This window comes from Mycetocola sp. Y444 (genome assembly GCF_059445295.1).
The window spans coordinates 514,888-572,119 of sequence record NZ_JCAIUB010000002.1; the positions used below are offsets into that span (position 1 = coordinate 514,888).

General features: G+C 66.5%; 50 protein-coding genes and 2 tRNA genes (1 of these 52 cut by a window edge). 31 read left to right on the forward strand and 21 right to left on the reverse strand.

From position 1 onward, the window contains the following. A protein-coding gene (locus AC1C2M_RS09140) for a heavy metal translocating P-type ATPase (protein WP_495436050.1) crosses the window boundary here: on the forward strand, window positions 1–879 show its end. 1,149 nt of this gene lie to the left of the window's left edge; 879 of the gene's 2,028 nt are visible here — the last part of the coding sequence; its start codon lies off the left edge, out of view; the stop codon is at window positions 877–879. A gap of 624 nt (window positions 880–1,503) precedes the next feature. On the opposite strand, the gene AC1C2M_RS09145 is transcribed toward AC1C2M_RS09140, so the two are convergent. Next, entirely contained in the window at window positions 1,504–1,776 is a 273-nt protein-coding gene (locus AC1C2M_RS09145; RefSeq protein ID WP_483405440.1) for a CDGSH iron-sulfur domain-containing protein, read from the reverse strand. After that, window positions 1,713–2,921, reverse strand: coding sequence for an iron-containing redox enzyme family protein (locus AC1C2M_RS09150; protein WP_495436051.1), 1,209 nt, complete (start codon window positions 2,919–2,921; stop codon window positions 1,713–1,715). Before AC1C2M_RS09150 ends, AC1C2M_RS09145 begins: the two co-directional genes overlap by 64 nt. Before the next feature lie 683 nt (window positions 2,922–3,604). Here AC1C2M_RS09150 and AC1C2M_RS09155 point away from each other — a divergent pair. Next, window positions 3,605–4,669: an aldo/keto reductase gene (locus tag AC1C2M_RS09155; RefSeq protein ID WP_495436052.1), complete on the forward strand. Its 1,065-nt coding sequence runs from the start codon at window positions 3,605–3,607 to the stop codon at window positions 4,667–4,669. Beyond that, a complete protein-coding gene (locus tag AC1C2M_RS09160; protein ID WP_495436053.1) occupies window positions 4,666–6,066 on the forward strand; it encodes an LLM class flavin-dependent oxidoreductase in 1,401 nt (466 codons plus the stop codon). Before AC1C2M_RS09155 ends, AC1C2M_RS09160 begins: the two co-directional genes overlap by 4 nt. A 680-nt stretch (window positions 6,067–6,746) precedes the next feature. Here the strand turns inward: AC1C2M_RS09160 and AC1C2M_RS09165 are convergent. From AC1C2M_RS09165 to AC1C2M_RS09185, 5 genes are read right to left on the reverse strand one after another with little or no spacing between them, the layout of a single operon-like run. Then, a complete protein-coding gene (locus AC1C2M_RS09165; RefSeq protein WP_495436054.1) occupies window positions 6,747–7,988 on the reverse strand; it encodes an acyl-CoA dehydrogenase family protein in 1,242 nt (413 codons plus the stop codon). 44 nt (window positions 7,989–8,032) lie between these two features. Further along, window positions 8,033–9,865, reverse strand: coding sequence for a dipeptide ABC transporter ATP-binding protein (locus AC1C2M_RS09170; RefSeq protein WP_495436055.1), 1,833 nt, complete (start codon window positions 9,863–9,865; stop codon window positions 8,033–8,035). Next, window positions 9,862–10,782: an ABC transporter permease gene (locus AC1C2M_RS09175; protein ID WP_495436056.1), complete on the reverse strand. Its 921-nt coding sequence runs from the start codon at window positions 10,780–10,782 to the stop codon at window positions 9,862–9,864. Before AC1C2M_RS09175 ends, AC1C2M_RS09170 begins: the two co-directional genes overlap by 4 nt. Beyond that, window positions 10,779–11,711, reverse strand: coding sequence for an ABC transporter permease (locus AC1C2M_RS09180; RefSeq protein ID WP_483405447.1), 933 nt, complete (start codon window positions 11,709–11,711; stop codon window positions 10,779–10,781). The genes AC1C2M_RS09175 and AC1C2M_RS09180 overlap by 4 nt, the downstream gene beginning before the upstream one ends. Next, complete coding sequence (locus AC1C2M_RS09185; RefSeq protein WP_495436057.1) at window positions 11,708–13,357, reverse strand: ABC transporter substrate-binding protein; 1,650 nt, start codon at window positions 13,355–13,357, stop codon at window positions 11,708–11,710. The genes AC1C2M_RS09180 and AC1C2M_RS09185 overlap by 4 nt, the downstream gene beginning before the upstream one ends. Window positions 13,358–13,928: 571 nt before the next feature. Between AC1C2M_RS09185 and AC1C2M_RS09190 the strand changes: the two genes are divergently transcribed. Then, a complete protein-coding gene (locus tag AC1C2M_RS09190) occupies window positions 13,929–14,459 on the forward strand; it encodes a transporter substrate-binding domain-containing protein (protein ID WP_495436058.1) in 531 nt (176 codons plus the stop codon). Further along, window positions 14,456–15,457: a cation diffusion facilitator family transporter gene (locus AC1C2M_RS09195; RefSeq protein WP_495436059.1), complete on the forward strand. Its 1,002-nt coding sequence runs from the start codon at window positions 14,456–14,458 to the stop codon at window positions 15,455–15,457. The genes AC1C2M_RS09190 and AC1C2M_RS09195 overlap by 4 nt, the downstream gene beginning before the upstream one ends. Before the next feature lie 27 nt (window positions 15,458–15,484). Here the strand turns inward: AC1C2M_RS09195 and AC1C2M_RS09200 are convergent, their stop codons facing one another. The 3 genes from AC1C2M_RS09200 to AC1C2M_RS09210 form a co-directional block, all read right to left on the reverse strand. Next, window positions 15,485–15,805 (reverse strand): DUF7882 family protein, encoded by a 321-nt coding sequence (locus AC1C2M_RS09200; protein ID WP_483405451.1) that lies wholly within the window; start codon window positions 15,803–15,805, stop codon window positions 15,485–15,487. A 131-nt stretch (window positions 15,806–15,936) separates the two neighbouring features. Further along, window positions 15,937–17,367 carry a diguanylate cyclase gene (locus AC1C2M_RS09205; protein ID WP_495436060.1) on the reverse strand — a complete coding sequence of 477 codons (1,431 nt, stop codon included), beginning with the start codon at window positions 17,365–17,367 and terminating at the stop codon, window positions 15,937–15,939. Beyond that, a complete protein-coding gene (locus AC1C2M_RS09210; protein ID WP_483405453.1) occupies window positions 17,364–18,176 on the reverse strand; it encodes an alpha/beta fold hydrolase in 813 nt (270 codons plus the stop codon). Before AC1C2M_RS09210 ends, AC1C2M_RS09205 begins: the two co-directional genes overlap by 4 nt. A 292-nt stretch (window positions 18,177–18,468) precedes the next feature. Here AC1C2M_RS09210 and AC1C2M_RS09215 point away from each other — a divergent pair, with 292 nt between their 5' ends. After that, a complete protein-coding gene (locus tag AC1C2M_RS09215) occupies window positions 18,469–19,221 on the forward strand; it encodes a putative bifunctional diguanylate cyclase/phosphodiesterase (protein WP_495436061.1) in 753 nt (250 codons plus the stop codon). 29 nt (window positions 19,222–19,250) lie between these two features. Here the strand turns inward: AC1C2M_RS09215 and AC1C2M_RS09220 are convergent, their stop codons facing one another. The 3 genes from AC1C2M_RS09220 to AC1C2M_RS09230 all read right to left on the reverse strand — a co-directional run bounded on the left by AC1C2M_RS09220 (window position 19,251) and on the right by AC1C2M_RS09230 (window position 21,000). Beyond that, window positions 19,251–19,520 (reverse strand): hypothetical protein, encoded by a 270-nt coding sequence (locus AC1C2M_RS09220; protein ID WP_483405455.1) that lies wholly within the window; start codon window positions 19,518–19,520, stop codon window positions 19,251–19,253. A gap of 129 nt (window positions 19,521–19,649) precedes the next feature. Then, on the reverse strand, window positions 19,650–20,012 hold the full coding sequence (locus tag AC1C2M_RS09225; RefSeq protein WP_483405456.1) for a hypothetical protein: 363 nt from the start codon (window positions 20,010–20,012) through the stop codon (window positions 19,650–19,652). An 85-nt stretch (window positions 20,013–20,097) separates the two neighbouring features. Further along, window positions 20,098–21,000, reverse strand: a complete 903-nt coding sequence (locus AC1C2M_RS09230; RefSeq protein WP_495436062.1) for an EamA family transporter — start codon at window positions 20,998–21,000, stop codon at window positions 20,098–20,100. A 193-nt stretch (window positions 21,001–21,193) separates the two neighbouring features. Between AC1C2M_RS09230 and AC1C2M_RS09235 the strand changes: the two genes are divergently transcribed. Together AC1C2M_RS09235 and AC1C2M_RS09240 are read left to right on the forward strand one after the other, a co-directional pair. Then, on the forward strand, window positions 21,194–22,042 hold the full coding sequence (locus AC1C2M_RS09235; RefSeq protein ID WP_495436064.1) for an alpha/beta hydrolase: 849 nt from the start codon (window positions 21,194–21,196) through the stop codon (window positions 22,040–22,042). Between the two features lie 85 nt (window positions 22,043–22,127). Further along, entirely contained in the window at window positions 22,128–22,943 is an 816-nt protein-coding gene (locus tag AC1C2M_RS09240) for an HNH endonuclease family protein (RefSeq protein ID WP_495436065.1), read from the forward strand. Here AC1C2M_RS09240 and AC1C2M_RS09245 read toward each other — a convergent pair. Further along, window positions 22,916–23,416: a VanZ family protein gene (locus AC1C2M_RS09245; RefSeq protein ID WP_495436066.1), complete on the reverse strand. Its 501-nt coding sequence runs from the start codon at window positions 23,414–23,416 to the stop codon at window positions 22,916–22,918. The genes AC1C2M_RS09240 and AC1C2M_RS09245 overlap by 28 nt on opposite strands. A gap of 158 nt (window positions 23,417–23,574) precedes the next feature. On the opposite strand from AC1C2M_RS09245, the gene AC1C2M_RS09250 reads away from it, so the two are divergent. From AC1C2M_RS09250 to AC1C2M_RS09260, 3 genes are all read left to right on the forward strand, one after another. Further along, window positions 23,575–25,335: a DUF4012 domain-containing protein gene (locus AC1C2M_RS09250; RefSeq protein ID WP_495436067.1), complete on the forward strand. Its 1,761-nt coding sequence runs from the start codon at window positions 23,575–23,577 to the stop codon at window positions 25,333–25,335. Between the two features lie 82 nt (window positions 25,336–25,417). Then, entirely contained in the window at window positions 25,418–25,942 is a 525-nt protein-coding gene (locus tag AC1C2M_RS09255) for a hypothetical protein (protein WP_495436068.1), read from the forward strand. A gap of 81 nt (window positions 25,943–26,023) precedes the next feature. Continuing rightward, a tRNA-Pro gene (locus tag AC1C2M_RS09260) sits at window positions 26,024–26,097 on the forward strand. Window positions 26,098–26,270: 173 nt separating this feature from the next. Here the strand turns inward: AC1C2M_RS09260 and AC1C2M_RS09265 are convergent. After that, window positions 26,271–27,251: a metallophosphoesterase gene (locus AC1C2M_RS09265; protein ID WP_495436069.1), complete on the reverse strand. Its 981-nt coding sequence runs from the start codon at window positions 27,249–27,251 to the stop codon at window positions 26,271–26,273. After that, window positions 27,248–29,806, reverse strand: a complete 2,559-nt coding sequence (locus AC1C2M_RS09270) for a transglycosylase domain-containing protein (protein ID WP_495436070.1) — start codon at window positions 29,804–29,806, stop codon at window positions 27,248–27,250. Before AC1C2M_RS09270 ends, AC1C2M_RS09265 begins: the two co-directional genes overlap by 4 nt. A gap of 129 nt (window positions 29,807–29,935) precedes the next feature. Here AC1C2M_RS09270 and sp36 point away from each other — a divergent pair, with 129 nt between their 5' ends. The 3 genes from sp36 (at window position 29,936) to AC1C2M_RS09285 (ending at window position 31,626) form a co-directional block, all read left to right on the forward strand. After that, window positions 29,936–30,097 carry a Sp36 family protein gene (gene sp36, locus AC1C2M_RS09275; protein WP_483405465.1) on the forward strand — a complete coding sequence of 54 codons (162 nt, stop codon included), beginning with the start codon at window positions 29,936–29,938 and terminating at the stop codon, window positions 30,095–30,097. Then, the gene (locus AC1C2M_RS09280; protein WP_495436071.1) at window positions 30,097–30,558 is read left to right on the forward strand and encodes a RidA family protein; all 462 of its coding nucleotides are present in this window, start codon (window positions 30,097–30,099) and stop codon (window positions 30,556–30,558) included. The genes sp36 and AC1C2M_RS09280 overlap by 1 nt, the downstream gene beginning before the upstream one ends. A gap of 540 nt (window positions 30,559–31,098) precedes the next feature. After that, window positions 31,099–31,626: an endonuclease domain-containing protein gene (locus tag AC1C2M_RS09285; protein WP_495436072.1), complete on the forward strand. Its 528-nt coding sequence runs from the start codon at window positions 31,099–31,101 to the stop codon at window positions 31,624–31,626. 148 nt (window positions 31,627–31,774) lie between these two features. On the opposite strand, the gene acs is transcribed toward AC1C2M_RS09285, so the two are convergent. After that, complete coding sequence (gene acs, locus AC1C2M_RS09290; protein WP_495436073.1) at window positions 31,775–33,751, reverse strand: acetate--CoA ligase; 1,977 nt, start codon at window positions 33,749–33,751, stop codon at window positions 31,775–31,777. A gap of 415 nt (window positions 33,752–34,166) precedes the next feature. On the opposite strand from acs, the gene AC1C2M_RS09295 reads away from it, so the two are divergent. From AC1C2M_RS09295 to AC1C2M_RS09320, 6 genes are all read left to right on the forward strand, one after another. Continuing rightward, complete coding sequence (locus tag AC1C2M_RS09295; protein ID WP_495436074.1) at window positions 34,167–35,486, forward strand: TadA family conjugal transfer-associated ATPase; 1,320 nt, start codon at window positions 34,167–34,169, stop codon at window positions 35,484–35,486. Beyond that, complete coding sequence (locus AC1C2M_RS09300) at window positions 35,483–36,601, forward strand: type II secretion system F family protein (RefSeq protein ID WP_495436075.1); 1,119 nt, start codon at window positions 35,483–35,485, stop codon at window positions 36,599–36,601. Before AC1C2M_RS09295 ends, AC1C2M_RS09300 begins: the two co-directional genes overlap by 4 nt. Window positions 36,602–36,701: 100 nt before the next feature. Then, window positions 36,702–36,956 (forward strand): DUF4244 domain-containing protein, encoded by a 255-nt coding sequence (locus AC1C2M_RS09305; RefSeq protein WP_483405471.1) that lies wholly within the window; start codon window positions 36,702–36,704, stop codon window positions 36,954–36,956. A gap of 17 nt (window positions 36,957–36,973) precedes the next feature. Then, the gene (locus AC1C2M_RS09310; protein WP_495436076.1) at window positions 36,974–37,330 is read left to right on the forward strand and encodes a TadE family type IV pilus minor pilin; all 357 of its coding nucleotides are present in this window, start codon (window positions 36,974–36,976) and stop codon (window positions 37,328–37,330) included. A gap of 13 nt (window positions 37,331–37,343) precedes the next feature. Continuing rightward, on the forward strand, window positions 37,344–37,760 hold the full coding sequence (locus AC1C2M_RS09315) for an Rv3654c family TadE-like protein (protein ID WP_495436077.1): 417 nt from the start codon (window positions 37,344–37,346) through the stop codon (window positions 37,758–37,760). A gap of 279 nt (window positions 37,761–38,039) precedes the next feature. Further along, entirely contained in the window at window positions 38,040–38,429 is a 390-nt protein-coding gene (locus AC1C2M_RS09320) for a RidA family protein (RefSeq protein WP_495436078.1), read from the forward strand. Between the two features lie 100 nt (window positions 38,430–38,529). Here AC1C2M_RS09320 and AC1C2M_RS09325 read toward each other — a convergent pair whose 3' ends face one another. Beyond that, on the reverse strand, window positions 38,530–38,781 hold the full coding sequence (locus AC1C2M_RS09325; RefSeq protein ID WP_495436079.1) for a hypothetical protein: 252 nt from the start codon (window positions 38,779–38,781) through the stop codon (window positions 38,530–38,532). Window positions 38,782–38,923: 142 nt separating this feature from the next. Between AC1C2M_RS09325 and topA the strand changes: the two genes are divergently transcribed. The 9 genes from topA (at window position 38,924) to AC1C2M_RS09370 (ending at window position 51,214) form a co-directional block, all read left to right on the forward strand. After that, window positions 38,924–41,827: a type I DNA topoisomerase gene (gene topA, locus AC1C2M_RS09330; protein WP_495436080.1), complete on the forward strand. Its 2,904-nt coding sequence runs from the start codon at window positions 38,924–38,926 to the stop codon at window positions 41,825–41,827. After that, window positions 41,827–42,462 carry a dTMP kinase gene (gene tmk, locus AC1C2M_RS09335; protein ID WP_495436081.1) on the forward strand — a complete coding sequence of 212 codons (636 nt, stop codon included), beginning with the start codon at window positions 41,827–41,829 and terminating at the stop codon, window positions 42,460–42,462. The genes topA and tmk overlap by 1 nt, the downstream gene beginning before the upstream one ends. Window positions 42,463–42,527: 65 nt before the next feature. Next, window positions 42,528–43,670 (forward strand): DNA polymerase III subunit delta', encoded by a 1,143-nt coding sequence (locus AC1C2M_RS09340; protein WP_483405478.1) that lies wholly within the window; start codon window positions 42,528–42,530, stop codon window positions 43,668–43,670. Between the two features lie 28 nt (window positions 43,671–43,698). Continuing rightward, on the forward strand, window positions 43,699–45,291 hold the full coding sequence (locus AC1C2M_RS09345; protein ID WP_495436082.1) for an alpha/beta hydrolase: 1,593 nt from the start codon (window positions 43,699–43,701) through the stop codon (window positions 45,289–45,291). A 76-nt stretch (window positions 45,292–45,367) separates the two neighbouring features. Further along, window positions 45,368–45,443 (forward strand) — tRNA-Thr (locus AC1C2M_RS09350). A 138-nt stretch (window positions 45,444–45,581) separates the two neighbouring features. Then, window positions 45,582–46,880: a cation:proton antiporter gene (locus AC1C2M_RS09355; protein ID WP_495436084.1), complete on the forward strand. Its 1,299-nt coding sequence runs from the start codon at window positions 45,582–45,584 to the stop codon at window positions 46,878–46,880. 461 nt (window positions 46,881–47,341) lie between these two features. Beyond that, window positions 47,342–48,328 (forward strand): Gfo/Idh/MocA family protein, encoded by a 987-nt coding sequence (locus AC1C2M_RS09360; RefSeq protein WP_495436085.1) that lies wholly within the window; start codon window positions 47,342–47,344, stop codon window positions 48,326–48,328. 65 nt (window positions 48,329–48,393) lie between these two features. Further along, window positions 48,394–50,247 (forward strand): D-alanyl-D-alanine carboxypeptidase/D-alanyl-D-alanine-endopeptidase, encoded by a 1,854-nt coding sequence (locus AC1C2M_RS09365; RefSeq protein WP_495436086.1) that lies wholly within the window; start codon window positions 48,394–48,396, stop codon window positions 50,245–50,247. A gap of 364 nt (window positions 50,248–50,611) precedes the next feature. Beyond that, window positions 50,612–51,214 (forward strand): isochorismatase family protein, encoded by a 603-nt coding sequence (locus AC1C2M_RS09370; RefSeq protein WP_495436087.1) that lies wholly within the window; start codon window positions 50,612–50,614, stop codon window positions 51,212–51,214. Here AC1C2M_RS09370 and AC1C2M_RS09375 read toward each other — a convergent pair. From AC1C2M_RS09375 to AC1C2M_RS09385, 3 genes are read right to left on the reverse strand one after another with little or no spacing between them, the layout of a single operon-like run. Then, entirely contained in the window at window positions 51,211–52,530 is a 1,320-nt protein-coding gene (locus tag AC1C2M_RS09375) for a class I SAM-dependent methyltransferase (RefSeq protein WP_495436088.1), read from the reverse strand. The two genes, AC1C2M_RS09370 and AC1C2M_RS09375, sit on opposite strands and share 4 nt — an antisense overlap. Beyond that, a complete protein-coding gene (locus AC1C2M_RS09380) occupies window positions 52,527–53,906 on the reverse strand; it encodes an FAD-binding oxidoreductase (RefSeq protein WP_495436090.1) in 1,380 nt (459 codons plus the stop codon). Before AC1C2M_RS09380 ends, AC1C2M_RS09375 begins: the two co-directional genes overlap by 4 nt. 37 nt (window positions 53,907–53,943) lie before the next feature. Next, the gene (locus tag AC1C2M_RS09385) at window positions 53,944–55,599 is read right to left on the reverse strand and encodes a thiamine pyrophosphate-binding protein (protein ID WP_495436092.1); all 1,656 of its coding nucleotides are present in this window, start codon (window positions 55,597–55,599) and stop codon (window positions 53,944–53,946) included. 155 nt (window positions 55,600–55,754) lie between these two features. Here AC1C2M_RS09385 and AC1C2M_RS09390 point away from each other — a divergent pair, with 155 nt between their 5' ends. Further along, window positions 55,755–56,558, forward strand: a complete 804-nt coding sequence (locus AC1C2M_RS09390; protein WP_495436094.1) for a TrmH family RNA methyltransferase — start codon at window positions 55,755–55,757, stop codon at window positions 56,556–56,558. A gap of 331 nt (window positions 56,559–56,889) precedes the next feature. After that, window positions 56,890–57,222: a DUF7882 family protein gene (locus AC1C2M_RS09395; protein ID WP_495436095.1), complete on the forward strand. Its 333-nt coding sequence runs from the start codon at window positions 56,890–56,892 to the stop codon at window positions 57,220–57,222. Window positions 57,223–57,232 lie beyond the last annotated feature (10 nt).

A 57,232-nucleotide genomic window follows, 5' to 3' on the forward strand; every position in this document is an offset into this window, starting at 1 on the left:
GCCGAAGCTGACAGCGAGCATCCGCTGGCGCGCGCCCTCGTCGCGGCGGCGGCGGGTCGCGGGGTGGCGCTCGCGGCGGCATCCGATTTTCGGTCATCGCCCGCGGTGGGCGTTGAGGCGATGGTGGACGGGCGCCGGGTGGAAGTCGGCGGCCCCGGCCTGCTCGGCCGGACGGGCGTTCCGCCGTTGCCCGCCACCGCGGAGTGGAGCGGCCAGGGCGCGACGGTGCTGCACGCTCTTGTCGACGGGCGGGTCGCTGGCGCGTTTGCGTTGCGCGATGAGATCCGGCCTGAATCTCGGGATGCCGTCAGCGCGCTTCACGCCCGCCAGGTCCAGGTGGTGATGATTACCGGCGATGCCGAGGCTGTCGCGCGGTCGGTGGCGGGTGAGCTGGGCATCGATCGTGTCTTCGCCGGCGTTCGCCCGGGGGACAAGGCGGCGAAGGTCGCCGAGTTGCAGGCCGAGGGGCGCAGGGTCGCGATGGTCGGCGACGGTGTGAACGACGCCCCGGCGCTCGCGCAGGCGGATGTAGGGCTCGCCATCGGGGCCGGGACCGACGTCGCCATCGCCTCCGCCGGCGTCATTCTGGCGAGCGATGACCCGCGCGCCGTGCTCTCCGTGATCGAGCTGTCGCGCGCGAGCTACCGCAAGATGCAGCAGAACCTCTGGTGGGCGGCCGGCTACAACCTCGTCTCGGTGCCGCTCGCCGCCGGGGTGCTCGCGCCGGTCGGTTTCGTGATGCCGATGGCGGTCGGCGCCGTGCTCATGAGCCTGTCGACGGTCATCGTCGCGCTCAACGCCCAGTTGCTGCGGCGGCTCGATCTGCGGCCCGCTGCCGTGGTGTCGTCGGTGCGGGCGGATGCCGTCCCCGCGAGATAAGGCCGGGTTGCGGATGCGGCGGCTTGCCGGGCGACGTGGGCCCGAGATAAGGACATCGGCGCGAGACAAGGATGCCCGGGCCGGTTTTGTCCTTGTCTCGGCGTTATTTCCTTGTGCCACGGCGGCCCGGCATCCTGGGGATCCGCGCCGCGGCATCCGCTGGCCCGATGTGCAGGAGATCGCCCGCTTAGCAGGATCTAATCGCCGGGATCGTCCTGATGAGCGTGCGATTACCTGTTAATCCGCCGCTGCTGTGCTGCCGAGGCGGTGCAGGCCCGCGATAGCGCCCGGTGGCGGATGCCGTCGCCGCGAGATAAGGACATCGGCGCGAGATAAGGATGCCCGGGCCGGTTTTGTCCTTGTCTCGGCGTTTTGTCCTTGTGCCACGGTGGCCCGGCATCGGGGGTACCCGCACCGCGGCATCCGCTCGCCCGATGTGCAGGAGATCGCCCGCTTATCAGGATCAAATCGCTGGGATCGTCCTGATAAGCGTGCGATCACCTGCTAATCCGTCGCTGCTGTGCCGCCGCGCAGACCCGCCCCGCGACGACCACCGCGAGTGGCTGACTTTGCACGGGTTACGGTACCGCAGACCCGTGCAAACCCAGCAACTCGCGATTCGCGCTACGGCGCCTTAAACCCGATCGCCTTGTGTGTCCCATCGCAGAACGGCTTAATCGCCGACACCCCGCACCGGCACAGCGCGACGGTCTTGCGGGTGCGCTCGATCGGCTGCCCGTCGGGCGTGGTGAGGTCCATCTCGCCGCGCACGAGCAGCGGCCCGTTCGGGCAGGCGATGATCTGGGTGGGCTCGGGCTTACCAGCCATGCTCGTCACGCTGCGGTCCCGGATGTCGTTGCTCGCGGCATCCGCAATGCTGATGCGTCCGCGGTCCATGCGTCGAGCATGACCTGGCCAGCCCAGCCGTCGACGACGAGGCACGCGGCCGCACCGAAGAGGATGTCGGGGAGCAGGGCTGGATCGTCTTCGGCGAGTGCGCCCGCGAGGTCGCGGCCCGCGATTTGCTCGTGGACGGCATCCGCTTCAACGTGCTCGTCGAAGTACCAGCACACGTCGTCGTCGAAACCGTTGCGGCGGAATCCGCGCGCGTACAGCCCGTTCGGGATCGACGAGGTCATCTCAAACGCGGCAAGGTGCCCGGCGATCGCACCGCGAAGGCGTCGGTTGAGCCCGAACATCGACATCATGTTCTGCGACGCCAGCGTCACGGCCGGCACGAAGTTGAGGTACGCGCCGTAGGTGTCGTCGAGCCCGAGCCCGCGCATGGTGCCGGCGAAAATGGCGGCGTGCATGCGGTCGGGGCGACCTCCGCCGTACTCGTCGGCCTGGATCTCGACGAGCGCAGCCTTGGGCCGGCCGGAGAGGCGGGGGATCGCCCAGGAGTGCGGGTCCGCTTCCTTGAGCGTGTAAATGGAGCGGTGGATGAGGAACTCCTCGAGCTGCTCCCGGTTGGCCTTCGACGCGATGAAGCGCGACAGGCTGGGCCCACTGCTCTCGGCACCGGTGAGGGTGAAGAGGGTGTCAGCAACGGCAGCCATCGTGGGTTCGGGAAGCTCCGGCACCGGAACATCGCGCCGCAGCTGAGCCTCGAACGCGGCCTCGATCACACGGCGGGCGGCGATGAGGTGCGGATGCCATTCCCATCCGTCATGCGCATCGGCGAGCGATCCGTAGTGCAGGCCGTAGAGCAGGAAGAGCGCGAGCTGGACGTCCTCGTCGTTCACGAGGTCGACGGACGCGGCCACCGCGGCTGCGGCATCCGCGGCGAGATCGGCGGTGCCGTCGAGGGAGTCGTCACCCGTCGGCGCGGTCAGGATTAGCGCCAGGATGCGACCACTGAGCGGGCCCCTCGCGATGAGGGTCGGCTGTGCGGGGCTCGCGGTGGTGCTCGTCGCGTTGCTCACGTTGGTCGGGTCGTTGAGGGTGCTCGAGTCGCTCGGGTAAGAGTTGCTCGATGCCGAGTCCGCGGTGCCGTCGTCGGTGCCGGTCTGGGGGTAATCATGGGGGTGCGTCAATGACATAACTCAACTCTGATCAAGCGCGGCCGCAGCCGCAACCCACACTGCCCGATGCGCAATCTTCGCGATTTGCTGCTATGTGCGAGTTCGGTGCTTTGCAGGCCGGTGGGGTGCGGTGTGGAGCGGCCCTGCGGGGTGGTGCGCTGTGCGGCCCGGCCCGGCCCGGCGCGGTGACGTGCTGTGCGGCCCGGCCCGGCGCGGTGACTCGACCGATTAACAGGACATCGCACGTTTATCAGGCACGGGTGCGCGATCTCGTCCTGTAAATCGTGCGATCTCCTACGCATCGTGGCGAGCGGATGCGATGGCGCGAGGGGTGCGTGGCGCGCGCGGATGCCGCGTCGCGAGGGGGTGCCGTGAGGCGAGCGATTGCGCAGCGCGAACGGGTGCTGTGGGGTGGCGACGCCACAGCGGTCGGGTCGGGATGACGGACGGTGTTGGGTGATGCTGCGCGCCAGCCGCGGCATCCGCTCGACCGATTAACAGGACATCGCACGTTTATCAGGCCCGGGTTGGCGATCTCGTCCTGTAAATCGTGCGATCTCCTGCGTATAGCGGCGAGCGGATGCCCGCGACCGGCAGCATCCGTCCCGCGGAATATGACGGCGTGAGACACGCAACCGGACACGCGGGAGGAGGTCGTTCTAGGGTGAAAGCAGATCCCGATGACGACAAGGACGTGCACCATGACAGGCATCCCCACTGTGGAGCTCGGCGACGGTCTCACCACCTCGGCGCAGGGCCTCGGGGGCATGGCCCTCACCGACGTGTATGGCGCCGCCGACCCGGACCAGTCGCTCGCCACGATCAACCACGCGATCGACATCGGCGCGACCTTTCTCGATACCGCGAACGTGTACGGGCAGGGCGCCAACGAGGAGCTCTTCGCCCGCGTGCTCAGGCACCGCCGCGCGGAGGTCGTGCTCGCGACCAAGTTCGGCATCCTGCCGACGCCCGACGACGGCGGGTTCCGGGCGAGGGGCGACGCCGCCTACGTGCACGAGTCGATCGACGCGAGCCTGAAACGGCTCGGCACCGACACCGTCGACCTCTACTACTACCACCGCGTCGATTCGCGGGTGCCCATCGAGGAGACGGTTGGCGCGCTCGCCGAGCTGGTCACCGCGGGCAAGGTGCGGCATATCGGCCTCTCGGAGGTCACCGCCCTCGAGCTCGAGCGCGCCCACGCAGTGCACCCGATCGCCGCTGTGCAGAGTGAGTGGTCGCTGTGGAGCCGCGATGTCGAGGACTACGTCATCCCCACGGCGGTGCGACTCGGCATCGGGTTCGTCGCCTATTCACCGCTCGGTCGCGGATTCCTCACGGGCGGGGTGACGGATGCCACGGCGCTGGGTGAGAAGGACGCCAGACGCAACTTCCCCCGCTTTAATGACGAGAACTTCGCTGCCAACGTCGCGGCGGTCGAGGTTGTGCGGCAGGTGGCGGCGGCCGAGGAGTTGACTCCAGCGCAGGTCGCGCTCGCCTGGGTCTACGCCTCGGGCCGGCGGCTCGGCGTCCCCGTGGTGCCGATCCCTGGCACCCGCAAAGCGCACCGGGTCGACGAGAACGCGGCGGCTGTCGGCGCGACGCTCAGCGACGAAAGCCTCGCCCGCCTCGACGGCATCTACGCCGGCATCGAGGGCGAGCGGGCCAGCGATCCGCTCTACATCTCGCGCGGCAGAGAGCAGCGGGAGCACGAGCACGCGGACGAGCGCGACCACCGCGCACCGGAAACGGAAGGACCCCGATGACCGAGCCCAAGAAACTCATCGTCAACCTCTTCGAGATGAACTGTGTCAGCCACATCTCGCACGGATTGTGGGTGCTGCCGGGCAACAACCGGCACCGGTTCAATGACATCGACTACTGGACCGAGCTCGCCCAGCTCCTCGAGGCCGGTGGCTTCGACGGGATCTTCCTCGCCGATGTGGTCGGCGCGTACGACGTGTTCCGCGACGGTCCGGAGACGGCGTTGCGCGAGGGCGTGCAGATCCCGAACAACGATCCGCTGCTGGTGATCCCGGCGATGGCTGCCGTCACCAAACACCTCGGCTTCGGCGTCACCTTCTCGACCACCTACGAGCCACCGTTCGCCTTCGCGCGCCGGATGAGCACGCTCGACCACCTCACCAAGGGCCGCATCGGCTGGAACGTCGTCACCTCGTATCTGCCCAACGCCGCCCGCAACTTCGGCCTCGACGGCGAAATGCCCAAGGCAACACGGTACGAGCGCGCCGACGAGTACCTCGATGTGCTCTACAAACTGTGGGAGGGCTCCTGGGATGACGACGCGGTCGTGAATGACCGCGACAACCGGGTCTACACCGACCCCGACAAGGTCCGCTACATCAACCACGAGGGCGAGCACTTCAAGGTCGCCGGGCCGCACCTGAGCGAGCCGTCGCTGCAGCGCACCCCGGTCATCTACCAGGCCACCGGCTCACCGGAGGGCATCGAGTTCGCCGGGCGTCACGCCGAGGTGGTGTTCACCGGCGGCCGCACCGTCGAGGACTTCCAGAAGAACGCAAACGAGATGCGGGATGCGGCGGTCCGGCAGGGACGCGACGGTGACGACATCCGGTTCATCGTCCAGGCTGGCGTTGTGGTCGGTCGCACCGACGAGGAGGTCGCGGCGAAACTGCAGAGCTACCGCGAGAATACGAGCGTCGATGGCATCCTCGCGCACGGCAGCCTGCCGTTCGACCTGACGGCGTACCCGTCAGACGCGACCATCGCCAGGGTGATCGACGACGTCGGACCGCACCCGATGCTCTCGAGCATGGGCGCAGAGACCACCGTCGAGGATGCCCTCGCGCGCATCACCGCTGGCAGGGAGGGGCGCTTCTTCGTGGCGGGGACGCCGCTCGAGGTCGCCGACCAGATCGAGAGCTGGCTCGACGATGACGGGATCGACGGCATCAACCTGCGCCAGTACCACTCGTTCGAGACGGCGCGTGATTTCATCGAGCTCGTCGTTCCCGAGCTGCGCAAGCGCGGGCGGATGCGCGAGAATTACCCCGAGGGCGAGACGCTCCGCGAGCGGCTGTTCGGCGAGGGCAACAGGCGCCTGCCCGAGCGCCACGTCGCGGCGCGGTACCGCGGGGGAGCGAACCTCGATGTGCCGGTGGAGCCGATCCGCTACGCCTGACGCGAGGGCATCCGGATGCCGCGGCGTCGGCGCAAGGAGAAAGCGCCGAGATAAGGATGGGATGAGGCCAGCCGTCCTTGCCTCGGCGCTATTTCCTTGCCTCGGCTTGCTCGAGTTGTTTACCGCGCTCGAGCGGGACGCGAGAGGGCTGCGAGCCCGGCGCAGCGGCATCCGCGCGACGGGTTTGCAGGTGATCGCACGCTTATCAGGATGCAGTCGCTGGGATCGTCCTGACAACCGTGCGATGTCCTGTTTTGCGGGCGACGCTGGAGCGGCGGCGGGCAACGGCGAGCGGGCGAACGGATGCCGCCGGGTCGGCCCAGCGAACGGATGCCGCCGCGTCGGCACAAGGAGAAAGCGCCGAGATAAGGATGGGATGAGGCGAACCGTCCTTGCCTCGGCGCTATTTCCTTATCTCGGCTCGCTCGAGCGGGGCGCGCCGGCAGAGCGCCTGGGTTTACGGCATCCGCCCGACGGGTTTGCAGGTGATCGCACGCTTAGCAGGATGCAATCGCTGGGATCGTCCTGATAACCGTGCGATGTCCTGTTTTGCGGGCGACGGCGAGCGAGCGAACGGATGCCGCCGGGGCGGCTCAGGGAACGGATGCCGTGGCGTCGGCACAAGGAGAAAGCGCCGAGATAAGGATTGGATCGCGACCGCCGCCGTCCTTGCCTCAGCGTTATTTCCTTATCTCGGCGTCCACCGCAGCCGCGCGCAGCTCCTTCCACGCGGCGTTGGGCGCCCGATCGTTGAGGAAGAACTCGCCAACCGTGCGCTTCTTGTAGATCACCGGGTTGTGCGACGAGACCGTGCGGGCGTTCCGCCAGTGCCGGTCGAGCCTGCGCTCCGACGACGCAGCGGATGCCCCACCCACCTCAAAGAGTCGGGTCGCGGCAGCGAGCACCACGTCGACGATCGCGACCTGGGCCGAGTACACGGCGATCTCGGCTGCCGTGACCGCGGCGTCGTCGAGCGTGCCGTCCGTGTTCGTGCGGTACGCGGCATCCACCGCAGCGGCGGCACGAGTCACCAGCGCATCGGCCGTGAACGACGCGGCCGCCACCTCACCCACGACACTCTGCACGAGCGGATCCTCGCGCGGCAACGGGTTACTCGCCGTGATGAACGTGCGCGTGCGCGGGCGGACGTACTCCACGGTGTCCGTGAGGACCGCCTTGCCGATACCCGCGAGGGTAGCAACGAGCACCAGCTGGAAGAACGCCGTCACATGGTTGATGCGGCCGTCGGTGTAGCGGGTGATGTCCTCGGCGGCGACCTCCGCGTGGTCGAAGATCGTGGTGCCACTCCCGGTCAGCCGCTGGCCGAAACCGTCCCAGTCATCCAGGCGCTCGACGCCGGGGTCGTCGGTCCGCACCACGTACGAAACCCGCCCGCCGGCGGCATCCCGAGCGCTCCCGCTCACCCAGTCGGCGAAGATCGTGCCAGTGCTGTAGTACTTCCGCCCAGTGACGAAGAACCTGCCGTTCTCCTCCGAGACCACCGTGCTGACCTCGGCGAGCGACGCACCGGTCAGCTCGCTCGACGCGTTGCCGACGAGGTCACCCGCGGCGACCCGCCGCAGCCACTTCTCCCGCACCTCGGCATCCGGGTGAACGAGTCGCGTCTCGACGAACGCGAAGTGCCCACGCAGCAGCTGCGGGAGGTTCGAGTCAGCGGAGCCAAGCTCGCTCAACAGGCGCGCGAGCTGGCCGACCGTCGCGCCGAAACCGCCGTACTCCCGCGGCACCCGCACCGCACCGAAGCGCTCGGCCTTGAGCCAGGCGACCGCCTCAAACGGAAGCGCCCGCTCGGCCTCCCGCTCGACGGCTCCCTCCCGAATGCGCTCGAAGACCGGCGCGAACAGGCCGCTGAGCTCGTCATCGCTGAGTGCCGGGGTCGTGGTGTCGAGAAGGGTGGTCATCGTCGTCTGCTTTCGTTGCGGTTCAGTGAGGGGTGCGGATGCCGTCAGCCGCGTGCGGAATCAAAATGGGGCAACGCGTCGAGCAAACCCCTGGTGTATCCGTGTGCCGGTCGGCTGAAGACATCGTCGACGGCGCCCGCCTCGACGATGCGGCCGTCTTTCATGACGAGGACCTCGTCGCTGACGTGGAAGATCACCCCGAGGTCGTGCGAGATGAACAGGTAGGTCAGGTCGAGTTCGTCCTGCAGATCGGCGAGCAGGTCGAGGACCTGCGCCTGCACGGACACGTCGAGCGCCGACACCGGCTCGTCGAGGACGAGCAGCGCGGGGTTCGCGGCCAGCGACCGTGCGATCGCCACTCGCTGGCGCTGGCCGCCGGAGAGTTCGATCGGCCGCCGGTCGAGGTGCGCCGCCCCGAGCCTCACGAGCCCGAGCAGTTCGGACACCCGCTCGGCCCGCTCGGCCCGCGACGTCCGCCCGCTGGCCGACACCGCCTCGCCGATGATGCGGGACACCGTGTACCGCGGATCGAACGAACTCAGCGGGTCCTGGTAGACCACCTGGACCTGCCGACGCAGCCGCGTGCGCTCCGCCGGCGTCGCCGATGCCCACGACACCGAGTCGATCGACACCGAACCCGAGTCCGGAGTCTCGAGGTTCGCGAGGATCCGCGCCGTCGTGGTCTTGCCCGACCCCGATTCGCCGACGATCCCCAGTGTGGTTCCCCGACGGATGCTGAATGACACGTCTTCGACGACGGTCCGGCGTGTGCGATTGTGGCCGGGGAAGCTCTTGCTGATGCGCTCCACGACGACGAGAGGGGCGGCGTCACGGTCCCGTTGCGGCCTGGTGTGGGTGGCTGTCGGGTGCGGGCCGGTCGCGACGGTGCCCGGGTTCGCGCCCGCCGAGCCGGCCGCGCCCGTCGCGCCCGAGTTCGCGCCCTCCGAGCCAGCTGCTCCTGTACCGCCAGCGACCGGCGCCGACAGCCGCCGGCGCCGCGAACTCGGGGAGGGCACTGCCGCGATGAGGGTCTTCGTGTAGGTGTGTTGCGGGTCGAAGAGCACGGCATCCGTTGTGCCCTCTTCCACAATCTCGCCGTGCTGCATGACGGCGATGCGGTCGGCGATCCGCGCGACGACGGACAGGTCGTGGCTGACGACGAGCATGCCCGTTGACGAGCCCTTGAGCGTTTCGAGCAGTCGGATGATCTGCGCCGCGATCGAGGCGTCGAGTGCGGTTGTCGGTTCGTCAGCGATGAGGAACTCAGGGTCGGCGGCGATTGCCGACGCGATGAGGGCGCGCTGGCGGAGGCCTCCCGACAGCTGGGACGGCAACTGGGTGTACCGCAGTTCCGGTTCGGGCACGCCGACGCGACCGAGAAGATCGAGCACCTTCGCGGTGCGCTCACGGCGTGACAGTGAGGTGTGCAGTTTGAGTGGCTCAGCGATTTCAGCACCGACCGTGCGGAGGACATCGAGCGAGGAGAGGGCATCCTGGAGCACGAAACCGATCCGGTCGCCGCGGGTGGAGCGCCACTGCCGGTCCGGCCAGCTGCGTGTGTCTGCGCCGTCGAAGCTGAGCCGGTCGGCGCGAACCGTCGAGCCCAGCCCGGCCAGGCCGACGAGGCTGCGGGCGGTGACGGACTTGCCCGACCCGGACTCGCCCACGAGCGCGAGGGACTGGCCCCTGTCGATGCGGAATGACACGTCGCGCACCACCGTCGTGGCGTCGTGACCCGCGCCGAAGCCGACCGTGAGGCCCTGGACATCCACGAGTGCGGGGGCAGCGGCATCCACGGCGGAGTCGACGGGGGAGGCACCGGCGGCCTCGGCGCCGGAGTGGACCCGAGCCTCGGCGCGGGTGTCGCGCGCGCTCACCGGGCTACCCGCCCTTCGGAACGGCGGCGGAGGTCACGGCCCACCGCGGTGATCGCGAGCACCGTCGCGACGAGGAACGCCGACGGCACGAGAATCAGCCAGGGCGCGTTGGAGATGAAGTTGCGTCCGACCGAGAGCATCGCGCCCCACTCGGGAGCGGGTGGCGGCGTGCCGAGGCCGAGGAAACTCAGCGATGCGCCGGCCCCGATCGCCCCGCCGACACCGATCGTTGCGAGCACGAGAACCGGCTTGATGGCGTTCGGCAGCACGTGGGTGAGAATCACCCGCAGCCGCGAGAAACCGAGGGTGGTGGCCGCCTCGACGTACGCGGATTGCCGCACGATGTGCGTTTGCGCGCGTACCAGCCGCGCGTAGTAGGCGATGCCGGCCGCGCCGATCGCGAGAATGGCGTTGAGGGTTCCGCCGCCGATGAGCGCGATCACGACGAGCGCGAGGAGGAGCTCGGGAACCGCGAGCGTCACGTCGAGGAACCGCATGACGGCGCTCTCCACGAACCGGTTGCTCAGCCCGGCAAACAGTCCGATGATCGTGCCGAACACCACACCGATCGCCGTTGCCGCGAGTCCGATGAGCAGCGACGTGCCCGCTCCGTGAACGACGCGGCTGTAGACATCCGCCCCCGACTCGTCGGTTCCGAAGATGTGGCCGGGTCCAGGGGGAGTGAAGCTGTCCGCCGGAGACACCTCGAGCGGGTCGACGGATGTCAGCAGCTGCGGAGCGAGGGCTGCCACCGTCACCCAGGCGAGAAAGAGCACGGCGAGCGTGAGGCCGGGGCGGAACTTCCGACGCCGTCGTGCGCCACGAACGGGACTGACCGGTGCCGGTGCCAGCGTGGGGACGACGAGCCCGTCGTCGATGGTGGTTCTGGGTGCCTGGTGCGAAATGTCAACGGTCACGATGTGACTACTCTCGGATCGACGAGCGTGTACAGGATGTCGACGACGAGGTTGACGACGACGTAGACGGCGGCGGAGATCAGGACGATCCCCATGACCACCGGAAGGTCCTTGTTGTAGACCGAGCTGAGCATGAGCCCGCCGACTCCCTGCCGGGAGAACAGTGTCTCGACGATCACCGACCCGCCGAGGAGGGTCGCGACGACGAAGCCGGACATCGTGATGGTGGGGAGGGCGGCGTGCCGGAGGGCGTGGATGATCCGCACCGGGGTGTCCCGCATCCCGCGCGCACGGGCCGTGAGGATGAACGGCTGTTCGAGCACGTCCTCCAGTTCGTTGCGCAGCACCTGGGAGAGTGAGCCGACGAGCGACAGCGCGAGGGTGAACGCGGGCAGGATGAGCGGAACCAGTCCGTCCCCGCCGCCGGCCGGGACGAGCCGCAGCGTGAACGAGAACACGATGAGCAGTCCGAAGCCGATGATGAAGCTCGGGGTCGCGGCGAGCACGACCTCGATGCCCGAGATGATCGACCGCAACCACGGTGTGCGCTGGGCGGTGAGCACCGCGATCGCGACGGTTAGGACGAGGGCGAGGACGGCGGCGGTTCCGGCGAGGACAGCGGTTGGGCCGACCTGCTGGCCGATGGCATCCGTTACCGGCATTCTCAGCCGGTATGACTCACCGAGGTCGCCCTGCAGGAGCTGGGTGAAGTAGTGCAGGTACTGCACCAGGAACGGCTGGTCGAGGAGATAGTCGGCGCGAACCTGGGCGAGAGCCTCGGCGGAGGGACGAGCGTCCGCTCCGCCGAGGATGATGAGGGCCGTGTCGCCCGGGGTGACGTACAGCGCGAGGAACGTGAGCGTCGCAGCTCCCCAGAGCACGAAGACGCCGAGGAGAAGGCGCGTCGAGATGCGGCGGAGGATGGTCATTGCTCGAGCCAGGCTTTCGTGAAGACGGGCACCGGGTGTGAGGTGTCTGTCGTGATGCCCTTCAGCCCGTTCTTCGAGTACGCCCACTGGCTGTGGTTCTCGTAGAACGGCAGGCCGGGCACCAGCTCGAGCAGGCGGTGCTGCACGAGCGAGTAGGCCTCGCGCGCCTCATCGCCGTCGGGAGCCTGACGGGTAGCGGTGAGCAGCTCATCGAGCTCAGGGTCGGACAGGTATGACGCGTTCTGGCCGATCCGTTCGCCGGTGATCTCGCTGGAGTCGTAACGGATGAACAGGACGTCCGGCGTGTTCGTGTGCCACACCCCGGCGAAGCCGTCGTAGTCGCCGGCGTACCGGATCTCGGTGAGCTGCGCCTGCGGGTACTGGGCGATCTGTAGCTCAATGCCCACCTTCTTGACCTCGCCCTGGAGCTGCACCAGGAGGGCACTCGGTGTCGCGCTCTCCACGGTGGGCACCACCACGGTCAGCCGTGTGCCGTCCTTCGTGCGGTAGCCGTCGCTGTCGCGCGTCGCCCAGCCCGCCTCGTCGAGCAGGTCGTTGGCCCGGTCCGGGTCGTAGGTGAGCACGCCCTCGGTGGACTTGTCGTAGTACGGCGTCTCGGAGGAGAGGTAGTTGTCCTTGACGTTGAAGCTGTTGAAGCCGACGCTGTCGGTGACGGCTTCGCGGTCCACGGCGGCGACAAAAGCCTCACGGACGCGGATGTCGTCGAACGGCGCCCGCGAGAGGTTGAAGTGCAGCACGTTGGGGCTGCCGGCCCGCACGAGGTTCTCGTACACGAACGAGTCGTTGGCCTGGATGGCCTCCGCGTTCTGGGGCGGGAGGTTCTCGGTGATGTCGTACTGGCCGGAGACGAGCGTCTCGTAGCGGATGACAGCCTCGGGCACCACGGTGATCTCGATGCCGTCGAGGTGCGCCTCGCCGTCGTAGTCGAGCCACTCCGGTCCCCAGTTGTAGCCCTCTCGCTTGATGTAGCTGATGCTCTGTCCCACCTTGTAGTCCTCGACTACGAACGGTCCTGAGCCGATCGGGTTCTGGCACAGCGTCTCGGGGGACTCGGTGATCGCCTTGCCCGAGGTCATGGCCAGCCAGGACTGGGCCAGCCCGTAGAGGAACGGGGTGTACGCGTAGGCGAGGTGCGCCTCGAAGGTGTACTCGTCGACGACGGTGCCGTCGACGTACGGCGCGATGTACGCGGCGGCGAGCGGCGACTTCGTGGCTGGGTCCCTCATGTGCTCGAGGTTCTGCCCGAGCACCTCGGCATTCCACGGTGAGCCGTCGCTGAACGTCACGCCCTCCTGGAGGTGGAAGGTGTACGTCTTTCCGTCATCCGAGATCTCCCAGCTCTCGGCGAGGTACGGCGCGATGTTGCCGTCGGCGTCGAGCGTCACGAGGTTGTCGTAGATGATTCGGCCGAGCAGCTGGTGCTGCGTCGCTGAGATCGAGTGGGCGTCGAGGCAGCCGGGTTCGGCCGAGATGGACAGTGCGAGGGTGCCGCCCTCGACCGGTTCACCGGTGCTCGAGGTGTCGCTGGCACCCGCGTCCGATGCGCAGCCCGTGAGCAGCAGCGTTGCGCCCATGACGACTGCGAGGCCTGAAACGAGGGCGGACCGTGCGCGTCGTGAAGTCATGGGTTCTTCTCCAGGGGTCGGCGCCCGAGCGGATAGCTCAGGCGAGTACCCCAAGAATGACGAGGTTCCCTCACCCGTCCAACTCACGGTTACGACATGTTGGCTCCCGTTACGTACTGTTGTGCAGCGTTACGATTTCGCGCCGTTCTGCCGACTGCGCGTCGTCATATTTCACACACCGGCCCCGATCTAGGGCATACTCGCCCGGCATCCGTTCGCCCGCTGTGCAGGAGATCGCACGCTTATCAGGACGACAACGCCGGTGCTGTCCTGATAAACGCACTCTGTCCTGTCGCCGGTGGCGGTGGCGGTGGCGGTGGCGGTGGCAGTGGCGGTGATGTGCGGATGCTGTCGGCCCGGGACAAGGACAAAGGCCCGGGATAAGGACACAATCGGTGCGATCGTCCTTGTGCCAGCACGATGTCCTTGCGCCAGGGCGATGTGGCGGGCGGATGCCGCAGCGCCGGCCACGGGGGCCGGACGGACAGGAGATGCACGCGAGCCCCGGGCACACGAGTGCTGCACTGTCAAATCGGTCCGCGGTGCCGTTCGATGTGGTTATGGTGTGGCTATGGCGCTCCGTTCTTGTCCCACCCTCGCCCACGGCACTCGTGCCCCTCGTACCGTCGCTCGCCGGGCGCTCGCCGCCGGCGCACTCGCGCTCGCGCTCGGCCTGACCGGGTGCGCGTCAAGTTTCCCGGCCGACCCGAACGGCACCCGCGACCGGGTGACCGGTGGCACGCTGCGCGTCGGGGTCTCCCCGAACGGTGACTGGGCCGACATCTCCGACGGTGGCGAGCCATCCGGAGTCGAGGTCGCCCTCGTCGAGAAGTTCGCCGACGAACTCGACGCCGAGATCGCGTGGACGGAGGGTGGTGAGGAGAAGCTCATCGCTGACCTCGACGCGGGGCGGCTCGACCTCGTGATCGGCGGACTCACGGATGCCACACCGTGGGCCGACAAGGTTGCGGTGACCAGGCCATTCGACGAGGTCGGTATCGGCGGCGGCAAGACGGCCAAACACGTGATGGCCGCGCCGATGGGCGAGAACGCGTTTCTCCTCGAACTCGAGAGATTCCTCGCCGAGGAGGCTGCACTGTGACCCTCAACTTCGGAGTGACCGAGCTCCCCGAGAAGCAGACAGAGACCCTCAAGAAGGCCATCAGGCTCGAGTGGATCACCATAGGCTTCCTCGCGGTCACCGTCTTCCTCGTCTTCCTGGTGCTCGGCAACTCGCAGGCGATGAAAGCCGCGTGGATCGAGGACCTCCTCTCGTTCATCCCGCCGCTCGTCTTTCTCATCGCCATCCGCGTCGCGCGTCGCACCCCGAACCGGAAGCATCCGTACGGGTATCACCGCTCGGTCGGGGTCGGACACCTCGTCGCCGCGGTTGCCCTCGTCACGATGGGTACCTTCCTCATCATCGACTCCGCCTCGTCGCTGCTGGCATCCGAGCATCCGAGCATCGGCTCGGTCACGCTCTTCGGACACGTGTTCTGGCTGGGCTGGTTGATGATGGGAGTGATGGCAGCTATCGCGCTGCCGCCGGTCTTCATCGGGCGCGCGAAGATGAAACTCGCGCGCGAGCTGCACGACAAAGTGCTCTATGCCGACGCAGACATGAACAAGGCTGACTGGATGACCGCCGTCGGTTCCATCGTCGGCGTCGGCGGCATCGGGCTGGGTCTGTGGTGGGCGGACTCCGCCGCCGCGCTGTTCATCGCCGGCAGCATCCTCTGGGACGGTGTCAAGAACATTCGCGCCGCCGTTGAAGACCTCATGGACACCCGTGCGATGACCTTCGATGACGCGAAACCGCACCCGGTTGTTGACCGCGTCGATTCCTACCTGCGGTCACTGGACTGGGTCGCGGATGCCGGTTCACGGGCACGCGACCAGGGTCACGTCCTCCACATCGAGGCCTTCGTGGTTCCGCGCGACCCGGGCAAAGTCAGCGTCGAGCAACTCGACGAGGCCCGCAAAGCGTGCATCGACCTGGACTGGAAGGTGCAGGACCTCGTGATCGCCCCGGTGGCGTCGCTGCCCGATGTGGTGCGCGACGAGCGGGCATCCGCCCACCGCAGCCGGGGAACCGAGTAAGCGCAGCCGTGAGGTATGCGGTCCGGGTTATACGGGCTCGGGTTTGGCCGCGGTTGCCGGTGGCTCAGGAACGATCTCGAGCCCCGACACGGAGTTCGACGACCGGACGAGTGCCTGCACCCACGCCGGGTTGATGATCGGGCTCTTGCCGCCGTAGTACTGGAAGGTCAGTGAAATCGCCGAGTGGATCCAGATCGTGGTGCGCCCAAGGCCGTTGGCCTTCTCGCTCCAGGTGAACGCAAACGCTTCACCGCGGCGCAGCTTGGCGAGCATGACGATCTGCAGGTGGGAAAGGATGCGATCATCGATCGATGCTGTCACTTTTGAGTCGTAAGTGAGCGTTCCCACCGGGCGGACCTCCGTATTGGCTTTGTCGCCTCTCGGGGTCTCCGACAGGGCTTCTTGATTCTAGGGCTGCGCACCGTCGATACCGGAATCGGCCACACGCTCGGACAGGTGATTGACAGCGATCCCGCCGCTCACACGGTGACGACGGTGACCCGGTCTTTGCCCGCGTTCTTCGATTGGTACATCGCGGCATCCGCAAGCTTCAGGATGCCGTCGGTCGTGACCTGCGATTCGGCGTCCGGCGCGAGGAGTGCAACACCGATCGACGCCGACACCGGGAACTCGTCGGGAACATCGATGAGCGGTTCTTTCACCGCGGCGCGGATCCTGTCGGTGACGTGGCTGACGGCATCCGCGTCGGTGTCTTCGCAGACGATGACGAACTCGTCGCCGCCGTACCGGGCGATGGTGTCGTTGGTTCGAACCGAGGTCTTGAGGCGATCACCGATCTGACGCAGCACCTCGTCACCGATGGCGTGCCCGCAACTGTCGTTGACGACTTTGAACCCGTCGAGATCGAGGAACACGACAGCGAGGGGGCGCCCGCTTCGGTTCGCTGTCGCGAGTGCCTGGGTCAGCCTGACCTGCAATACCTTCCGGTTTCCCAGCCCGGTGAGTTGGTCGCACAGCGCCATCCTCGCCAGTTGCGCCTGCAAACGGATGCGCGACAGCACGTGCGCCGCCTGCCTGGCCAGTGTTGTAAAGAGTTCGACCGCCTCGTCGTCGAAGTCCCGGCGGCGCCCGAAGAAGCAGACGACGGCGCCGATCGGCCGGCCTGCCTCCATGAGCGGAACGGCGCTGACCGTTTCAAGACGGGCGGAGCGAAGAACGGATGCCGTATCCGTCGATCGAAGGTCGTCCTCCTCGGTCGTCGACACGGTGACGACCCTACCGAGGTCCATCGCCCTGTGCTCGGGCATGCCGGGGACATGCATCAGGTGCCGGAGCGGGTGGGTGCCAGCGGCAACGGAGAGGGTCCCGGTCTGGTCGGCGAAGAGGACGGCCGTGTGGGTCGCGGTGAATGCCTCACGCGCGCTCTCGGCGAGGGCTTCGGCGAGAGCCTCCTCGGTTTCGGCGATTGTGAACGCGCTGGACGCGGACTGGAGCACGCGGATCCACGCCTCGGAGGATTCGGCGGCACGCCGGGCGGTAAGGAGTTCGCGCTCATAGTCGCGGCGCTCCGTCGAGTCGAACACGGCGACCCGGACCTCAGCGGACTCGTCGGCCTGGACTCCGTTGACGAGGGTGGGCAGCGTCGACCCGTCTGCGCACATCAGCGAGAGGGCGATCTCATTGACGCGCCCGCGCAACCGCAGCACGGGGAGGTACCGCGTCTCGTGGAAGAGCCGGCTGCCGACGGTGAGAAGCGACTGGAAGGAGCGTCCGGTGACGTCCTCGCGGGAGAGCCCGACCATGCGGAGAAAGGTGGTGTTGACCGCCGTGATCGTTCCGTCGGCGTCGGTGACCAGATACCCGCACGGCGCGTGTTCGAAGAGCTCCTCGAAATCGTGCCGGCTGGCGGTCAACGCCCCGTCGGATGCATCATCGCCGGTGATTGTCACCGCAGGTATGCCTTGATCTCGCTGGTCAGCTCGTCGGGGGCGGAGAGGTTGGGGCAGTGCCCTGTGGCCTCGAGAACGACGAGCGTGCTGCCGGGGATCGACCTGTGCACGTACTGTCCGACCGCGAGCGGGGCGATGATGTCCTCCTGGCACTGCAGCACCAGCGTGGGCGTCGTGACGTGGGGCAGGTCGTGCCGGTTGTCGGAGAGGAAAGTCACCCGGGCGAAGTGCCCCGCGATCGTCGGATCCGTGCGGCAGAAGCTCTCGGTGAGCGATTCTCCCAGCTCGGGACGTGAACTGTGGCCCATGATGAGCGGCGCCATCGTGGCCGACCAGCCCAGGTAGTTCGCATCGAGCGCGTCGAGCAGGGAATCGATGTCTTCCTGCTCAAACCCGCCCGTGTAGTTTTCGGTGTTGACGTAGCGGGGTGACGGACCGACGAGGACGAGAGCTCCGAAGCGCCCCGCATCGCGCGTCGCCGCGAGAACACCGATCATCGCGCTTACAGAGTGACCGACGAAGACGACATCCGTGAGGTCGAGGTCCTCGAGGATTTCGAGGACATCATCGGCGTATCCGTACAGCGAGTCGTACTTCCCCGCGTCGTACGCCGAGAGGTCGCTCGCCCCCGCGCCGACATGGTCGAACCGGATGACGAGGTAGTCGTCCTCGAACTGCGGTGCGACCTGGCTCCACATTTCGGAGCTGCACCCGAACCCGTGTGCAAAAACAATGGGTCGACCGGCGGGGTTGCCCGTCACCGAAACGTTGTTCCGTTTGCGGATCGCTGTGGTTGCGTCTGTAATCATTGCGGCTCCTGCTGTGTGCACTGCTGAAATCCCGAGAACCGCTCATCGGTGCCGCCGTTTCGGTGGCTCAAAAATTTTAGTGGAGCACGTTGGCGGTGAGCAACGCGATGCACCTTTCCGACAGTGAACCGGCCTCTCAGATGCCCTGTGGCGGATTATACGCACAAGGCGCCGAAAACCGCGAGCGTAGATTTCCCGTGACGGGCGTTGCACCATGAGCTATGCGATTTTGCCAGCGAACTCTTGAGGCCGCTCTCCGAATTACCGGAGCGGCGAGGCTTGGCAGGCCGCAATGACGCTCGAAGACGACCTCTGGGGTGCCGTCTCGAGACACGAGATCGAGGCATATTTCCAGCCACAGATCGACGTTGCCACCGGTGAGATCACGGCGGTCGAGGCGCTCGCGCGCTGGCGGCATCCGACGCAGGGACTCATCCCGCCGGTCGAGTTCATTCCCATCGCGGAAAGCACAGGCATCATTCACGAGATCGGCGCCTTCATGCTGGAGGAGGGATGCCGCCACGCTGCCAGGTGGCGGGGTGACGGTCTTGCAATCCACGTGTCGGTGAACGTTTCCGCTGTTCAGCTCGCCACGCCAGAGGTTTTCGAGCAGCTTCACGACCTCCTCGGTGAGCACCAACTACCCAACGGCACACTCACCATCGAGATCACCGAATCGCAGCTCATCATGGATCTCGCCGATGTTGCCACCCGGCTCGAACGGTTGCGAGCCATCGGCCTCGGCGTCTCGCTCGACGACTTTGGCACCGGGCACTCATCGCTCGCCCAGCTCAGGGACCTGCCAATCACCGAGCTCAAGATCGACAAGTCGCTGATCCAGGGGAATACGAGCAACGGTGCGCTGATCGCGGTCGCGGTGTCGCTGCTCCAGGAGCGCGGCGTTTGCGTGGTCGCCGAGGGTGTCGAGACAACGGAGCACCTCGACCTGGTACAGCGCATTCACTGCGACCGGGCGCAGGGCTACCTTTTCGGTCCCCCGCAGCCGGTCGAGGAGCTGGACCCGGTACTGGCCGGTGCGCGATGAGCGCGTTGCCGTCCGGGTGCTTCAGGAGGTCAGAGTCCGCTGAAGGAGTCGTCTTCGATCGGCACCGAGTTCTCGTTGCCGGAATCGGATCCATTGTCGCCGCCGACCTCGATCTGGCTCCACACAACGGGCATGCCGGGGGAGAACAGAATGTCCAGGCCGGGCCCACCGCGTAGCGGTGGGATGGTGACGTATCCGCCGCCGGCCTGAATGGCCTTGAGGATCTGTGACCGCAGTTCGGTTACCGGGTCCGGGAGGAAGTAGTCACGTCCGTCGACGGTCAGCCTGTGAACAATCACTTGGTATTTCCTGTCTCTGCCGGCGAGGACTCATCCATCGCATCTTCACCAACGTTAGTGGTTTCCGCGGTCAAGCCGCGTCCGCAGCGAGGGGCTTGCGCTTTCCGCGTGCGGTGGTAGTGCGGGTCGCTAGCTCGTGATGAGCTCGGGTTGCGGGGGCGGCGGAGCGCCCGGGATGAGCCCGAGGGAGGCGAGGAGGAGGTCGGGTTCGTCGCGAACCTCGGCGTAGCAATACCAGGCCGGACCCTCGGGGCCGATCATCTCGAACCGCGCGGTCGAGCCTGTCGCGAACGGGGCGTCGCGCTGGACCACCAGGCTGCAGCTCACGTCGGCGGTGTGCGTTGCCGTCGAGATGGTGACGAGGATGCCGGGCAGGATCAAAGCGATCACGCCAATGATGACAAGGAAACGCATGGGGCGGAGCATCCGCTGTGATGGCAGTGGCCTGCCGTCACTCGGTTCGTAGCCGTCGAGCTCCGGGTAATTGGTCACCCAGTCATTTTGTCATCGATGGCTGGGAACTGTTCACTCTGCGGTTCGCGGTGAGCGGACGCCGGGAACGCTCGTCGGCGCCGGGTCATGCGACCGGTTCGGCCAGGCCGGCGAGGGGCCGGGACCGCGTTGCCGCCGACCTCACGGCGCCCACGCTGGCGAGGATGACGAGACCGATCGCGACCCAGCCGAGGATGCTGAGGTGCTGGTGCAGCACGACCACCCCAACGACGGCCGCCGTCGCTGGAGCCAGGCTCATCAGGATGGAGAAAGCTGAGGCGGCGAGACGCCGGAGGGCGAACAATTCGAGGGCGTATGGAATGGCGGAGGAGAGGACAGCAACCGCAGCCCCGAGCGCGAGGATGCGAGGCTCGAAGAGTACTGCTCCGGCATGTGCGATGCCCAACGGCAGGGTCACCAGCGCGCCGATGGTCATGGCGATGGCGAGTCCGTCGAGCTTCGGGAACCGCGCGCCCGTCCGCGCCGAGAGCAGGATGTACGCCATCCAGCACGAACCTGCGCCAGCGGCAAGGAGCACACCGACCGGATCGAGTTCGGCGACCCCGCCCCAGCCGAGCAGTCCGACTCCGGCGACGGCGAGAACCGCCCAGAGCCAGCTCGACGCCCGGCGACTCACGATCACCGACAGGAGCAGCGGACCGAGCACCTCGATGGTCACCGCCGGGCCGAGCGGGAGCCTCTCGAGCGCCAGGTAGAACAGAACATTCATCGCGGCGAGGATGAGGCCGAAGCCGCCGACGGTGACCCAGTCGGCCCGCGAGTGTCCGCCGAGCGCCGGGCGGGCAACGATCAGGAGAAGCAGGGCGGCGAAGACGAGCCGCAGGGCCACCATGCCCACCGGCTCGACGACAGGAAAGAGGAGCACAGCGAACGACGCACCGATTTCCTGGCAGAGCAGGCCGCCGAGAACGAGAGCGACGCCAAGAGTCGCGCCCTGCGATGCGGGGTGCGGCGCTGTCGCGGTCATGGTGTCGAGCGTAGGGCCGCACGGCTCGCTTCGTGAAATGCGCGCGTCCTGCGGGGTGGCCCTGTTGCGCTCGCAGCGACCACGATGGGGGATGGGGCCTCCGCCGTCCCGCCGAGCCCTAGACGGCATCCCGGCGTGGGGAATAGGGTCGCAGTCACCGCAGGCTTTCTGAACGGACAGAACGGGGTGCGCTATGGGAGGCAGTCTCCTCACCGACACCGAGTTACGCGAAATCGAGCGAGCGAACGAGTCTGGGCGCCCACCCATCGTGTTTGTGCACGGGCTCTGGCTGCTGTCATCGAGCTGGGACCGGTGGCGGAGGCTCTTCGAGGATGCCGGGTATGCCACACTCGCACCGATCTGGCCCGACGACCCCGCGACGGTCGAGGCCGCACGGCAGGACCCGGCCGTGTTCGCGCACAAGATGGTCAGGGAGGTCACCGAGCACTTTCTGGATGCCATCGGTCACCTGGCGGACAAGCCAGCGATCATCGGTCACTCGTTCGGTGGCCTGATCGCCCAGAGCCTCGCGGGCACCGGTGAGGCAACCGTGACCGTCGCGGTTTCGCCCGCTCCATTCCGAGGGGTGCTGCCGTTGCCGCTGTCGTCGCTCAAGGCGGCGGCACCGGTGCTCAGCAACCCGGCGAACGCCGCGCGCGCGGTCTCGCTCACCTACGAGCAGTTCGCCTACGGCTGGACGAACGCCCTCGACGATGAGGAGGGGCGAGCGCTGTATGACGAATTCCACGTCGCTGCGGCCGGCATCCCGCTGTTTGAAGCGGCAACGGCGAACATCAACCCGTTCAGCCAGATCGTCGTGGATACCCGGAATCCTGACCGCGGGCCGCTGCTGATCATCTCGGGGGAGCTCGACCACATGATCCCGTGGGCCATCGCGCAGGCCGGGTTCAAGCAGCAGGAGCACAACCCCGGGCACACCGAGATCATCGAGATTCCGCGCCGGGGTCACTCGCTCACGATCGACCACGGGTGGCGGGACGTCGCCGAGGTTGCGCTGTCGTTCGTCAGGGAGCACGGGTAGTCCGTACGGCGCCGGTGCGGGGCTGCTCGTCGGGTGCGCCGAGTGCGGCCGGTAGGCTCGAGGGGAGAGAAACTGGAGTCGCCACATGGGGCAACGCTCGACGCCCCGGGCGTCCACCCTGGCCGGAGCGCTCGTCGCCCTCGCCGCTGCCATCGCCCTCGCGGTGTCGATGTTCAGCCCGCAGGATGCTGCCCAGCAGCCTGGGACCCGGCCATCCACGTCGCAGGCCCCGAGCCCGGCCGAGACGGGCGACACCGATAACGGTGCGGCACCCGGGACCGGCAGCACCGGCCCCATGGCATCCGCCCCGATCGTGGGCACAGCGAGCGAGACACTGGCGGCGCTCCCGACGAAGGGCCGCGCGCCGAAGACCGGTTACGACCGCTCCGGCTCGTTCGGGAGGGCCTGGATCGACGTCGACGGTAACGGCTGCGACACCCGCAACGACATCCTCGCCCGTGATCTCACCGACATTCTCCTTGAGGGCGATTGCCGGGTGATGTCCGGGTCGCTCGACAACATCTACGGCGGCATCGATGTCGAGTTCACCCGCGGGCAAGAGACCTCCACCGCTGTGCAGGTCGACCACGTCGTTGCGCTGATGAACGCGTGGGAGACCGGCGCCCAGCAGCTCAGCCAGGCTGAGCGCGAGGCGCTCGCCAACGATCCGCTGAACCTTCAGGCGACGGATGCCTCCTCCAACGGGCAAAAGCAGGCGGGCGACGCGGCAACCTGGCTCCCACCCGGGAAGAGCTACCGCTGTGAATACGTGGCGCGGCAAATCTCGGTGAAGGCCGTCTACCGGCTGTGGGTGACCGCCGCCGAACGCTCGGCGATGGAGGGCGTGCTCGCCACCTGCCCCGGCCAGCCGGCCTACGGATCGATGCTCGCGGCGGGATAGGGCCTCGTATGCCCGGCCGTCGCCCGCTGGCGCCGCTCCTGCCGCGCGGTCCGCGCCCGGGTTGCCGTGAGGGCCAGTGTGAGCAGGCTCGCGCCGATGAGCCCACCGAGCGTGTTGCCGAGCAGATCGGTGATATCGCCGAGGCGCCCTGACCTGAAAAGCAGCTGTCCGGTCTCAATGACGAGCGAGAGCGCAAAGCACGCGACAGGTGACAGCCACCGGCGTCCGGGAGGCAGCAGCACGGCGAGTACGAAGCCCAGCGGGACAAACATGGCGATGTTCGCCGCGAATTCCACGACGCCGTAACGGAGGAGAGCGGGACCCCCGGCGCTCTGTTGCGCGGCGAGCCAGCCTCGGAGCGTGTCGGCGAAGCCGGCGTCGATCGGGGTCGGCCAGAAGGTGATACCGAAAACTGCGAGGGCACCGATCGCGAGAAGTGCCAGGGCAATGCGGCGATGGCGCTGAGTGACCATGACGCTCCTTTCCGCTGTGACCGCTGCGACCGCTGTGACCGCTGTGACCCCTGTTTGGGCGCGATGCGCTCCTCTGACCTGAAGCCTATGCTCAAAGTGAGCTTTCGTCATGTTGGTTCACCGTTGCGGGAACTGTTCCGCCTCATCGTCGGGAAGTCATGTCCGCACAGCGAGCCCACCGCGCCCCGATCCGCACCGCAGTGCTTGTGGCGATCCTGGTGTTCGGTCTCGCTGCTCTCGCTGCCGCCCTGTGGGTGGGGCTTCGCGGTGCCGCGGCCGCGGAGGAGCTCAGCGCGGCCAGGTCTGTGGCCTCGGTCGTCCGGGATGACGTCTTCGCCGGCGACACTGATGCCGCAACGGCGTCGCTGGCGACGCTCATCGTTCACACGAATCGAGCCGTCGCGCTTACAAGCGACCCGATCTGGGCGGTGGCGGAACGCATACCGTTTGCGGGCGCCAACCTGATCGCCGTCCGGCAGGGTTCCGTCGTTGTGGATGACCTGGCCTCCGATGTCGCCCGGCCGCTCATCCCCGAGGTCGGCAGTCTCGCCATCGCGCCGGTCGCGGGGGCCTCGATTGACCTGGCACCCCTCGCGGCTGCCGCGCCCACCGTGTCTGCGGCGCGAGATGCGGTCGAACCGATCAGGGCCGCGTCGCGAAAGATCGAGACTGACCCAACACTCCCGTTTATTCGTGATGCCGTTGGCGAGCTCACTGCGCTGGTCGAGTCCACCGCTGACACCATTGCGTCCCTCGATCGCGCGACCGCCCTGTTGCCGGGCATGCTCGGCGGCACCGAGACACGCAACTATCTGCTGCTCGTGCAGAACAATGCAGAACTGCGTTCCTCAGGGGGTCTTGTCGGTGCGACGGCGGTGCTGACGGCATCCGGTGGCTCCCTCACCGTGTCGCAGCAGAAATCGACATTCGACTATCCGGTGCTCGCTGAGCCGATTCTGCCGGTGACGACCGCGGAGGCCAACCTCTACGGGGAGGTTCTCGGCCGCTACATCATGAACGTCAACCTCACGCCCGACTTTGCACGGGCCGCCGAGCTTGCCATCGCTATGGCCGAGCCTGTCTACGGGATGACATTCAATGGCGCGGTGGCCGTCGATCCGTTCGTTCTGCAGCGGGTTCTCGGGGCAACCGGCCCCGTGTCGGTGGCCGGCGGCGTGTCGTTGGACGGCACAAACGCGGCCCGGGTCCTGCTCAGTGATGTGTACCGTGACATCCCGGATGCACGCGCGCAGGACGCGTTCTTCGCGAACGCGACGGATGCCGTCTTCGATGCTCTGACGTCGGAGGGCGTCGATCAGCGGGCGCTTCTCTCCGCGGTCGCAGACGGTGCCGCGGAGGGACGCATCCTGCTGTTCAGTACCGACCCATCCGAGCAGGCGGTGCTCGCGGAGACCAGCCTCGCTGGTTCGTTACCGCAGCCTTCGGAGGAGACCGTCGGTATTTACCTCAACGACGCGACCGGCGCGAAGATGGGCCTTTACCTTGAGGCGGTTGCCGAGGTGGGCTGCTCCCGGCTGAGTGGGAGTGCCAATCACCGGGCGACGGTGACCCTGACGAGTGTTGCTCCGACGGATGCCGCGACCAGCCTGTCGGCGCTCGTCACCGGGAATGGGATCTTCGGTGTTGTGGCCGGCGACATCCGCACGCAGGTTCTCGTCGTGCTCCCGGCTGGCGCTTCGGTGCACGCGGCGACCCGTGGGGATGACAAGGTTGCGACGATCGCGCGGGCTGACGGAGGCCGAACCGTGGTGTCCCTGTTCGTACAGGTGTCACCGGGGGAGGCGGTCACCGTGACGGTGGATTTCATGGCTGTTGAGATCGAATCCGTCGTAGGCACTCCTGGTGTCGCAATAGCTCACCCCGAACGGGGGCGTACCGGATGCCCCGCCGAACGCTAACCTGAGGTTTACTCAGGTTCGGAGGGGTGCGTTGAAGGCAACGTGCCCCTCCGGTCTGCCCCGACCCTAAGGAGTGTGAGAGGTGGTCCCTCGATCAATTGCGGTAGCCGTGTTGGCCATAGTCGCGACCCTGTCGCTGCCGACCGCGGCCGGAGCGGCGAGTTACCCGCCGGACGACGCGGCGGCGGTCGACGCTGCGGCGTGCCAGGGCCGGTACGTTGCCGAGCCGGGCTATTTCGAGCCGGGCGAGACCGTGACGATCACGATCACCGGCGGAGATGAAGACGCCATCTCGATCGCTCCTGCGGCCTTCAGGGCGAAGACCTTTCCAACGGTCACCGCCGAGGACGACGGCAGCCTCGTTCTCACCATCATGAATGAGGCGCGCACGAGTGGGAGCTTTGAACTCACGACAACGGGCACGGTCAGCCCCGCCCGCGGGCCGCTCCTGTTCAGCCTGACGGCATCCTGCACGCCCGCCGCCGACGGCGCGCTTCCGCACACCGGCGCGGACCTCACTCCGGTCTGGCTCGGCGGCGGGATGCTTCTCGTTGGGGCGCTTGCCCTCACCGGAGCCTATGTCGTGCGTCGGCAGCGCCGCGGGTAATGCTCGCGGTGACGGTCGCGTCACGGTCGCGTCATCGGGGCCGTCAAATATCGGCTATCCTTAGTGAGGCCCTTGGGCCATCGGGGTGTGGCGCAGCTTGGTAGCGCGCTTCGTTCGGGACGAAGAGGTCGTGGGTTCGAATCCCGCCACCCCGACAGATAAGCCGTTCGGTTCTTACAGAACCGGGCGGCTTTTTTGTTGCTCGGGTTGTGTGTCGGCACGCCGACATAAGGAAACAGCGCCGAGGCAAGGATGCCGGTGGCCGGCTTGTCCTTATCTCGGCGCTATTTCCTTCTCTGCGCTATTTCCTTCTCTGGGCAGCCTTCGCCTAGTCGCGGGCGACGAGGGTGAGCAGGGTCGCCTCTGGCGGGCAGGCGAACCGCACCGGCGCGTAAATCGAGGTGCCGAGGCCGGCGCTCACGTGCAGGAAGGCCGACCGGAAGGCATGACGCCACAGGCTCAGGCCCTTGACCTGCTCGCGTGGAATGTCGCAGTTTGTGACGAGCGCACCGAACCGGGGCAGGCAGACCTGGCCGCCGTGCGTGTGGCCGGCGAAGATGAGGTCGGCACCGTGGTTCACAAACGAGTTGAGCACGCGCTGGTACGGCGCGTGGGCAACTCCGATGTGCACGACGTTGTCAGGGTCGGTTGCCGTGCCGCCGAAGCTCTCGTCATCGTTCTGCGCGTCGAGGAGGCCCGTCAGGAGGTCGAGACGGTCGGCGCCGATGTGCGGGTCGTCGACGCCGAAGACGTTGAACGTGGTGCCCTTGAGCGTGACGGTGCCAACCGCGTTGTTCAGGGACTGCCAGCCCAGGGCATCCGTGAAGAAGGATTCGAGGCGCGCGGTGTCGAGGTTGCGCTGGCGCTTGTGTGGCGCAGATCCGTTCGATGACGGCCCCTGGAAGTACTTGAGCCAGCTCTTGCGCATCGGGCCGTAGTAGTCGTTGGATCCGTTGACGTACAGTCCCGGCACGCCACCGAAGTCGGCAAAGGCACGCTCGATACCCGGGATGCCGTCTTCGTGCCCGAGGTTGTCGCCGGTATCGACGATGAGGTCAGGGTTGAGCTTCGCGAGTTCGCGTACCCAGGCCTGCTTATCGCGCTGCCACGGGGCCATGTGCAGGTCGGAGAGATGGAGAATCGTGACGGATGCTGCGCCCTTGGGCAGCACAGGAACAGTCTCTTCACGCAGCGTGAACCGTTTGCGTTCGACGAGTGAGCCCCACGCGAAAGTGGCGGCACCAATCAGGGCCAGGGCGCCGAAGGCTGCCCCGACCCCGCTGGTCGCGCGCTGAGCTGACCGGCTCAATCGCAGTTCTGTCGTGTCACGGTGATGGTCACGGTCTGACCGGCAGCCAGGGTGGAATCAGCCGCTGGGGTCTGCTTCGAGACCACGCCCTTGCCCGGCGGGGCCTTCGGATCCGCCGCACACTCCGCGGCGACCTCGTACCCGACGTCCTCAAGGGTCTCCTTGGCCGCTTCCGGGTCCGCCTGGACGACGTTCGGGACCTTGAGCGGGGCGACGCCCGTGCTCGGGTGCAGGGTGATGGTCGAACCCGTGGCGACGTCGGAGCCGGCGGCGGGATCGGTGGACGCGACGAGGCCTGCGCCCACGCTCGAGTCGACCGGGCTGCCGACCTGGACGGCGAAGCCGGACTTCTCGAGGATCGCCGACGCGGCTTCAACCGACTGGCCAGCGACCTCGGGGACCGCGACGCGCTTGGCCTTGATCAGCGAGTCTGACGGGTTCGGGAATTCCTCTCCGCCGTACTTCGCGATCGACGACTTGAGGATGCCGGCGAAGACACCGAATTTCGCGCTGAAGCCAGACTGTCCCTTATTCACGCGAACGTTGTACATGTTCGACGTTCCGGACACGTTGCCGATCCAGAGGGAGGTGATGGCTTCGCTGGTGCCACCGGTGACCCAGGAGTGCCTGGCCTCATCGGCGGTACCCGTCTTGCCCATCAGGGGAGCGCCGGGTACCGCTGCGCGAGCCGCGGTACCACCGGCTTTGAACACCGTCTCCATGGCGAACGTCGCAGCGTTGGCGACCTCGGGGGTCACCGCCTGCGTGCACGTGCTCTTGGGCGCCGGAATCTCGGCGCCGTCCGGGCCGAAGACCTTGTCGATGGCGATCGGCGAGCAGGTGAGACCTGAGGCAGCGATGCCGGCGATTCCGGTTGCTACGGAAAGCGGGGCCACTTCATTGGCGCCGAGGAGGGTGCCCGGGTAGGCCTCAAGCGGCTTTCCGTCTGCACGGTGCACGCCCATGGCCTCTGCGCCCTGGAAGATGGAGCACATGTCGAGCTTCTGAGCCATGGCGACGAACGCCGTGTTCACCGAGCGGCGCGTGGCGTCGATGGGTGTAATGGAGCCAGAGCTCGAGCCGTCGTAGTTCTTGGGGTTGTACGCCTTCGTGTAGTTTCCGGTGCAGCTGTCCTTCCACTTGGTGAAGGTTCGCCTTTCTCCGTTCACCGACTCGTTGAGTGAGTGGCCCTCTTTCAGCCAGTCGAGGAGAATGAAGGACTTGAAGGTCGATCCCATTTGGAACCCGGACGAGCCGCCGTATGCCCTATCGGTGTTGTAGTTCACCGAGGTGTACGCGTTGCTCGTCGCGGTCAGTGCCTTGTCGTTGCTGAACGTCTTGTTCTGGGCCATGGCCAGCACGCGACCGGTTCCCGGCTGCACGGTCGATGCCGCGGCGCCGATGTTGGTGCGGGCCATCGTGTGAGGGATCGCTGCATCGATCGACGCCTGGCTTGCGGCCTGGATGTCGAGATCAAGGGTCGTGTAGATCTGGAGTCCACCGCGGCGAAGAGCTGCGGCACGTTCCTCCGGCGTTGCGCCGAATGCTGGGTCCTGCTTGACGATCCAGGTCACGTAGTCACAGAAGTAGGCAGCGTTGCCCGCCGTCTGGCATCCGGTGCTTGGCTGCGTGATGGCTGGTGTGATGACGGCCGCGATGGCCGCAGCGTGCTGCTCTGCGGTGATCTTGCCGTGCTCGAGCATGTCGTTGAGCACGTAGTCGCGGCGGATTTTGGTCTTCGAGTAACCATCGGCGGCGCCGTTGACTTCGTTGGCCGGCTTGTCGATCCGAAGGTTGTTCGGGTTGTTGACCATGGCGATGAGGGTCGCTGCCTGATCGACGTTGAGGTCGATGGCGTTGACGCTGAAGTAATACTTCGCGGCCGCCTGGATGCCGTAGGTGCGGGCACCGAAGTTGGCGATGTTCAGGTAGCCGAGGAGGATGTCGTCTTTCGAGTAGTCCTTCTCAACGCCGATCGCGAGGCGCATCTCCTTGAGCTTGCGTGCTGCGCCATCGGCGCCTGATGCCTTCGTGGCCTCATCCGCGCAGGCGTTGAGTTCTTCCTGGGAGGCCGATTCGACCTCGCACTGCTGGATGAGGACGTTCTTCACGTACTGCTGGGTGATGGTCGATCCACCCTGTGTCTGCCCGCCGACCACGTAGGTCTTGAAGATAGCCCGCGCGGTTCCGATCATGTCGACGCCGCCGTGCTCGAAGAAGCGCGGGTCCTCTGCTGCGACCGCTGCGTCCTTCGCGAACTGCGACACCTGGTCGCTCGTGACCTCTTCGCGGTTCTGGTCGTAGAACGAGGCGAGCAGGGGGGTGCTGCCGTCGGACGCCGTGGCGTAAATGTTGGTCTTCTCCATCGACTGGCCTACCTTGAGGTAGTCGGGGAGCTCGTTGAAGACGCCAATCGTGCTGTTGGCGGTCATGCCAGTGACGGCAAGTGCGGGCGTGACGGCAGCGGTAACGAGTATTCCGGCAGCGACACTTAGTCCGATGAACCCGAGGAAGCCCCCGAGCACACCACTAGCCGTGCGTTTTTGTTCAGGCATAGGATCACTTTAAGCGACAAATCTGTAAAAGCGCCTTAATGGGTGCTCTGGTGGGTCCGTGGTGTGCCGCTGTGTCGGTATGTCCCGGCATCCCGCCGTCGCGATTCGCACCGACACAAAAGGATAAACATGCCTCGCTGGGAGTACCTCACGACCCCCCTCATGATTCACAACACCGCCGCGATTCTCAACAACTGGGGATCGGACGGCTGGGAGCTCGTCCAGGTTGTCAACGGGCCGGAGGGCGGCCTCGTTGCGTACCTCAAGCGCCCAATCGCCGAGGCAAGCTAGTGTCGCGCATCGCCGACCGGCTCGCTGAACTCGGCTTCACGCTTCCGCCCGTTGCGGCACCTGTCGCCGCCTACGTGCCTGCCGTCGTGCAGGGAAACCTCGTGTACACCTCGGGGCAGCTTCCGTTCGTTGACGGCGCCCTGCCCGCGACCGGCAAGGTCGGCGCGTCCGTGTCCGCTGAGGATGCCCAGTCGTATGCGGCGACCTGTGCGCTCAACGCGCTTGCCGCTGCCGAGAGCGTGATCGGCTCACTCGACCGCGTCACCCAGGTGGTGAAGGTCACCGGCTTCGTGGCATCCGACCCCGCGTTCACCGGGCAGCCGGGTGTCATCAACGGTGCGTCGAACCTGATCGGCGAGATCTTCGGTGAGTCGGGGATCCACGCGCGGTCGGCCGTGGGCGTCGCTGTGCTGCCCCTGGACGCGCCGGTCGAGGTGGAGCTGATTCTCGCGTTCGCGTAGTCGCCTCGGGTTGCCCTCGTGAGATAAGGACAAAGCGCCGAGATAAGGATGCCGTGGGCAGCGGCATCCTTATCTGGCGCTTTTTCCTTGTCCGGCGATCACCCCACCGTTCCTGAGAGCGGTGGCCTGCGACTCCTCAACAACCCGCTTCTGGTCGCGGGTTGGCCACGAATCAGCCCTGGCCGGCGTGCCTGGCGATGCGCCCCGCAGGGTTGGCATATGGATCTTGAAGGCTGGCTCAACGCTCGAAACGGTATTGCACACCGTGCAGATGCCCTGTCTGCGGGCTTCACTGCATACGTGGTCACAAACGCACTGCACGCCGGCCGTGTGCGCGTCGTTCGACGCCAATGGCTTTACACAAGGACGTGCCAGGAGCCCATGCTCACGGCTGCTCGACTTGGGGCTCGCCTCACGTGCATTTCTGCCGCTCGCCAGCAGGGCTTGTGGACCATCGATGATGGCCGCACGCATCTGTCGGTGCAGCGAAACTCTGTCTTAAGGTCGGCTCCCGAGTTACGGCTGCATTGGGGCCGGCCGGTGATCCCGTCCGACAGGTTCGTTCTGGTCGAGCCGCTTGAGAACGTGCTTGGCCACGTCGCCGACTGCCAACCGTTCGAGAAGGCGATAGTGGTCTTCGACTCTGCAGTGCGGGCCGAGCTGGTAACCCACGCGCAGTTAGCCCGCTGGCACCGACGGTCGAAAGCCTTTCGCAGGCTCGTGAAAGCGACGACTGAGTTCAGCGACTCTGGGATTGAAACGCTTCCCCGCGTTCGACTCGAACGGCGGGGGATCGTCATGCGACAACAGGTCGTCATAGACGGGCACCCGGTAGACGGCCTTATTGGCGACCGGCTTGTGCTCCAGATCGATGGCTACGGCCCCCATTCAGACCCGCAACGGCGTCGTCGGGACCTGGCCCAGGACGCTCGTCTCGTGCTGCTGGGTTATATCGTTCTCCGGTTCGACTATTACCGGGTCATGTACGACTGGGAATACGTTGAGCAGACCATTCTTGCGGCGATGGCGCAGGGGCTGCACCTTCTGCCGGCCGTCGCCTCGACCTGACATCAGGTCTCGCTCCACCTATAGGGCTCGACCTATAGGGCTCGACATAAGGAATTCGGCCCGAGATAAGGATGAAGTGGGAGCTTTCATCCTTATCTCGGGCCGTTGTCCTTGTCTCGCGCCGTTGTTCCGGGCTGACGTGCGAGCGCTACTTCGCCGTCACCTGCCCCGTGATGATCTGCATCACCGTGGTGTCGGCGAGCGTCGTCGTGTCACCAATGTCACGGCCCTCGGCGACATCCCGCAGCAGGCGCCGCATGATCTTGCCCGAGCGGGTCTTGGGCAGCTCGTTGACGACGAAGACGTCGCGGGGACGCGCGATGGGCCCGATCTGCTCACCAACGTGCAACCTCAGCACGGCGGCGATGTCCTCGACGGCGGCAGACTCCTCGAGCATGCTCTCCTTGATGATGACGAAGGCGACAACGGCCTGCCCCGTCGTGTCGTCGTGGGCGCCGACAACGGCAGCTTCAGCGGTGAACGCGTGGGCGACGAGCGCGGACTCGATCTCAGCGGTCGAGAGTCGGTGTCCGGAGATGTTCATCACGTCATCGACGCGTCCGAGCAGCCAGATGTCGCCGTCGTCGTCCAGCCGAGCGCCATCGCCGGCGAAGTACAGGTTCTTGTCGCCGAACTTCTCCCAGTAGGTCTCCTTGAACCGCTCTGGGTCGCCCCAGATGCCGCGGAGCATCGACGGCCATGGCTCGGTGACCACGAGCAGTCCGCCGTTGCCGCTGCCGACATGCGATCCGTCGTCGTCGACGACATCGATCGAGATTCCCGGGATCGGCACCTGAGCACTACCGGGCTTCGTCTCGGTCACGCCGGGCAGCGCGGAGATCATGATCGCCCCGGTCTCCGTCTGCCACCACGTGTCAACGATCGGCGCCAGCTTGTCGCCGATGACCTTGCGGTACCACATCCACGCTTCGGGGTTGATCGGTTCGCCGACGCTTCCCAACAGGCGGATCGACGACAGATCGAATTTCTTCGGGATCTTCCGGCCAAGCTTCATGAACGAACGGATGGCGGTTGGCGCGGTATAGAAGGTCGTCACCTTGTACTTCTCGATGATTTCCCACCAGCGACCGGGGTGCGGTGTATCAGGAGTGCCCTCATACAGCACCTGCGTTGTGCCGTTCGCGAGCGGGCCGTAGACGACATAGCTGTGGCCGGTGATCCAGCCGACGTCGGCGGTGCACCAGTACACGTCTGACTCTGGCTTGAGGTCGAACACCATCTTGTGGGTGAACGTGGACTGGGTGAGGTACCCACCCGAGGTGTGCAGGATGCCCTTCGGCTTTCCGGTTGTGCCCGAGGTGTAGAGGATGAACAACGGGTTCTCAGCCGGGAACGGCTGCGCCTCGTGTTCGGACTCCGCCTTCGCCATTTCCTCGTGCCACCACAGATCGCGGTCGGTCCAGTCGACCTCGTTCTCGCCGCGCTTGACCACGAGCACGTTGGTGACCGTCTCCTGCGGGCCGAGGTCACCGCGTGCCTCGAGCGCGGCATCCACAGCGGGCTTCAGCGCACTGACCTTGCCCTTGCGCCAGCCGCCGTCGGCGGTGATGACGAGCTTCGCGCTCGCGTCGTCAACGCGAGAACGGATGCTGTCGGCGCTGAATCCGCCGAAGATCACCGAGTGCACGGCACCGAGCCGCGCGACGGCGAGCATCGAGATGACCGCCTCCGGGATCATGGGCAGGTAGATCGCGACCCGGTCACCCTGGCCAATGCCGAGTCCGGCGAGGACGTTCGCTGCGCGCTTGACCTCTTCGGTCAGCTCGGCGTAGGTCACAGTGCGGCTGTCACCCTGCTCGCCCTCCCAGTGGAACGCGACGCGGTCGCCGTTGCCGGCTTCGACGTGCCGGTCGAGGCAGTTGTAGGCCACGTTGAGCTGGCCGTCGTCAAACCACTTGGCGAATGGGGGATTGGTCCAGTCGAGGGTCCGAGTGAACGGGGTGTTCCAATGCAGCAACTCACGAGCCTGCCGTGCCCAGAACTCGAGTCGATCGGCCTTCGCCTCGTCGTAGAGCGCAGCAGTGGCGACAGCATTTTGCGAAAATTCTTCGCTCGGAGGAAACTTGCGGGTTTCATGCAGGAGGTTGTCGATTTGAGGATTCATGTTGTGGGTACTCGCTCCTTTGCGACGCGTGGTCCGGGTCACTTCTGTGTAACTCATACAGACTGTACCGCGAATGATCCCCGGTGGGCGGGAGCGCAAAATGGGGCAGGAATGGCCGGTCCACCCTTTGGGGGACTTTGGAGGCCTTTACCGCTTGCGCACGGACCTATTCCGCGTACACTGGGCCTCGGCCGAATTCACAAATTCGATCATGCGGCGTGCGGATTATCCCCCAGTCCAGCGCCGCCAGTGGCGGCATCCATTTCCCCCGATGGATGCCGCTGCTCTCATTTTCACCGGGCACCGCGGAGCCGTCCATTCGCCCGGTTCCTCCACAGCCAGGGCGCCCGTGTGAGCTTTCCACAGGTGTCCGGCGCCAGCCACACCGGTGACCCGCCGTCACTAGCGTTCCGGTATGAATACCCGATTCGTCGCCGCTCCGGCTGAGCTTGCCGGGTACGCCGCGGGCACCCCTCCTCCTCCCGTCGTCGGCTCCCGTTCCGACGACACGGAGGGTCAGGCGGGCTCGACCGGGGCCGTAGTTGCGAAAGATCGTTTCGTTCCGTCGGGCGCCGCGACTCAGCGTGGTCCGGGTCGGCTAAGCCCGCAGTGGCCGAGCGTTTCGACTGCGGTGACGGTTCCCGTCCGTCTGGCGCGCCCCGACGGTCCACGTGAAGCCCCAGTCGGGCTCGTCGACGCGTCCCCCGACGTCGGCGGCCCGGCTGGCCCGCGATCCGCGGCCGGTCCAGCTGGCCCGGCTAGTCGAGCTGGGCCGGCTGCAACAGCAGCCCGCCTCCGACTGAGCCTGGCTGCCGAATTCGGTGCGCTCGGAGGGTTTCTGGTCGAGGACGCGGTCACCGACGTCTTTATTAACGGTGAGCGCGGTGGCCTGTGGGTCGACCGCGGCGACGGGCTCCAGAGAGACGGCACCCTGACGCTCACCGAGCGAGAGGTCCGCGATCTCGCGGTGCGGTTGATCGGGCTCGGCGGGCGCCATATCGACGAGGCAACGCCATGCGTCGACGTCAGGCTGCCCGGAGGCGTGAGGGTGCACGCCGTCCTGCCACCGGTTTCGGTCTCAGGAACCCTGGTCAGCATCCGCGTGCCCCAGGTGCGGCGGCTGGATCTCACCGAGCTGGGTGCGGCGGGCATGTTCGACAGCGACACGGCTCTCGAACTCGCCACGGCGGTCAGGGAGCGCACCAACCTCCTCCTCACCGGCGCGGCAGGCACGGGTAAGACCACGTTGCTCGGTGCGATGCTCGCGAGCGCACCCCGGAGTGAACGTATCGTCGCCATTGAAGACGTCGCCGAACTCGGGGTGGACCACCCTCACTTCGTCTCGCTCGAATCAAGGCAGCCCAATCTGGAGGGCGCCGGTGCGATCAGCATGGACCGACTCGTCAGGGAGGCGCTGAGGATGCGCCCCGACCGGCTGGTGGTGGGGGAGTGCCGGGGTGCGGAGGTGCGCGAATTGCTCGCCGCCCTGAACACGGGCCACGACGGCGGCGCCGGCACACTCCACGCCAACTCGCTCGCGGATGTTCCCGCACGGATCGAGGCTCTTGGCGCCCTTGCGGGAATGACAACGGATGCCGTCGCCAGGCAAACGGTGAGCGCCATCGGTCTGGTCATCCACCTGGAGCGAGTCGATGGGGTGCGTCGGGTCGCACGTCAGGGGCGTTTTGCCCTCGATGAAGGCGGGCGGCTCACCATCAGTGAGGTGCCCGCGTGACAGACCCGACGCCGGGGGTTGAACGCATCGCGGCGATCACCGAGCGACTGGCCGTGCTGCTCGGCGCCGGGGTCACGCCCGCAGCGGCATGGCAGTACCTCGCGGAGTCCCAGGCGCGCGCCACAGGCCCTCCCGGCGCCGACCCCGTCCCCGAGGTGGTCGCGGCTGCCGCACTGGCTGCCAGGGACGGCATCGACGTGCCGACAGCGATCGTCGAGGCGTCGCCGGAGGGACCGGACGGCCACGCCTGGCGGGCCGTCGCAGCAGCATGGGCCGTCGCCATCGGGACCGGCGCGCGGCTGGCGCCGTGCCTGACCCAACTGGCCCGGTCACAACTCGCGCTCGGCCAGGCGCAACGCGACATCGATGCCGCTCTCGCTGGCCCCAGGGCCACCTCGAGGTTCGTGACCGTCCTACCGGCTGTCGGCCTTCTCTTTGGTTCGGTGCTCGGCTTTGACACCTTCGGCACGTTGTTCACAACGACGCCCGGTCTCGTGTGTCTGGTGGCAGGCAGCGTCCTCACCGTCCTCTCGTGGCGGTGGTCGAACCGGATGGTGAACCGGGCGCTCCCTGTTACGAGCGCACCCGGACTCGAAATCGACCTGCTGGCCATCGCATTGTCGTCGGGTGCGTCCGTCCAGCGCTCTCGATCCGCGGTGAGCGAGGCGCTCGAAAAATGTGGTCTGAGTACTACGGATGCCCCGGCGCGGTCAGTCGACGGGGCTGCCGCTGCCGCTGCCGATGCGGATGCCTATGCGGATGCGGATGCGGATGCGAATGTGGGGACGGAGGCGAGTTCTGCCGGCCGGGTGGCGTCGCGGCGCCGGAGTATCACCCGGGTCACCCACCGAACCGGTGATGAGGACACCGCGGCGACCATCGAGGATGTCCTTGCGCTTTCGCGCGCGGCCGGGATCCCGGCCGCAGAACTCCTGATCGGTGAGGCCTCGCGATTGCGGCGCGATGCCCGGTCAGAAGTACAGCGTGCCGCGGCCGCCCTGGGCACCCGGCTCATGATTCCGCTCGGGCTCTGCATCCTTCCCGCTTTCATGTTGGTCGGCGTCGTGCCCGTTTTGCTGAGCGTGCTGTCCTCCACAGTGTCGGGGTTCGGGTGAAGCGTCCACGAGGTCTGAGTCCAGTCGTTACAGGCCCTGACGCCGCAGAACGATTGAAGCCAACACACTCAGCATCCCCGCGATGCGGAAGGAGAACACAATGATCACGGCGCGGCAGGCATCCGGCCAGGAACCCTCTGGCACAGGCCCGGCGAGGGCGCGGCGCCCTCTTGAGCGGTGGCGGGCAGTTCGAGCGCGACTCGGCGATGACGAAGGTGCGGCGACGGCGGAGTACGCGATCGCCACCATGGCTGCCGTCGGTTTCGCGGGATTGCTTGTCGTCATCATGAGGTCGGATGAGGTCAGGACCATCCTGACCGACCTGGTGCGGCGCGCGCTCACTTTTAACGGGTAGCTGCGGTGAATACCGGGATGAGGGCGGGCCGCCGCGCAGACGGCCAGACCGGAAGCGTGACGGCGGAGTTCGCCGTGGCGCTTCCCGCCGTCATTCTCGTGCTGGCGGGGTGCCTTGGGGCGGTCCAGGTGGCGTCACAGCAGGTCCGGTTGTCGGATGCCGCCGCCGACGCGGCCCGCACCCTCGCCCGCGGCGATTCGGTCGATACTGCCAGCGCCCGGGTTTCACGGGTAGCTGGCGCCGCCGCGATGACGACGTCGACGACGGGAGACTACGTCTGCGTCGAGCTCAGCGCACCGGCGGGGATCGGCCCGGCGGTGCTCGCCGGAATCCGGGTACGGGCATCCGGTTGTGCGCTCGCCGGCGGACTGTGACGGGAGCCGTTGAGTGAAGGAGCAGGAAGGTTGCAGACGCTCGCAAGGGGACACGCGTCGTCGGACCGGCAGGGAGGAAGGGAGCGGGTCGATTCTTGTCATCGCGCTTGCGGCATCCGTGTTGCTCCTGACCGGACTGGCTCTTCCGCTCAATCAGGCACTGACCGTGAGGCAGCAGGTGGCCAACGCGGCAGACGCGGCGGCGCTCGCCGCAGCCGATACAGCGTCCGGTGTCGTCGCAGGGATCCCGTGCGAGAACGCGGCGGAGGCCGCGCGGCTCAATGGTGCAGCCCTGCGCGAGTGCACCATCGAGGGGGTGGAAGCCCGCGTGACAGCCACCCGGTCCGTTCTCGGGTTGACCGTGAGCGTCGCCTCGCGGGCGGGGCAACCACCCGAGGGTGCAGGCGCTGGGCGGGGTCCACCCGGGTAGCGGTGCGAGCGTTGGGTAGCGGGCGGCACCACTCAGCCAGGACCACTCAGCCAGGCGAGCCGCCGGTTGTCACCGAGCGAGGGTGCCCCGGTTAGCGGGAGGAGGGAGGCGTTGACGCGGACGAACGGATGTTGAAGGGCGAACCAGGGCGGACGAACGGATGTTGAGGGGCGAAACCAGAGCTGACGAGAAGCTGAAAGGGGCTGGTGTCCCACTGCGGCGCGGGCGATACTCGGTCGAAACGGCAGAGTCCGTGCACAGGTCGAGGAAAGGAGACCCATGATGGCCGCTCTTGTCACCCCCGTGGACCCACCGGAATTACATCAGAACCCGGCGTTTGCCCAGGGCATGATCGCCCCAGCCGGGCGGATGCTGTATGTCGGTGGACAAAACGGCGCCGACAGCTCGGGTGCGCTCCTGACCGGCCTCGGTGCACAAACCGAGCAGGCGCTGCACAACCTGATTGCCGTGCTCAACGAAGGCGGAACCGGGCCTGAGAACGTGGTCAAGTTGACCATCTACCTTGCCACCGGTGTCGACCCGCACGAGGCATATGCAGCGACCGGAGCGGTCTGGGGCGACCGCAGAACGGCGATCACCGTGCTCGCGGTATCGCCGGCCAGGCAAGATGCGCTCGTGGAGATCGACGCGATCGCCGCGATTCCGTAGCTCGCTCAGCCAGCTAGACCCGTGGCGCCGTTAGGCGTCGGTTGTACCTGCGCCAGTGGTTGGTCCGGTTCGCAAACTCGTCCCGTTCCCGGGAACGAGCTCAGGATTCCGTCGCGTCGTCGAAGTTGGTCGTCAGGTATCGATAGTTCACGGCACTGGGGCGATCGGAGTCCTCGGCCTCGAACTCCTGGCCCGCCGTACGTGCATAGACATAGGTCTTGCCGCCGTTGGCGGCGATCTCCACAGTCGGACGGGGGTCGCCCGACTCGAGGAAATCTGCGGCCAGGGTCTTGCCCTCCAACGGCCCGTCGGTGAGTTTTGCGGTGTAATTGCCCGTCGAGGATGCGCTCATAGAGCCATTCTGCTCTTTCCCTTTATCTTTTCAAGAGGCGAATGTGCTTCTTCACGACGCGCCCGATGCGTCTCCGGCGGCGCCGGGGATTAGGTGTCCCCCAGCAAAGGGTGTGTATGGTGTGCACGACGAAAGGAGTCGGGTGCCAGGCACAAAAAAGCTGGTCATTGTTGAGTCACCGACCAAAATGAAGTCCATCGCCGGATACCTCGGCGAGGGCTATGAGGTACTGAGTTCCGTGGGACACATTCGTGATCTCGCCGAGCCGAAAAACCTCCCGGCTGAACTCAAGAAGGGCGCGTTCGGCAAGTTTGCCGTCGACGTCGACAATGACTTCGAGCCCTACTACGTGGTCTCCGACAACAAGAAGAAGACGGTGGCAGAGCTCAAGCGAGCGCTGAAGAACGCCGACGAACTCCTGCTCGCGACTGATGAGGACCGCGAGGGTGAAGCCATCGCGTGGCACCTGCTCCAGGTCCTGCAGCCCAAGGTTCCGGTGAAGCGCATGGTGTTCCACGAGATCACCAAGGACGCGATTCTCGCCGCGAAGGACAACACCCGCGACCTCGACGTCGCCCTCGTCGACGCGCAGGAGACCCGACGAATCCTCGACCGTATATATGGGTATGAAATTTCACCCGTTCTGTGGCGCAAGGTCGGCCCGAGCCTCTCGGCTGGTCGTGTCCAGTCCGCTGCCACCCGCCTGATCGTCGACCGCGAACGTGAGCGCCTCGCGTTCACCGCCGCCCAGTACTGGGACCTCACGGCCCAGGCCGCACCCGACGCCGACGCCACCCACTTCGAAGCGCGACTCGTCCGCCTCGACGGGCAGCGTGTTGCCACCGGTCGCGACTTCGATGACACCGGAAAGCTGACGAGCAAGGCTGTACCGCTCGACGAGCAGGCCGCGCAGGCCGTCGCCGCAGCACTGGCCGGCCCCGCGGCATCCGCGGTTGTCTCCAAAGTGGAGTCGAAGCCGTACTCGCGTCGCCCCGCTGCCCCCTTCACGACGTCGACGCTGCAGCAGGAGGCGGCGCGCAAGCTGCGCTTCTCCGCTCGTCAGACCATGAGTGTCGCCCAGTCTCTGTACGAGAACGGGTACATCACCTACATGCGAACCGACTCGCCGTCGCTCTCGAGCCAGGCGATCAAGGCGGCCCGCGATCAGGCCACAGCCCTCTACGGCGCCGACACGATCCCTGACAAGCCGCGCATCTACGCGGGCAAGAACAAGAGCGCGCAGGAGGCGCACGAGGCCATCCGGCCGTCCGGTGACACCTTCCGTACGCCGGCATCGCTGTCCTCGAGCCTTCGCGGCCAGGACTTCAAGCTCTACGAGCTGATCTGGAAGCGCACCGTCGCCAGCCAGATGGCCGACGCCAAGGGCCAGACCGCGACGGTGACCATCGAGGCGCAGGCAGACGGCAAGACCGCCGAGCTGACAGCATCCGGAACCGTCATCACCTTCCGCGGATTCCTCCACGCCTACGAAGAAGGCCAGGACGAGGAACGCAACGCGAGCGACAACGCAGCCCGTGAAGCGAAGCTCCCACCGTTGACTCAGGGCCAGAAGCTGATCCTCACCGACGTCGAGGCCAAGGGGCACGAGACCTCGCCGCCCCCGCGCTACACGGAGGCGAGCCTCGTCAAGACGCTCGAAGAGCTGGGTATCGGTCGCCCGTCGACGTACGCGCAGACCATCGCGACGATCACCGACCGTGGGTACGTGACCGCGCGTGGCCAGGCGCTCATCCCCTCGTGGATCGCATTCAGCGTGATCCGTCTGCTCGAGGAGCACTTCACCGACCTCGTCCAGTACGACTTCACGGCCGAGATGGAAGAAGACCTCGACCGCATCGCCGGTGGAGAGCAGGACCGCACCGAGTGGCTCAAGTCCTTCTATTACGGTGGCGGTGACCACCGAGGCCTTCGCAAGGTGGTCGACAACCTCGGTGAGATCGACGCGCGCGAGATCAACTCGCTCCGGCTCAGCGACACCGTGACGATCCGGATCGGCAAGTACGGCCCTTACCTTGAAGTGACGGATGCCTCGGCGCCGGCGCAGGAGGACGGGTCGCCAGCTGTTCCTCGACGCATCAACATCCCCGAAGACCTGGCCCCTGACGAGCTCACACTCGCCAAGGCCCAGGAACTCATCGACGCCCCGGTGCTCACCGATCGCGTCATCGGAGTGAACCCGGAGAACGGCAAGGAAATCCTCGCCAAGGACGGCCGGTTCGGGCCGTACGTGACCGAGGTCGAGCCAGAGCCCGAGGTGGCCGAGGAGAAAGTCGACCTCACCACCGGTGAAGTGACCGATGCTCCGAAGAAGAAGGCACCGGCGAAGAAGAAAGCCGCAGCGGTCAAACCGCGGACGGCATCCCTCTTCAAGTCGATGTCGCTGGATTCGATCGACCTCGACACGGCGCTCAAGCTGCTCGACCTGCCGCGCGTCGTCGGAGTCGACCCGGAATCCGGTGAGGAGATCACCGCGCAGAACGGGCGGTTCGGTCCGTACCTGAAGAAGGGCACCGACTCCCGGTCGCTCGAGAACGAAGACCAGATCTTCGAGATCGAACTTCCGGCGGCGCTCGAGATCTTCGCGCAGCCGAAGTACGGCAACCGTCGTGCGTCGAGCGCGCTCAAGGAATTCGAGGCTGACCCGGTCAGCGGCAAGCCGATCAAGGTGAAGGACGGCCGATTCGGCCCGTACGTCACCGACGGCGTCACGAACGCGACAATTCCGAAGGCCGAGTCGGTCGAGGAGGTCGACTTCGACCGCGCGGTCCAGTTGCTCGCAGACAAGCGTGCCAAGGGTCCTGCGGCTCCGCGCAAGAAGGCCGCTGCGAAGAAGCCTGCAGCGAAGAAGCCTGCCGCGAAGAAGCCCGCTGCCAAGAAGGCGACGACGACAGTGAAGAAGCCGACAGCCGCGGCAGCGGCGAAGGCAGCGGCCGCGTCGAAGACCGGAGTGTCGACAAAGACAGCGTCTGCCAAGAAGCCTGCCGCGAAGAAGACCGCCGGCGCTGCTTCGGCAACCGCTGAGTAATGGCGGCATCAGACGGATACCCCGGGCTGTTCATCACCCTCGAGGGTGGTGACGGCTCGGGCAAGTCGACGCAAGCCGCCGAGCTCGAGTCGTGGTTGCAGGAACAGGGGCGCGTCGTTGTGCGCACCCGTGAACCGGGCGGCACCGACTTTGGCATCGAGGTGCGGGAGATCGTGCTGCACCACCGCGGCGACATCACCCCACGGGCAGAGGCGCTGCTCTACGCGGCAGACCGCGCACACCACATAGCGACGAAGGTGCGGCCGGCTCTCGAGCGCGGCGAGGTGGTCCTCCAGGACCGCTACATCGACTCCTCTCTCGCCTATCAGGGCGCTGGGCGCGAGCTCGGCATCGACGAGGTCCGGCAACTGTCGATGTGGGCGACCGGGGGACTGCTGCCCGATCTCACCGTTCTGCTCGACCTAAACGAAGACGCCGCACGGCTTCGGCTCGACGCGTCCCGTACCCGGTACGACCGGCTCGAAGCAGAGAAGTCGGCGTTCCATCGTCGCGTACGCGAGGTCTACCTCGAGCTGGCTGCAGCGGAACCTGAGCGATTTTTGGTGCTGGATGCCACGGCATCCGTCGCATCGCTCGCCGAGAGCATCCGGTCACGGGTGTCGACGCTCCTCTAGCTGCCACGCACCGCCTCGCTCCGTCCGTGGGAGGGGCTGTCAGTCGCCACAGGTAGGCTGGGACCATGGCCACCTGGGATGACGTCATTGGGCAGGGCGACGCTGTATCGCTCCTGCGCGACGCCGCATCCGACCGCGGAGGCGACTCTCACGGGTCGATGACCCACGCGTGGCTGATCACCGGTCCGCCGGGGTCAGGGCGCTCAAACCTCGCATACGCGTTCGCCTCGGCACTGCTCAGTTCCGAGCCCGACGGCGACCCGGTCACCTCGAGGCAGGTCGACGCCCGGACGCATCCCGATCTCACAGTCCTCTCCACGTCGAACGTCATCATCAAGATCGACGAGGTCCGCGAACTCGTACGAAGTTCGCAGTTCTCGCCGGCCATCGGCCGGTACCGCGTCATGGTGATCGAAGATGCCGACCGTATGGCCGAGCGGACCTCGAACGTGCTGCTCAAGGCACTCGAAGAGCCACCGGAGCGCACGGTCTGGGTGCTGTGCGCGCCCAGCGAGGCCGACCTCATCCCCACGATCAGGTCACGGGTTCGTGCGGTCCGCCTGCGGGTGCCGTCGGTTGACGAGGTCGCCGCACTCATCACCCGCCGCGACGGTGTTGACGCTGAGACCGCCGAGCGCGCCGCCCGGCTGGCTCAGAGTCATGTGGGAATGGCGCACCGGTTGGCGACGGATGCCGGCGCCCGCGAGAGGCGCAACGAAACGCTTACGGCCGCCCTCGGCATCCGCAGCGTGTCTGATGCCGTGCGCGCAGCTGCCCGCATGATGGAGATCGCCGGAGACGACGCGAAGGCGTTCACCGAGCAAAAGGATGCCGAGGAGCGGGAGCACGCGCTGCGCTCGCTCGGTGTCGAGCCGGGCCAGAACCTGCCGCCCGCGCTTCGATCGCAGATCCGTTCGCTCGAAGACGACCAGAAGCGCCGTGCGACACGCAGCCTCCGCGACGGGATCGACAGGATCCTCGTCGACCTGCTGTCGCTCTACCGCGACATCATCATGCTGCAACTCGGCCGCAGCGAAACCGTCATCAACCGCGAACTCCTCGACCAGCTCGAGGAGGCGGGTGAAGCCAGGACGCCGGCCGAGACGATGGCGACGATGGATGCCATCCAGCAGACGCGGCGCCGCATCGAGGGCAACGTTGCACCGGCCCTCGCCCTCGAGGCCATGCTGGTGACGGCGATCCGATGACCACAACAACGGCACCGACCAGGCGGAGATGACTCGAGTGACAGATCCACAGCGACGCGGCGGGCTGCGTCAGGCACACACCGGCAGGAAGGTCGCTGGCATTGTGGCCCTGACTGTCGCGCTTGTGATGACGATGAGCGGATGCGTGACCGCATTCTTCCCCGACACCCAGCCGGGCAGCGTTTCAACATCGACGCCGAACACGGAAGACGTGGCGGACAACCTGCGCGAGTTCTACGGACAAAACGTGGTCTGGTCGAACTGCGAGCGTGCGTTCGAGTGCGCAACCGTCGCTGCGCCGATGGACTGGGAGAACCCGGAAGACGGCGAGATCGAACTCGCTCTGATCCGGCAGCAGGCATCCGGGAACGCCATCGGTTCGCTCTTCGTCAACCCCGGCGGGCCGGGAGCCTCCGGGTACGAATTCGTGCGCGACTCGGTGGATTACGCCACGGACAGCAGGCTCCAGGAACGATTCGACATCGTCGGGTTCGACCCCCGCGGTGTCGGGCGATCCACGCCCGTCAGCTGCCTCGACGCCGAGGAGATGGACGAGTACCTCTACGGGCTCGCAAACTCCGAGCGTGGCAGCGAGGCCTGGATCGACGAGCTTGAAGCGAGTTCCAAGGAGTATGGCGACGCCTGCGCCGCGAACACGGGGGAGTCCCTCGAATTCACCGACACGGTCAGCGCCGCGCGTGACCTCGACCTGATGCGCGCCGTGCTCGGAGACGAGAAGCTCTATTACCTCGGCTACTCCTACGGAACGTTCCTCGGCGCCACCTACGCCGAGCTGTACCCGAAGAAAGCCGGTCGGCTCGTGCTCGATGGCGCCGTCGACCCCTCGAGCAGCATCTTCGAGGTCAACCTCACCCAGGCCAAGGGCTTCGAGAGCGCGCTTCGCGCCTATCTCGAGGACTGCCTCGGCACCTCGGAATGCCCGTTCAGCGGAACCGTTGACGAGGCGATGGCCACCATCGGTGCCCTGCTCACCTCGGTCGACGCGTCCCCGATCAAAAACACCGACGGTCGCATGCTCGGCGCGAACAGCCTCCTCACCGCCATCATCTACCCCCTGTACTCGCCCGGGTCCGGCTGGCCGCTGCTCAGCGAGATGTTCGCGGACGTCATGAGCGGCAGCGCCGAATACGCGTTCTCCTTCGCGGATGCCTACAACGGCAGAAACGAAGACGGCACCTACCGCGACAACTCCACTGAGGCATTCAGCGCGTACAACTGCCGGGATTACACCTACGACGACGACCCCGCAAAGATGGCGGAGGAAGCCGCAGCACTCGCTGAGGCCGCACCGACCATCGGGCCGTTCTTCGGTTACGGAGACATCAGCTGCGTAAACTGGCCATACCCCGACGGCGCAGAGCGCAAGAAGATCACCGCTGAGGGTGCGCCCCCGATTCTCGTCGTCGGTACGACCAACGACCCCGCAACACCGTACGTCTGGGCTGAAGCACTCGCCGAGCAGCTGGAGAGCGGCGTTCTCGTGACCTACGAGGGCGAGGGGCACACCGGGTACAACAAGGGCAGCGAGTGCGTGAACTCGGTCGTCGACGACTACCTGATCTCCGGTGAGGTGCCGACGGAGGACCCCAAGTGCTCCTGACGTGGTCGTGACTGCCCCGAAGAGGCTGTAAGATCGATAGCTGTGTGCGTCGCATCCGTTCGCGGAAGCGGAACACGCCGCCTTAGCTCAGTCGGCAGAGCGTTTCACTCGTAATGAAAAGGTCGTGGGTTCGATTCCCACAGGCGGCTCCACACAGAAACAGGGATCGAGGCTTCGGCTTCGGTCCCTGTTTTCGTTAACGCGTAATCCTTTCCGAGGCATCAGGGTGAACGCCGGTTCGGTGGTGTCAACCCCATCCGGCGCCGCACGGTGACGCTTATGCTCTCACCGTGATCGAACTCGATCTACCCGGTTTGGTGTTCGCGGCAATCGGGCTGACAACGCTGGCTGCCGCGCTTCTCCCACGTTTCCTGTGGCGTCTTCCGATATCGACGCCCATGGTGTTCCTCGCGGCCGGAATCGCTGGGTTCGCGTTGATACCCGACCTGCCGGACCCTGACCCGCTCGCGCACACGGAGATTGCACTTCACCTGACCGAGGTCTGTGTCATTGTTTCGCTGATGGGCGCTGGGCTGGCGATCAACCGACCTGTCGGGTGGAAACGATGGTCGACCACGTGGCGTCTTCTTGCGATCACCATGCCGCTGTCCATCCTCGCCGTCACAGTACTCGGCGTCAGCGCACTTGGTCTCGGTGTCGCGAGTGCGCTTCTTCTGGGAGCGGCGCTGGCGCCGACCGACCCGGTTCTCGCCACCGAGGTGCAGGTCAGCGAACCTGTCGTCGATGAGGAGGTGGATGATGACGAGGCCAGACTTGCGCTCACATCCGAAGCCGGACTCAATGACGGACTGGCATTCCCGTTCACCTACGCGGCGATCGCCATCAGCATTGCCGGTATCGCGCCGGGTGGCTGGCTGGGGGAATGGGTCGCGGTGGATCTCGCCTGGCGTCTCAGCATGGGATTTCTCGGCGGAATCGCCGTGGGCTGGTTGCTCGGCAAGTTGTTCTTCTCCCGAGCTGGCGAACGCCTGAAACTGACCGAGCGAGCCGAAGGGTTCATCGCCCTCGCCGCGACCTTCCTCGCGTATGGCGTCACAGAACTGGCAGAGGGTTACGGGTTCGTCGCGGTGTTCGTCTGCGCGTGCACCATCCGAGCCGCCGAGCGGGCTCACGGATACCACCGGGTATTGCACAGTTTCGTCGAGCAGATCGAGCGGCTGCTCACCGTCGTTGTGCTCATCCTCCTCGGCGGCGCCATTGCCCGGGGACTGTTTGAAAGCCTGCAGTGGGTTGACGTGGTGCTTGCGGTGCTGTTCCTCCTCGTCATCCGTCCTCTGGCGGGCTGGATCGGGTTGGCCTTCGGCAAGACGGGCCCACGCGAACGTGGGGTCATCTCGTTCTTCGGGGTTCGAGGCGTCGGAAGCCTGTTCTACATTGCGTATGGGCTCCAGCACGGGAACTTTCCGCACCCGGATCGGCTCTGGGCGATAGCGTCACTGGTTGTCCTTGGATCCATCGTCATCCACGGTGTTGTCGCGACGCCGGCGATGAACTATCTGGATCGCCGACGGGCACGGGTGGCGCAACGGTCGCCGCGAGACATCGGGCCCGCCGAGACCCACGTGTGAACTACCCGGCTCATTAGCGGCGGCAATGTCCCGCGCAGACTGATCGCCGCGGGCTGGATCTCGTCGCGTGCCCCCCAAAGGGTGGTCTATCGACCCGGAGCATCCCCCTGCTACCGTCGAACCAAGCACGCAAAGCCTTCGGGTTGGCGTGCTCCCGACTGTGCCCCCAATCGGGAGCCCCTCCAGTCGCCATCCGGCGGTGGGAGGGGCCTTTTTCGTGACCGATCGGGCAAATCTCCCTTGCCCGGAGTCAGCCTAGAACAGCCCTACCGGTAAACCCAGTCCCCTATGCGGGGGACCGGCCGCGACGCAGTCTGCGCGTGAGCGCCGCCTCGAAACCGGAGCGCCAGCATCCGATCGCCGTGCTGCTACCGGAGCGCGAGCATCCGCCCGCCGTGGCAGAGCGCTCGGGGAGCCCGAATTATCTCCCCGGGTCGGATTGCCGCCAGTAGGGTAGAGCCGTGACTACAACTGGGCTCCGCTGGGGCATTCTCGGACCGGGCGGCATCGCCAAGGCATTCGCATCAGACCTCGCTCTCCACAACTTCACGCTCCGGGCCGTCGGTTCTCGACGTCTCGACACCGCGCGGGAGTTCGCCGAGCAGTTCGACATCCCGACTGTGCACGGAAGCTATGAGGACCTCGTCGCGGACCCCGAGGTCGACGTCATCTACATCGCCACTCCTCACCCGTTCCACGCGGAACAGGCCCTTCTTGCCCTCGACGCAGGCAAGCACGTGCTCGTCGAGAAGCCCTTCACGCTCAACAAGCCCGAAGCCGAAGCGGTCGCCGATCGTGCACGGGAGCGCGGTCTCGTCGTGCTCGAGGCCATGTGGACCCGATTCCTCCCGCACATGATTCGCATCCGCGAGGTCATCGAGTCCGGTGCCATCGGCGAGGTGCACTCGATCATCGCCGATCACACGCAGGACCTCCCCGACGACCCGGAGCACCGGATCAACGACCTGGCGCTCGGTGGCGGCGCCCTGCTCGACCTCGGAATCTACCCGATCTCATTCGCGAACGATCTGTTCGGAACGCCGGATACGGTGCAGGCATCCGCAACGTTCAAAGCCACGGGCGCCGATGCCAGCGTCGCAACGCTGTTCGGCTACGGCGACAAGCGCATCGCGACGACGCTGTCGGCGAGCGATACCAAGGGCCCGAACGTGGCGAGCATCATCGGTACCGAAGGGCGCATTGACATTGACGCGGTCTGGTACACCCCCACGTCCTTCACCGTCTATGACGCCGCCAGCACCGTGACCGAGACCTATGAGTCGACGGTGACCGGTCGCGGCATGCAGTTCCAGGCCGCAGAGCTCGAGCGCGTCGTCGCCGCGGGGGAGTTGGAGAGTCCTCTCATTCCGCTCGACGAGACAGTGGCGATCATGGGAACCCTCGACGAGATTCGCCGCCAAATCGGCCTGGCCTACCCCGGCGAATAACCCGCTGCAAAAACCAAACGGATGCCGTCCTGCGCGCAAACGTCGGAGGCAGCTAAAATGCCCGGGTGCGTGAAAAACCACCGAGCGACAACCCGGGCTCAGGCGACGACGACGGCCAGGCCGCGCCAGCCGCGCCCGGGATGCCTTCGGTGGGCGGGGACGACGTGAACCCGGGCGACGTGGACCCGGACGACACTGACCCCGGCGATCAGGACTGGACGCTCAGCGGGGACGACGAGGCCGGCTGGTTGCTCAGCGATTCCGAACCGGTCGATGGCGGACCGCTCGGCACCCGGTCAGGGGACGACGCGAAGCGCCCCGAAGACGCGCTGATGGACGAACCACCGCTGACGGCTGAAACGGCAACGGTCGTGGCGATCCCGCCGGTGGCCGCAGCCTCCTCCGTCGGGGCAGGCCTGATCACCGGACCCGACGACCAGACACCCGTGGCGACCGGCACGGCGGCAGCGGAGTCACCCCAGCCGCTCACCCACCGGGCAGGCGGGATCGGTGCCCTGTTCGCCCGGAAGCCGAGGGCGTGGATGATCGCCGCGTCGGTCGCTGCCTTTGCCGTTGTGGGCTCGGGCGCTGTCGCCCTCGGGGCCGCGGTCGCGACCCCCGGGACGTCGGCGCCGTTCGCTATCGTCGACGAATCGGCGAGTCCGAGCCCGACCGCAACCACCCCACCGCCGCGCCCGCTCCCCGCGACCGAGCTGCCGGCATCCGCTCTTCGCAGCTGTTCGGTAGCTGGCCTCCTCGGCGACACCCGTTTCGGCACGCTTCAGGCCCAGGTCCTCAACGCGGCGACCGGTGAACTCCTGTTCGAGCGCGACCCGTCCACGGCATCGCAGACCGCGAGTTCGATGAAGGTGCTCACGGCCGCGGCCGCTCTCAGCGTGCTGGGCCCGGACTTCCGCGCGTCAACGCGGGTGGTCTCCGGAACGGAGCCCGGCACGATCGTGCTTGTCGGCGGCGGTGACCTCACCCTGACCCGGCTGCCAACGGGCCAGGAGCCGGTCTACACCGGAGCCGCGCACCTCGACGAGCTCGCGTCGAAGGCCAAAGCAGCCTATGAGGCCGCGAACTCTGGCACCCCGGTCGAAAAGATCGTGCTCGACTCCGGCTACTTCACGGGGAAGACCTGGGGAGACACCTGGCCTGCCACCGAGCGCGGAGCCGGCTGGCTGTCACACATCACTGCACTCCAGGTCGACGCGGACAGGGCCGACCCGCAAGTCTTTCTCTCACCGCGCGGCGAGGACCCGATCGGCCGGGCCGGCAGCGCGTTCGCCTCGTATTTTGACAATGTGCCCACCGAACTGGGAACGGCGCCCTCCGGTGCCGTTGAACTGGCATCCGTCTCCTCCCAGCCGCTCTCCGTGCTGATCCCGCAGGCGCTGATCCCCTCGGACAACTCCCTCGCGGAGATGATCGGGAGGCACCTGGCGATCGCCCTGGGGCTTGGCAGCAGTATCGACGCGATGGCGGCGGCGATTCCGCAGGGCCTGGCGAAGTACGGCATCGATACCTCCGCACTTCGCACCGCTGACGCCTCGGGCATGAGCCGCAATAACGCAGTGCCGCCCGAGTACTTCACCAAACTGTTCCTGAAGATCCACGCGGGGGAGGGCAACCTGGGCATCATCCGTGACGGTCTCCCCGTTGCAGGGGAGTCAGGCACCCTCGACTACTCGAACCGGTTCTTCGGTGCCAACGCGGTGGCTCGCGGCCACGTCCGGGCGAAGTCCGGGTCGATCTCGAGCGCGTATACCCTGACGGGAATGATCGACGCCGCCGATGGCTCGACGCTCATCTTCGCCATTTACGCGACGGGCAAGGTCGGTGCCGGCGCCAGGACGGCGATCGACACCCTCACCACCGGTTTCTACAAGTGCGGCGCGAACCTCTCCAACACGTAGGGCGGATACCGTCACGTCGTTTCGGGAGGAAATTCCGGGGGTCGAGGTGCTGTGCGGTTGGCCCCCGCGATTCTCCGCCTGAGGTGGCGGCAGAGCCGTCCGGACGGGGTCGGTGGCGGCGGCGCGCGAGCCTGTCCAACATGTTGGACGGGCTGTTACGTCGTTTACGTGGGGCGGGTGCGGTCGCGTCGTTTCGGGAGGAAATTCCGGGGGTCGAGGCGCTGTGTGGGGTCGGCCCCACGATTCTCCGCCTGAAGTGGCGGCATAGGCGTCGTGGTGGGGTCAGCGGCCCCCGACCTGAGTACGCTGGCGTAGACCAGTCGAACACCGACGTAAACCAGTCGAACACCGAAGCGGAGGAGCGATGACCAAAGCACTGTTCATCATCGATGTGCAGAACGACTTCACCGAGGGCGGTGCGCTCGGGGTCGACGGGGGAGCGGCTGTCGCGGCCGACACCTCCCGCTACCTCGAGCGGGCGGCGGACGATTACGCGCTCGTCATCGCGAGTCGTGACTGGCACGACCCCGATTCTGACAACGGCGGACACTTCGCGGCCAGCGGCACCGACCCGGACTACGTGACCACGTGGCCGGCACACTGCGTCGCCGGTACAGCGGGTGCCGACTATCACCCGGCGCTTGACCTTTCCCACGTGACGATGCACGTGAAAAAAGGCCAGGGCGAACCGGCGTACTCGATCTATGACGGCGAGGTAGAGGGCGGCGCGTCCGACGGCGCGAGCATCTCAGCCGTGCTCGACGAGCACGGGGTCACCGAGGTCGATGTCGTGGGCATCGCCACGGACTACTGCGTGCGTGCGTCGGTACTCGACGCCATCGAGCACGGGCGGCATGTGCGGGTGTTCACCGACCTCATCGCCGGGGTCGGTCGCGAGTCGAGCGACGCGGCGCTCATCGAGATGGGCCACCTCGGAGCGGAACTCGCCTCGAGCGATGCCGGTTAGGGCGTCCACCACGGACGGAGGGGCAGGGCGTCCGACGACCAACGGTCGTTCGGCCTGACCGCGAGCACCTGATGCAACTGGATCCCGCCGCTTTCGAAGGCGAGACGGGAACCGGCCATATACAGGCCCCACACCTTCGCCGTTGGAAGCCCCACCTCTGCGACCGCCGCGTCCCAGTTGTCGACCAGGTTCGCGCACCAGTCCCGCAGCGTCATCGCGTAGTGCGGGCGGAGGTTCTCCTCGTGCAGGACCTCCAGACCGGCATCCTGTGCCTCGACGATGATCCGACCTGAGCCGGTGAGCTCTCCGTCAGGAAACACGTACCGGTCGATAAAACCGTGTGCTGAGGCTTCCGATTTGTTGTCAGGCCTCGTGATGCAGTGGTTAAGCAACAGGCCGCCAGGACGCAGCCTCGACTGCAGGAAGCTGAAGTAGGCGGAGTAGTTGCGCACGCCGATATGTTCCAGCAGTCCGATCGACGACACCGCGTCGAAGCCCGTCTCTGTGACATCGCGGTAATCGCCGTAACGGACCTCAGCGAGGTCGCCAAGGCCTTCTTCTGCGATCGCCCGTTGGGCCCACGAGGTCTGCTCCGCAGACAGCGTCACCCCGGTTGCCCTGACACCGCGGCGGGCGGCATAACGGACCATTCCGCCCCACCCGCAGCCCACGTCGAGCAACCTGTCACCGGGCTTCAGACGCAGTTTTTCGAACACCAGCCGGTACTTGTTCTCCTGTGCCTCGTCGAGAGTCGCATCGGGACGCGGGTAGCACGCGCAGGTGTACGTCATGGAGGGCCCGAGCACCCACTCGTAGAAGGTGTTCGAGACGTCGTAGTGGTGGTGGATCGCCTCGGCGTCGCGGCCCTTGCTGTGCCGGATGCCCCCGGCGACGCGGCGCCACCTCGCCGGAATCTCCTCCGGCGGCGGAGCGACGGGCCGCAGGTGTTCGACGCCGATGGACCGCACCACCTGCGCCATCACCCGCGGCGCCGGCAGTTTGAAGACCAGCGCGTCGGCGAGGGCCTTGAGTAGTTCGTACGGATCCCCGGGATGGACCCCGTGAACATCGAGATCGCCGCCGATGTAGGCCCTGGCGAGGCCGAGGTCTCCTCGTCCCGTGGCCAGATAGGTGGTGCCGCGCGGCGTTTTCAATTCCAGCCCGAGCGCGGCATCCGGTGGCCCGGCCGAACTCCCGTCGTACGCGGTGAACCGAAGCGGAAGCCGTCCGCCCGCGAAAATCTCCAGAATTTCAGCGAGCGTCAGCCTGTCGTTCTTCTGGGCCGTTTCCGGCGTACCTTCGTGTACCGTCGTCATCGTCGTTGCACCGCCTTCTGATAGAGGTCGAGGAGTCGTGAGTCCGGGTCGTAGCGCCTTTTCGCCTCGCGATAGGTCTCGCCACCGTAGAGATCGTCGAACTCCTGCCGGGAGTAGTACGAGTCCGAGTACAGCGACTTGTGTCCGTCGAACTGGTCGACCGTCCGTTCGATGAGGCGGTTCGTTTCCCCCTCGCTCGAACCGACCGGGACCGCGGACCAGAAACCGACGTTGACGTACGACTCACCTGGCCTGATCGGATAGAGCGGCCAGCCCGTATCGTCGCGCAGGGTCAACGGGCACAGCCAGACCGGGGAGATGGGCACCGCCCTGAGGAACCACTCCAGGAAGTCAGCGGATCGGTCAATCGGTACTTCCACGTCCTGCACAACACGTTCGAGCGGTGGGCGCCCCTTGAGGCTTTCGAGGCGATTTCCGATGTCGAACCGTCGCTCGAGTTTCATCAGCGCGCCGTAGCTGCTGCTGCGGCGGTAGCGCCGAGGCCAGAGACGCCTGACCAACGGATGCTGGACGCCGAACGCGGCGGAGCACCAGAACCAGTCGGCATCCCACCGCCACAGGTAGTCGGAGGTGGTGAGCCGATCGTGGCTGACGCCGCTGGCGTGCTGGATCGAACGATAGTAGATGCGCTGCCCGGTGTAGTCGCTCACCGGGCCGGGGGCCGCGGTCTGTGCGCCCAGACACAGGTAGCTTTCGTTCGCGCTGAAGACGACGCCGTCAAGGTAGTCGACGGTGGCGCCGTCGAACTCGTGGGTTTCGGTGATTCGCCGCATCGTTGCCACCAGGTCAGCGATGGAGTTGAACCGCACATGCCGGAGCGCGACGAAGGGTTCCACGCTCTCGAGTTCGATGCGGAGGCGTACCGCATAGCCGAGGGTGCCGTACGAGTTCGGGAACGCGCGGTACAGATCCGCGTTCTCGGCCGGAGATGCGGTGAGCAGCTCGCCGGAACCGGTGAGGATGTCCAGCTCGAGCACGGACTCGTGCGGCAGGCCGTTTCGGAATGACGTCGACTCGATCCCGAGACCGGTGACGGCGCCACCGAGGGTGATGGTTTTGAGCTGTGGCACCACGAGGGGTGCGAGGCCGAAGGCCAGTGTCGCCTTGACGAGATCCTCATAGGTGCACATGCCGGCCACATCGGCGGTTCGCGCGAGGGGATCGACGGCGATGACGCCGGTCAGTCCCGACGTGTCGAGCCCAGTGCTGCCTGTCCTGTCGCGCGTCCGGAAGAGGTTGGACGTGGGTTTGGCGAGCCGTACGGTTGCCGTGGGCGGGAGCGCCCGATAGCTCTGCAGAAGCCGCTCGACGCCCATGGCGTGAGCGTCCCGTGCGTCGGTGGCGGTAACGGACACGTCCTCACGCTACTCCGCAGAGTGTCGCGAGGCGACCCTAGGTCAGAACCCCAGCTGACGCAGCCGTGTTCTCGACGATCTCGCGGTAGAACGGCGCAACGACCGCGGGGGAGACCCGGCAGTCCAGGAGATAAACGCCGTCGCTTGCCGACGCGACCCACGACTCGAAGTCCACCAGGTCGTCGAGCGAACGGATGACGTCACCCCTGCCGCCGAGGGACCGCGCGATGCCGGCGAAGTCGACCTCGTCGATGAGCATCGGTGCTGTGCCGAGGCCCTGCCTCCCGTACGAGTGAATCTCGGCACCGTACGCCGCGTCGTTCCAGACAACGATGATCCCCCGCCTGGCCGTGCGGATGACCGAATCGAGGTCGGCGAGAGCCATCAGTCCACCGCCGTCGCCGGTGGAGACCACGAGGGTCGCATCCGGGAGGGCAGCTGCCGCGCCGACGGCACTGCCGAACCCAAGGCCGATCGTCTGGAACGCGGTTCCCACCATGAGCGATCGGTTCGGCGACGCGACACTCCAGTAGGTGTTGGACCAGCCGAGGAAGTGTCCGCCGTCGGTCACCGTCACCCGGTCCTCGGGCAGAGTGCCGGCCAGTCGGATCGCGACGCTGCGGGGGTCGAGCCTGCCGTCCTCGAGCGTGCCGACGCCCGGTTCGCGAACGCGGAACCTCGAGGCATCCGCTGCCAACCGGTTACGCCAGCCCACTGAGTGTCGCGGCGCGGGCGGGACGGCGGCCAGGAGGGCGTTCGCGGTGAGGGCGACGTCGCCGGGAACCGCCAGTGTGACAGCGGGGTGTGCGGCCGGTTCGCGATCATCGATCCGGACCACAGCGGTGGCCGGGCCGAACAGTGTCTCGAACTTCGTGGTGAAGTGGTTGAGACCCGCGCCAGCAACGAGGACGACGTCGGCCTCACCGATCAGTCGCATTGCCTCGTCCTGCCCGAACCCGCCGACGGTGCCGAGATCGAACTCGGGGCGGGAGAACAGTGAGCGCCCGAGCGCCGTGGTCGCGGTGAGGGCACCGAGCGCGTCCGCGAGCCGGCTGAGCGGTTCGCCGGCTCCGGCCAGCCAGGCGCCGCGGCCGGCAAGGATGACGGGGCGTCTGGCGCCGGACAGCACACGCGCGGCAGCGGCGATGTCCGCCTCCTTCGGTTCCACAGGCGCGGAGTGCGCCACGCGGGGCAGCGCTCCCTCTTCGGCGGTGTCGGCTGTCGCGAGGTCGGAGGGGATCGCCAGCACGACCGCCGTGCGGTGGGTGAGCGCGTGACCGATGGCGGCGACCGTGACGGAACCGGCATCCGCTGCGCTCACTGTGAATGTGCGAGCACCGACGGATGCCGCGAGCGCACGCTGGTCGATATCCCACGGCCGTGGCCCGGTGGTAGGTGAATCACCGACGAGCAGCAGCAGCGGAGTGCCGGCCTGCACAGCCTCGGCGAGGGCCGTGACCGTGTTGGTGAAGCCGGCGCCGTAGGTTGTGGTCGCGACGGCGAGCCTGCCGCTTGCCCGGTAGAACGCGTCTGCGGCCGCCACCGCTGCGGCCTCGTGCCGCACGGCGGTATAGACGACGGGGGTGCGGCCGAGAGCGTCGATGACGTGGGCGTTGCCGTTGCCCATCACCCCGAAGGCGTGGGAGACGGACGGCGCGAGGGCCTCGGCGATGCGGGTGGCGACGGTGGTCATGGCTGTCCTCGAAGTCATATAGCGGCGGGTGAGTTCCGTATATGTCTTGCGGGGCCTGTGCCGACCTCGTTCAACGCCCCTTTTCCGAGCGCACGGCGCGATGCCGTTGACACCGGGCAGTCTAGTCCTGGGCCTATGGTCGGTAAACTCGCGCAGTGCCCGTTATCGAGATTTCCGACCTCAGCGACCCGCGCCTCACCGATTATGCGCACCTGACCGACGTCGCGCTGAAGAAGGCCAGGGGGACAGAGCACGGCCTCTACCTCGCCGAATCGCTGCTCGTGTTCCAGCGCGCACTGCGTGCCGGTCACCGACCCCGTTCCGTCCTCGCGCTCGGGACGAGCGCTGATGCGGCCATCGAGGCACTCGGCGAGGACGCTGCCGACGTCCCCGTGTTTGTCGGGCCGGGGGAGCTTCTCGCCGGTCTGACCGGCTATGTGCTGCACCGCGGACTCATCGCGTCGATGCACCGACCGGCGTTGCCCGAGCCGGCAGAACTGCTCGCCGGCGCTCGCCGCATCGTGATCCTCGAGAATGTGGCAGACCCCACCAACGTCGGCGCGATCTTCCGTTCAGCGGGCGCCATCGGGGCGGATGCCATCCTCGTGACGCCGCGCTGTTCCGACCCGTTCTATCGACGCGCCATTCGGGTGTCGATGGGCACCGTGCTCCAGGTGCCGTGGACCAGGGTCGGAGACTGGTCATCGACCCGCGCCCTGCTGACAGAGCAGGGTTTCCACGTTGCCGCCCTCGCGCTGAACGATGATGCCGTGAGCCTGCGGGACTTCGACGGGGCATCGCACGAGCGACTGGCCCTCGTACTCGGCGCTGAAGGTGACGGGCTGACCAGAGACGCGATAGCGGCATCCGATACCGTCGTCCAGATCCCGATGAAGCACGGCATCGATTCGCTCAACGTTGCTGCAGCCAGTGCTGTCGCGATGTGGGCTCTCGGCTGAGTCGTCCCAGGCGGGTCATAAATCAAGGCACCCAAAGTCAAGTCCCAGCGGCATTTTATTTACCCGTTTACATTGGGAAGTGCTCAGTTCGGGCATGAGAAAAGCGGCGCGATTCTTACCAGCGCCAGCGCTGGCCCGGTCGGGAGCCGCGCGGAAACCTCAATGGCAGCTCGGCGGGTGGGACGACCGCGTCCGGTGCTTCCGACTGACGGTCGTCCGCGCCAGCCCGTGTGAGTCTCACATCAATAATCCAGATTTCCCGTGCCATCCGGGCGTGTGTCAACACAGGTGGTAACCGATGCGCCGATGGGCGTCAACAAGCTAAGGAGAAATGAAGAGATTGGGAAGTTTGGTCTACGGCTTCGGCGAGACTTATGAGTTCGAGGACCGACTCCTCGCGCACCTGAAGGTGGTTATCGGGTCGAAGCTTCGTCGCCGGGAAGGCTTCTACCTCAGTTGGCCACTCGGCCCCGACCAGGAACTCGGGCGTACCTCGCTGTGGCTGTCGCCGGCCATACCGCTGCAGTTCCATTTCAGCGCCGACGCGTCGCCCACGTTGAACAAACAGTGGCTCGAGTCGATGATGAGTTCGTCGTACGGTCCCCTGGGCCTGACGATTACCGAGGAACCGGAGGACGCGTCCCGCGCTGGTCGACCCGCCTGACCCGAACCGC

Excerpts from the sequence above, each read along its gene's own strand:
- AC1C2M_RS09145 (WP_483405440.1), bottom strand. The coding sequence starts at position 1,776 with ATGGACCGCGGACGCATCAGCATTGCGGATGCCGCGAGCAACGACATC.
- AC1C2M_RS09150 (WP_495436051.1), bottom strand. The coding sequence starts at position 2,921 with ATGTCATTGACGCACCCCCATGATTACCCCCAGACCGGCACCGACGAC.
- AC1C2M_RS09155 (WP_495436052.1), top strand. The coding sequence starts at position 3,605 with ATGACAGGCATCCCCACTGTGGAGCTCGGCGACGGTCTCACCACCTCG.
- AC1C2M_RS09160 (WP_495436053.1), top strand. The coding sequence starts at position 4,666 with ATGACCGAGCCCAAGAAACTCATCGTCAACCTCTTCGAGATGAACTGT.
- AC1C2M_RS09165 (WP_495436054.1), bottom strand. The coding sequence starts at position 7,988 with ATGACCACCCTTCTCGACACCACGACCCCGGCACTCAGCGATGACGAG.
- AC1C2M_RS09180 (WP_483405447.1), bottom strand. The coding sequence starts at position 11,711 with ATGACCATCCTCCGCCGCATCTCGACGCGCCTTCTCCTCGGCGTCTTC.
- AC1C2M_RS09185 (WP_495436057.1), bottom strand. The coding sequence starts at position 13,357 with ATGACTTCACGACGCGCACGGTCCGCCCTCGTTTCAGGCCTCGCAGTC.
- AC1C2M_RS09190 (WP_495436058.1), top strand. The coding sequence starts at position 13,929 with ATGGCGCTCCGTTCTTGTCCCACCCTCGCCCACGGCACTCGTGCCCCT.
- AC1C2M_RS09210 (WP_483405453.1), bottom strand. The coding sequence starts at position 18,176 with ATGATTACAGACGCAACCACAGCGATCCGCAAACGGAACAACGTTTCG.
- AC1C2M_RS09215 (WP_495436061.1), top strand. The coding sequence starts at position 18,469 with ATGACGCTCGAAGACGACCTCTGGGGTGCCGTCTCGAGACACGAGATC.
- AC1C2M_RS09230 (WP_495436062.1), bottom strand. The coding sequence starts at position 21,000 with ATGACCGCGACAGCGCCGCACCCCGCATCGCAGGGCGCGACTCTTGGC.
- AC1C2M_RS09235 (WP_495436064.1), top strand. The coding sequence starts at position 21,194 with ATGGGAGGCAGTCTCCTCACCGACACCGAGTTACGCGAAATCGAGCGA.
- AC1C2M_RS09240 (WP_495436065.1), top strand. The coding sequence starts at position 22,128 with ATGGGGCAACGCTCGACGCCCCGGGCGTCCACCCTGGCCGGAGCGCTC.
- AC1C2M_RS09245 (WP_495436066.1), bottom strand. The coding sequence starts at position 23,416 with ATGGTCACTCAGCGCCATCGCCGCATTGCCCTGGCACTTCTCGCGATC.
- AC1C2M_RS09250 (WP_495436067.1), top strand. The coding sequence starts at position 23,575 with ATGTCCGCACAGCGAGCCCACCGCGCCCCGATCCGCACCGCAGTGCTT.
- AC1C2M_RS09270 (WP_495436070.1), bottom strand. The coding sequence starts at position 29,806 with ATGCCTGAACAAAAACGCACGGCTAGTGGTGTGCTCGGGGGCTTCCTC.
- sp36 (WP_483405465.1), top strand. The coding sequence starts at position 29,936 with ATGCCTCGCTGGGAGTACCTCACGACCCCCCTCATGATTCACAACACC.
- acs (WP_495436073.1), bottom strand. The coding sequence starts at position 33,751 with ATGAATCCTCAAATCGACAACCTCCTGCATGAAACCCGCAAGTTTCCT.
- AC1C2M_RS09295 (WP_495436074.1), top strand. The coding sequence starts at position 34,167 with ATGAATACCCGATTCGTCGCCGCTCCGGCTGAGCTTGCCGGGTACGCC.
- AC1C2M_RS09305 (WP_483405471.1), top strand. The coding sequence starts at position 36,702 with ATGATCACGGCGCGGCAGGCATCCGGCCAGGAACCCTCTGGCACAGGC.
- AC1C2M_RS09310 (WP_495436076.1), top strand. The coding sequence starts at position 36,974 with ATGAGGGCGGGCCGCCGCGCAGACGGCCAGACCGGAAGCGTGACGGCG.
- AC1C2M_RS09320 (WP_495436078.1), top strand. The coding sequence starts at position 38,040 with ATGATGGCCGCTCTTGTCACCCCCGTGGACCCACCGGAATTACATCAG.
- AC1C2M_RS09325 (WP_495436079.1), bottom strand. The coding sequence starts at position 38,781 with ATGAGCGCATCCTCGACGGGCAATTACACCGCAAAACTCACCGACGGG.
- tmk (WP_495436081.1), top strand. The coding sequence starts at position 41,827 with ATGGCGGCATCAGACGGATACCCCGGGCTGTTCATCACCCTCGAGGGT.
- AC1C2M_RS09340 (WP_483405478.1), top strand. The coding sequence starts at position 42,528 with ATGGCCACCTGGGATGACGTCATTGGGCAGGGCGACGCTGTATCGCTC.
- AC1C2M_RS09345 (WP_495436082.1), top strand. The coding sequence starts at position 43,699 with ATGACTCGAGTGACAGATCCACAGCGACGCGGCGGGCTGCGTCAGGCA.
- AC1C2M_RS09370 (WP_495436087.1), top strand. The coding sequence starts at position 50,612 with ATGACCAAAGCACTGTTCATCATCGATGTGCAGAACGACTTCACCGAG.
- AC1C2M_RS09375 (WP_495436088.1), bottom strand. The coding sequence starts at position 52,530 with ATGACGACGGTACACGAAGGTACGCCGGAAACGGCCCAGAAGAACGAC.
- AC1C2M_RS09385 (WP_495436092.1), bottom strand. The coding sequence starts at position 55,599 with ATGACCACCGTCGCCACCCGCATCGCCGAGGCCCTCGCGCCGTCCGTC.
- AC1C2M_RS09395 (WP_495436095.1), top strand. The coding sequence starts at position 56,890 with ATGAAGAGATTGGGAAGTTTGGTCTACGGCTTCGGCGAGACTTATGAG.